The 57,671-nt window shown below is 73.4% G+C and carries 45 protein-coding genes and 1 riboswitch (2 of these 46 running past the window's edge); of the genes, 19 read left to right on the top strand and 26 right to left on the bottom strand.

Annotation, left to right across the window (positions count from 1 at the left end; all coding sequences use genetic code 11):
• On the top strand, nt 1-634 hold the end of the coding sequence (locus FE251_RS00505; protein ID WP_139072624.1) for a hypothetical protein. Its footprint begins 1,700 nt before the window's first position; only the last 634 of its 2,334 coding nucleotides appear in the window; its start codon lies off the left edge, out of view; the stop codon is at nt 632-634.
• Here FE251_RS00505 and FE251_RS00500 read toward each other — a convergent pair.
• From FE251_RS00500 to FE251_RS00490, 3 genes are read right to left on the bottom strand one after another with little or no spacing between them, the layout of a single operon-like run.
• Complete coding sequence (locus FE251_RS00500; protein WP_230976482.1) at nt 610-1,404, bottom strand: glycosyltransferase; 795 nt, start codon at nt 1,402-1,404, stop codon at nt 610-612. The genes FE251_RS00505 and FE251_RS00500 overlap by 25 nt on opposite strands.
• Nucleotides 1,405-1,455: 51 nt before the next feature.
• A complete protein-coding gene (locus FE251_RS00495; protein ID WP_139072623.1) occupies nt 1,456-2,325 on the bottom strand; it encodes a DUF5926 family protein in 870 nt (289 codons plus the stop codon).
• Nucleotides 2,326-2,346: 21 nt separating this feature from the next.
• Nucleotides 2,347-2,697, bottom strand: a complete 351-nt coding sequence (locus tag FE251_RS00490) for a rhodanese-like domain-containing protein (RefSeq protein ID WP_139947366.1) — start codon at nt 2,695-2,697, stop codon at nt 2,347-2,349.
• Nucleotides 2,698-2,783: 86 nt separating this feature from the next.
• On the opposite strand from FE251_RS00490, the gene pgm reads away from it, so the two are divergent.
• From pgm to FE251_RS00475, 3 genes are all read left to right on the top strand, one after another.
• Entirely contained in the window at nt 2,784-4,463 is a 1,680-nt protein-coding gene (gene pgm / locus FE251_RS00485) for a phosphoglucomutase (alpha-D-glucose-1,6-bisphosphate-dependent) (RefSeq protein WP_139072621.1), read from the top strand.
• Nucleotides 4,464-4,553: 90 nt separating this feature from the next.
• Entirely contained in the window at nt 4,554-4,793 is a 240-nt protein-coding gene (locus FE251_RS00480) for a DUF6458 family protein (protein WP_139072620.1), read from the top strand.
• A 63-nt stretch (nt 4,794-4,856) separates the two neighbouring features.
• A complete protein-coding gene (locus FE251_RS00475; protein ID WP_139947364.1) occupies nt 4,857-5,930 on the top strand; it encodes an App1 family protein in 1,074 nt (357 codons plus the stop codon).
• Between the two features lie 61 nt (nt 5,931-5,991).
• Here FE251_RS00475 and FE251_RS00470 read toward each other — a convergent pair whose 3' ends face one another.
• Genes FE251_RS00470 through FE251_RS00450 form a run of 5 tightly spaced genes read right to left on the bottom strand, consistent with a single transcriptional unit; the run spans nt 5,992 to nt 10,672 of the window.
• Complete coding sequence (locus FE251_RS00470) at nt 5,992-6,729, bottom strand: ABC transporter ATP-binding protein (protein WP_139947363.1); 738 nt, start codon at nt 6,727-6,729, stop codon at nt 5,992-5,994.
• On the bottom strand, nt 6,719-7,468 hold the full coding sequence (locus FE251_RS00465; protein ID WP_139072618.1) for an ABC transporter ATP-binding protein: 750 nt from the start codon (nt 7,466-7,468) through the stop codon (nt 6,719-6,721). The genes FE251_RS00470 and FE251_RS00465 overlap by 11 nt, the downstream gene beginning before the upstream one ends.
• Complete coding sequence (locus tag FE251_RS00460; RefSeq protein ID WP_230976481.1) at nt 7,461-8,537, bottom strand: branched-chain amino acid ABC transporter permease; 1,077 nt, start codon at nt 8,535-8,537, stop codon at nt 7,461-7,463. The genes FE251_RS00465 and FE251_RS00460 overlap by 8 nt, the downstream gene beginning before the upstream one ends.
• A gap of 19 nt (nt 8,538-8,556) precedes the next feature.
• Nucleotides 8,557-9,435, bottom strand: a complete 879-nt coding sequence (locus tag FE251_RS00455; RefSeq protein ID WP_139947361.1) for a branched-chain amino acid ABC transporter permease — start codon at nt 9,433-9,435, stop codon at nt 8,557-8,559.
• Between the two features lie 7 nt (nt 9,436-9,442).
• Nucleotides 9,443-10,672: an amino acid ABC transporter substrate-binding protein gene (locus FE251_RS00450; protein ID WP_139947360.1), complete on the bottom strand. Its 1,230-nt coding sequence runs from the start codon at nt 10,670-10,672 to the stop codon at nt 9,443-9,445.
• 277 nt (nt 10,673-10,949) lie between these two features.
• Between FE251_RS00450 and FE251_RS00445 the strand changes: the two genes are divergently transcribed.
• From FE251_RS00445 to FE251_RS00435, 3 genes are all read left to right on the top strand, one after another.
• Nucleotides 10,950-11,723, top strand: coding sequence for a 3-ketoacyl-ACP reductase (locus tag FE251_RS00445; RefSeq protein WP_139947358.1), 774 nt, complete (start codon nt 10,950-10,952; stop codon nt 11,721-11,723).
• 19 nt (nt 11,724-11,742) lie between these two features.
• Nucleotides 11,743-13,809, top strand: coding sequence for an FAD-dependent oxidoreductase (locus FE251_RS00440; RefSeq protein WP_179954768.1), 2,067 nt, complete (start codon nt 11,743-11,745; stop codon nt 13,807-13,809).
• Between the two features lie 142 nt (nt 13,810-13,951).
• Nucleotides 13,952-14,911 carry a type IV toxin-antitoxin system AbiEi family antitoxin domain-containing protein gene (locus FE251_RS00435; RefSeq protein WP_139947356.1) on the top strand — a complete coding sequence of 320 codons (960 nt, stop codon included), beginning with the start codon at nt 13,952-13,954 and terminating at the stop codon, nt 14,909-14,911.
• Between the two features lie 73 nt (nt 14,912-14,984).
• On the opposite strand, the gene FE251_RS00430 is transcribed toward FE251_RS00435, so the two are convergent.
• Together FE251_RS00430 and FE251_RS00425 are read right to left on the bottom strand one after the other, a co-directional pair.
• Nucleotides 14,985-15,863, bottom strand: coding sequence for a sugar phosphate isomerase/epimerase family protein (locus FE251_RS00430; protein WP_139947354.1), 879 nt, complete (start codon nt 15,861-15,863; stop codon nt 14,985-14,987).
• Entirely contained in the window at nt 15,860-17,023 is a 1,164-nt protein-coding gene (locus tag FE251_RS00425) for a Gfo/Idh/MocA family protein (RefSeq protein ID WP_139072612.1), read from the bottom strand. The genes FE251_RS00430 and FE251_RS00425 overlap by 4 nt, the downstream gene beginning before the upstream one ends.
• A 145-nt stretch (nt 17,024-17,168) precedes the next feature.
• Here FE251_RS00425 and FE251_RS00420 point away from each other — a divergent pair, with 145 nt between their 5' ends.
• The 3 genes from FE251_RS00420 (at nt 17,169) to FE251_RS00410 (ending at nt 22,825) form a co-directional block, all read left to right on the top strand.
• On the top strand, nt 17,169-18,449 hold the full coding sequence (locus FE251_RS00420) for an alpha/beta hydrolase (protein ID WP_168202601.1): 1,281 nt from the start codon (nt 17,169-17,171) through the stop codon (nt 18,447-18,449).
• A gap of 111 nt (nt 18,450-18,560) precedes the next feature.
• Nucleotides 18,561-22,013: a bifunctional lysylphosphatidylglycerol synthetase/lysine--tRNA ligase LysX gene (lysX, locus tag FE251_RS00415; protein ID WP_139947351.1), complete on the top strand. Its 3,453-nt coding sequence runs from the start codon at nt 18,561-18,563 to the stop codon at nt 22,011-22,013.
• Nucleotides 22,010-22,825: a hypothetical protein gene (locus FE251_RS00410; protein ID WP_139947349.1), complete on the top strand. Its 816-nt coding sequence runs from the start codon at nt 22,010-22,012 to the stop codon at nt 22,823-22,825. Before lysX ends, FE251_RS00410 begins: the two co-directional genes overlap by 4 nt.
• Here the strand turns inward: FE251_RS00410 and FE251_RS00405 are convergent.
• From FE251_RS00405 to FE251_RS15610, 7 genes are all read right to left on the bottom strand, one after another.
• Nucleotides 22,822-23,877 carry a LacI family DNA-binding transcriptional regulator gene (locus FE251_RS00405; protein ID WP_139072609.1) on the bottom strand — a complete coding sequence of 352 codons (1,056 nt, stop codon included), beginning with the start codon at nt 23,875-23,877 and terminating at the stop codon, nt 22,822-22,824. The two genes, FE251_RS00410 and FE251_RS00405, sit on opposite strands and share 4 nt — an antisense overlap.
• Nucleotides 23,878-23,893: 16 nt before the next feature.
• Entirely contained in the window at nt 23,894-24,994 is a 1,101-nt protein-coding gene (locus tag FE251_RS00400) for a sugar kinase (protein ID WP_139072608.1), read from the bottom strand.
• Nucleotides 24,995-25,024: 30 nt separating this feature from the next.
• The gene (eda, locus tag FE251_RS00395; protein ID WP_139072607.1) at nt 25,025-25,648 is read right to left on the bottom strand and encodes a bifunctional 4-hydroxy-2-oxoglutarate aldolase/2-dehydro-3-deoxy-phosphogluconate aldolase; all 624 of its coding nucleotides are present in this window, start codon (nt 25,646-25,648) and stop codon (nt 25,025-25,027) included.
• Nucleotides 25,649-25,979: 331 nt separating this feature from the next.
• Nucleotides 25,980-30,116: an Ig-like domain repeat protein gene (locus tag FE251_RS15615; protein WP_179954767.1), complete on the bottom strand. Its 4,137-nt coding sequence runs from the start codon at nt 30,114-30,116 to the stop codon at nt 25,980-25,982.
• Between the two features lie 135 nt (nt 30,117-30,251).
• Nucleotides 30,252-31,325: a VIT1/CCC1 transporter family protein gene (locus FE251_RS00375; protein WP_139072606.1), complete on the bottom strand. Its 1,074-nt coding sequence runs from the start codon at nt 31,323-31,325 to the stop codon at nt 30,252-30,254.
• Between the two features lie 40 nt (nt 31,326-31,365).
• Nucleotides 31,366-32,385 (bottom strand): Gfo/Idh/MocA family protein, encoded by a 1,020-nt coding sequence (locus FE251_RS00370; RefSeq protein WP_330998320.1) that lies wholly within the window; start codon nt 32,383-32,385, stop codon nt 31,366-31,368.
• Between the two features lie 5 nt (nt 32,386-32,390).
• Complete coding sequence (locus tag FE251_RS15610) at nt 32,391-32,714, bottom strand: YtxH domain-containing protein (RefSeq protein ID WP_176554716.1); 324 nt, start codon at nt 32,712-32,714, stop codon at nt 32,391-32,393.
• Between the two features lie 107 nt (nt 32,715-32,821).
• Between FE251_RS15610 and trpS the strand changes: the two genes are divergently transcribed.
• On the top strand, nt 32,822-33,946 hold the full coding sequence (gene trpS / locus FE251_RS00360; RefSeq protein ID WP_139947347.1) for a tryptophan--tRNA ligase: 1,125 nt from the start codon (nt 32,822-32,824) through the stop codon (nt 33,944-33,946).
• A gap of 54 nt (nt 33,947-34,000) precedes the next feature.
• The gene (locus FE251_RS00355) at nt 34,001-35,248 is read left to right on the top strand and encodes a saccharopine dehydrogenase family protein (protein ID WP_139947346.1); all 1,248 of its coding nucleotides are present in this window, start codon (nt 34,001-34,003) and stop codon (nt 35,246-35,248) included.
• Here the strand turns inward: FE251_RS00355 and metE are convergent.
• The 3 genes from metE to FE251_RS00340 form a co-directional block, all read right to left on the bottom strand.
• On the bottom strand, nt 35,245-37,632 hold the full coding sequence (gene metE / locus FE251_RS00350) for a 5-methyltetrahydropteroyltriglutamate--homocysteine S-methyltransferase (RefSeq protein WP_139947344.1): 2,388 nt from the start codon (nt 37,630-37,632) through the stop codon (nt 35,245-35,247). The two genes, FE251_RS00355 and metE, sit on opposite strands and share 4 nt — an antisense overlap.
• Nucleotides 37,629-38,543 (bottom strand): methylenetetrahydrofolate reductase, encoded by a 915-nt coding sequence (locus FE251_RS00345; RefSeq protein WP_223147553.1) that lies wholly within the window; start codon nt 38,541-38,543, stop codon nt 37,629-37,631. The genes metE and FE251_RS00345 overlap by 4 nt, the downstream gene beginning before the upstream one ends.
• Nucleotides 38,544-38,550: 7 nt before the next feature.
• A riboswitch (SAM riboswitch) is annotated at nt 38,551-38,644 on the bottom strand.
• A 282-nt stretch (nt 38,645-38,926) separates the two neighbouring features.
• Complete coding sequence (locus FE251_RS00340; RefSeq protein WP_139072602.1) at nt 38,927-39,922, bottom strand: endonuclease/exonuclease/phosphatase family protein; 996 nt, start codon at nt 39,920-39,922, stop codon at nt 38,927-38,929.
• Nucleotides 39,923-40,080: 158 nt separating this feature from the next.
• Here FE251_RS00340 and hrpA point away from each other — a divergent pair, with 158 nt between their 5' ends.
• Nucleotides 40,081-44,529, top strand: a complete 4,449-nt coding sequence (gene hrpA / locus FE251_RS00335; protein ID WP_168202600.1) for an ATP-dependent RNA helicase HrpA — start codon at nt 40,081-40,083, stop codon at nt 44,527-44,529.
• Between the two features lie 171 nt (nt 44,530-44,700).
• On the opposite strand, the gene FE251_RS00330 is transcribed toward hrpA, so the two are convergent.
• Entirely contained in the window at nt 44,701-45,264 is a 564-nt protein-coding gene (locus FE251_RS00330) for a TetR/AcrR family transcriptional regulator (RefSeq protein WP_139072600.1), read from the bottom strand.
• A gap of 61 nt (nt 45,265-45,325) precedes the next feature.
• On the opposite strand from FE251_RS00330, the gene FE251_RS00325 reads away from it, so the two are divergent.
• Nucleotides 45,326-47,002: an FAD-dependent oxidoreductase gene (locus FE251_RS00325; protein WP_139947343.1), complete on the top strand. Its 1,677-nt coding sequence runs from the start codon at nt 45,326-45,328 to the stop codon at nt 47,000-47,002.
• Nucleotides 47,003-47,126: 124 nt separating this feature from the next.
• On the opposite strand, the gene FE251_RS00320 is transcribed toward FE251_RS00325, so the two are convergent.
• From FE251_RS00320 to FE251_RS00310, 3 genes are all read right to left on the bottom strand, one after another.
• Entirely contained in the window at nt 47,127-47,696 is a 570-nt protein-coding gene (locus tag FE251_RS00320) for a YagU family protein (protein WP_139072598.1), read from the bottom strand.
• A 98-nt stretch (nt 47,697-47,794) separates the two neighbouring features.
• A complete protein-coding gene (locus FE251_RS00315) occupies nt 47,795-48,790 on the bottom strand; it encodes a Gfo/Idh/MocA family protein (protein ID WP_139947341.1) in 996 nt (331 codons plus the stop codon).
• 67 nt (nt 48,791-48,857) lie between these two features.
• Nucleotides 48,858-49,736 (bottom strand): MurR/RpiR family transcriptional regulator, encoded by an 879-nt coding sequence (locus FE251_RS00310; protein WP_139072596.1) that lies wholly within the window; start codon nt 49,734-49,736, stop codon nt 48,858-48,860.
• Nucleotides 49,737-49,897: 161 nt separating this feature from the next.
• On the opposite strand from FE251_RS00310, the gene FE251_RS00305 reads away from it, so the two are divergent.
• From FE251_RS00305 to FE251_RS00285, 5 genes are read left to right on the top strand one after another with little or no spacing between them, the layout of a single operon-like run.
• Nucleotides 49,898-50,854, top strand: a complete 957-nt coding sequence (locus FE251_RS00305) for an N-acetylmuramic acid 6-phosphate etherase (RefSeq protein ID WP_139072595.1) — start codon at nt 49,898-49,900, stop codon at nt 50,852-50,854.
• Nucleotides 50,851-52,176, top strand: a complete 1,326-nt coding sequence (locus FE251_RS00300) for an extracellular solute-binding protein (protein ID WP_230976479.1) — start codon at nt 50,851-50,853, stop codon at nt 52,174-52,176. Before FE251_RS00305 ends, FE251_RS00300 begins: the two co-directional genes overlap by 4 nt.
• Nucleotides 52,173-53,144: a carbohydrate ABC transporter permease gene (locus FE251_RS00295; protein WP_230976478.1), complete on the top strand. Its 972-nt coding sequence runs from the start codon at nt 52,173-52,175 to the stop codon at nt 53,142-53,144. Before FE251_RS00300 ends, FE251_RS00295 begins: the two co-directional genes overlap by 4 nt.
• A complete protein-coding gene (locus tag FE251_RS00290) occupies nt 53,141-54,058 on the top strand; it encodes a carbohydrate ABC transporter permease (protein ID WP_139072594.1) in 918 nt (305 codons plus the stop codon). Before FE251_RS00295 ends, FE251_RS00290 begins: the two co-directional genes overlap by 4 nt.
• A 4-nt stretch (nt 54,059-54,062) precedes the next feature.
• Nucleotides 54,063-54,986 (top strand): N-acetylglucosamine kinase, encoded by a 924-nt coding sequence (locus tag FE251_RS00285; RefSeq protein WP_139947340.1) that lies wholly within the window; start codon nt 54,063-54,065, stop codon nt 54,984-54,986.
• A 262-nt stretch (nt 54,987-55,248) separates the two neighbouring features.
• Here FE251_RS00285 and FE251_RS00280 read toward each other — a convergent pair whose 3' ends face one another.
• Together FE251_RS00280 and FE251_RS00275 are read right to left on the bottom strand one after the other, a co-directional pair.
• Entirely contained in the window at nt 55,249-56,082 is an 834-nt protein-coding gene (locus FE251_RS00280) for a siderophore-interacting protein (RefSeq protein ID WP_139072592.1), read from the bottom strand.
• Between the two features lie 64 nt (nt 56,083-56,146).
• Nucleotides 56,147-57,671, bottom strand: partial view of an FAD-binding and (Fe-S)-binding domain-containing protein gene (locus FE251_RS00275; protein ID WP_139949205.1) — the 3' portion only. 1,346 nt of this gene lie beyond the right edge of the window; only the last 1,525 of its 2,871 coding nucleotides appear in the window; its start codon lies beyond the right edge, outside the window — the gene reads right to left on this strand; its stop codon occupies nt 56,147-56,149.

The following is a 57,671-nucleotide window of genomic DNA, read 5'->3' as shown; positions in this document are numbered from 1 at the left end:
CAACGGCGCGCCCGGCATCGGCGCCGACTTCGGTGGACCGCCCGCGCTGCTCCCGGCGTTCATCATCCTCGCGCTGCTCGCCCTGGGGGTCCGTCTCACGTGGCGCCGGGTGGTCCTCGTCCTCGGCGCCGCCGCCGTCATCGCCCTGTCCTTCTCGGTGCTCGACTGGCTGCGGCCGGCGGACGAGCGCAGCCACCTCGGCCGGTTCGTCGAGACCGTGCTCGACGGCGGGCTGCTCGACGTCGTCCTGCGCAAGCTCGGGCAGAACCTGTCCAACCTCTTCGGCTCGACGCTCACCTTCCTCGCGGTCGGTGGCATCGCGCTCGTCGTCCTCGTCCTCACCCAGCCCCTGCGGCGCGCCGCCCGCTCGGGGGACCACGCCGCCTACGGCTGGCTCGCCGAGGGCTCCTCGCTGCGCCGCCTCGACGCCGACGCGTGCATGCTCCGCCCGGCGCTCGTGGCCGTCGCCGTCGCGCTCGGGATCGGCTTCGCGGTCAACGACTCCGGCATCGTCATCCCGGCGATCGGGATCTCGCTGGCCGTCCCGCTGCTCATCGGCGTGGTGGCCGGCTGGCTGCTGCGGCTGCGGGGCGAGGAGCTCCCGGCGGGTCAGGTGGAGCGCACCGCGCGGTAGGGGCGGCCGGGCTCCTGGCGGACCGGCTGGTCACCGAGCTCGCGCAGGTCCACCCGCACACCCTTGGCCCACCGCAGCGCGGCGGCGAGGGCGACATCGCGGTACTGCGCGGCGCGGTGGAGCTGGCCCGCCCAGTCGTTCTTGCTCGCCCGGTGGCGCAGGTCGCACGGCACCTCGACGAGCGTGAAGCCCTTGACGAGCAGGTCGATCGTCATGCCCGTCTCCACGCCCCAGCCCGGCGCCAGCGGCACCGCCGCCTCGAAGGCCTCGCGGGTGAGGCACCGCTGGCCGGAGAGCGGCTGCGTGGGGACCCACCCGGTGGCGCGGGCGATCGCCCGCCGCGCCTTGCCGACGACGATCCCGCGGCCACCCGCGCCGGGCTGCGGCGGGAGGGCCGCGATCGCGCAGTCGGCGACGCCGGACAGGACGGTGTCGACGAGCGGGGTGACGCCGACGGCGGTCTCCCCGAGGTCGCCGTCGATGAACAGCAGCAGCCGCGCCGGTCCGTCGGACACGTCGCGCATGGCGACGACCGACGCACCGGTCTCCATCGCCGAGGCCTTGCCCCGGTTGACCGAGTGCCGCACGACGACCGCACCGGCCGCCCGGGCGACGTGCTGGGTCTCGTCGCTGGAGCCGTCGTCGACGACGACGACGAGGTCGACGTGCGGGATCGCCCGGGCTGCCCTCACCGTGGCCGCGATGCGGCCGGCCTCGTCCTTCGCAGGGATGACGACGGCCACCCGCTGGGAGCTCGGCCGCCGGTTCACGCTCCGAGCGTAGTCAGGGTCGCGGTGTGTGCGCAGGTCCACGGGCAGGGCTCAGCGCAACGTCACCTGGCGGGAGACGATGCCGGCGCGGGCGCGGCGGGCGTCCGCGTCGAGCGGGCCCTCCTCGGCGAGCGCGGCGGTCAGCCGCTTGTCGAACTCGGCGCACGGGCCGGCGAGCTCGTCGGCCTCGGTGCCCGGGGCGAGCTCCCACACCGGCACGAGGATCCCGCTCGTGCGGAACGCGCCGACGAACCGGGCGCCCTCCTCGAGCTCGGACTCGCGGCGCGCGTGGAGACGGGCGACGGCGTCGAGCACGGCCTCCTGCGGCTCGGGACGCGCCCAGCGGAGGAACTCCCGGCCCATCCGGCACCAGTAGGCCGACTCGACGCCCTCGACCTTGACGGTCGGGACGATGCCCTCGCTGGACTGCTCGATGGCGGCGGTGACGTCGGCGTCCTCGGCCTGGTCCTCGGGGAGCCAGAAGCCGAAGTCGTCGTGGAGGACGGGCTCGAACGGCAGCGAGAGGTCGAGGACGTCCTGGAGGCGCGGGCCGGGCTCGAGGATCCCGAGGTTGGTCACCGGGGTGCCGGGCTCGGCGTCGAGGGCGAGGAGCAGCGCCGCGGCGACGTCGCGGCTCGCGTCGCCGGACTTCGCGGCGGTCTGCAGGCCGACGAGGACGGTGCCGTCCTCCCGGTGCAGCGCGGGCCACAGGTCCGGGAGCATCGTCGCGACGACGACCTCACGGGCCCCGTACTCCTCGGTCGTGCGCACCGTCGCGGTGGCTGCCGGGACGACCTCGCGCATGGCGACCCAGTCGGTCTCCCCGGGCAGGCCCTCGAAGGGACGCTCGACGAAGGGCACCTCGACGCGCTTGGGGCGCGACGGCTGCGGGGACTGGCGCTTACGACTCTTCTTACCCATGGTCGACAACCCTATCGGTGCCTAGAGCAGGTACGGCTCGCTGCCGTCGTCCCTCACCATCGGCAGGCCCGCGGCGTGCCACTCGCGCATGCCTCCCACGAGGTTCCGCGCGGTGAAGCCGTGGTGGTTGAGCCACGCGGTCGCCCGCGCCGAGCGGCCCCCGGAGCGGCACACGACGAGGAGGTCCTCCTCGGGCAGCTCCTCGAGGCGGGCGGGCAGCTCGCCGAGGGGGACGTGGACGGCGCCGGGGGCGTGGCCGGCGTCCCACTCGTCCTGCTCGCGCACGTCGAGGACGGCGTGGCCGGGCGGGACGGGGGCGGACGGGTCGAGGTCGCGGACGGTGAGGTCGGCGGGCTGGTCGAGGTCCTCCATGGCGCCCACCGTAGCCCTCCCCCACCGCGGACGGCGCCACGGCGAAGAGGACGGCAGCGCGGCGGGACGGATGGCAGGATCGGGGCATGCACGAGCGAGCCGGTACCCCTGCCCTGCCCGAGGACCTCATCGACGTCGACGTGATCCTCGCGGCCTACTACGACCGCACTCCCGACATGGACGACCCAGCCCAGCACGTGGCCTTCGGCACCTCGGGACACCGCGGCTCGAGCGTCGACTCCGCGTTCAACGAGGCGCACATCATCGCGACGACGGCGGCGATCGTCGAGTACCGCCGCTCGCAGGGCACCGACGGCCCGCTGTTCATCGGCCGCGACACCCACGCCCTGTCCGGGCCGGCCTGGCAGACGGCCGTCGAGGTGCTCGCCGCCGCCGGCGTCGAGCTACGCATCGACGCGCGCGACTCGTGGACCCCCACGCCCGCCGTCTCGCACGCGATCCTCCTCGCCAACGGCGCCGGGACCGCTGCGGGCGTGCGCGTCCAGGGCCCGGGGCGCGCCGACGGCATCGTCGTCACGCCCTCCCACAACCCGCCCGGTGACGGCGGCTTCAAGTACAACCCGCCACACGGCGGCCCGGCCGGCTCGGACGCGACGTCGTGGATCGCCGCGCGGGCCAACGAGATCCTGCGCTCCGGCGTCGCGGCCGTCCCCCGGATGCCGCTCGAGCGGGCGCTGCGGGCCGAGACCACCCGCCGGCACGACTTCCTCGCCGCCTACGTCGACGACCTCGCCGGCGTCATCGACCTCGAGGCGATCGCGCGGGCGGGCGTGCGGATCGGGGCCGACCCCCTCGGCGGCGCCGCGGTGGAGTACTGGGGCGCGATCGGCGAGCGCTACGGGCTGGACCTCGCCGTCGTCAACCCGACCGTCGACCCCACGTGGTCCTTCATGACCCTCGACTGGGACGGCAAGATCCGGATGGACTGCTCCTCGCCGTCGGCGATGGCCTCCCTCCTGGCGATCATGCAGCCGGCCGACGGCGGCCCGGCGCCCTACGACATCGCCACCGGCAACGACGCCGACTCCGACCGGCACGGCATCGTCACGCCGGACCACGGCCTGCTCAACCCCAACCACTTCCTCGCCGTCGCGATCGAGTACCTCCTCACCCACCGGCCCGACTGGCCCGCCCAGGCGGCCGTCGGCAAGACCCTCGTGTCCTCCGCCCTCATCGACCGGGTGACGGCCGGCCTCGGGCGGCAGCTGCTCGAGGTCCCGGTGGGCTTCAAGTACTTCGTCCCCGGCCTGCTCGACTCCTCCGTGGGCTTCGGTGGCGAGGAGTCCGCCGGCGCCTCGTTCCTGCGCCGCAACGGCTCGGTGTGGACGACCGACAAGGACGGCATCCTCCTCAGCCTGCTCGCCTCGGAGGTCCTCGCGGTCACCGGGCGCAGCCCGAGCCAGCTCCACCTCGAGCAGGTCGAGCGGTACGGGGCCTCCGCCTACGCGCGCATCGACGCCCCCGCCACCCGCGAGCAGAAGGCCAGGCTGGCTGCGCTCAGCCCCGACGCCGTGACGGCGACGACGCTCGCCGGGGAGGAGATCACCGCCCGGCTGGTCCGCGCGCCCGGCAACGACGAGCCGATCGGCGGGCTCAAGGTGACGACCGAGAACGCGTGGTTCGCGGCCCGCCCCTCCGGTACCGAGGACGTCTACAAGATCTACGCCGAGTCGTTCAAGGGCGAGGAGCACCTCGCCCAGGTCCAGACCGAGGCCAAGGCCGTCGTCGACGCCGCGCTGCGCTGACCCCGCCGCCGCCCGGGCGCCGCTCTCGGCGTGCGGGCGGCGCGGAGTACCGCCACACTCGGCCCGTCGTCTACGGAAAGGGACGTGACAATGGGAATCGGTGGAGGCATCTTCCTCATCGCGGTCGGAGCCGTCCTCGCATTCGGGCTGAGCCCCGACATGTGGGAGATCCTCAACATCAACACGATCGGCTTCATCCTCATGGGCGCCGGCGTTCTGGCGCTGGTCCTCGCGTTCGCGATGCAGCGCCAGCGCCAGCATCGGGACACGAGCCACACGGAGTACGTCGAGCACCGCGACATCGGCAACCCGCCGCCCCCGGCGCGCTGATCCCACCCGCGGCCCTGCGCTCTCGAGGAGCCAGGGCCGCGGTGCTGCTCTACGGTCGAGGGCATGTCCCGACCCCCTCTCGGCGCCACGCTCGAGGACGGCCTCAACCGACGGCTCGTCCCCTTCCTGCGCAAGCGCGGCTGGCGCCCCACGACGATCACCTACACCGGCTACGGCAGCCCCGAGAAGCTGCGGGTCCTCGCCCGCGCCCTCCTCACCGAGGACACCGGCCGCACCGCGGCCGACGCCGGCGCCACCGAGCACGAGCTCGACGAGGCCCAGGAGGCCGAGCGCGGCTGGCGCTCCTTCGTCACCACACCCGTCGCCCACCTGCCGATCGAGGTGGAGATCGCCGGCCGCACCTACCCCACGCGGGCCGACCGCGACGGCTACCTCGACCTCCTCGTCCCGGACCACGGCCTGACGCCGGGCTGGCACGACGTCGCCGTCCGCGCGCAGGGCGCCGCACCGGCCACCGCGCGCGTCCTCGTCATCGGGCCCGAGACGCGCTTCGCGGTGGTGAGCGACATCGACGACACCGTCATGGTCACCCGCGTGCCCCGCCCGCTCGTCGCCGCGTGGAACACCTTCCTGCGGCACACGAGCAGCCGTCAGGCCGTCCCCGGGATGGCCGAGCTGTTCGGGCACGTCCAGGAGACGCGGCCGGGCACCCCGGTGCTCTACCTGTCGACCGGCGCGTGGAACGTCGTGCCCGCCCTCGAGCGGTTCTTCCGGCGCACCGGGCTGCCCTCCGGGCCGATGCTCATGACCGACTGGGGGCCGACGAACTCCGGCTGGTTCCGCAGCGGGCAGGAGCACAAGCGCATGAGCCTGCGTCGGCTGCTCATCGACTTCCCCGAGATCACATGGCTGCTCGTCGGTGACGACGGCCAGCACGACCCCGACATCTACTCCGAGCTCGCCCGCGAGCACCCCGACCGGGTGCGCGCCATCGCCATCCGTGAGCTGAGCGCCGGCGAGCACGTCCTGTCCCACGGCACGCCGCAGGCGATGGACGGCGGGCGGGCGAGCACCGACGGCGGCCGGATCGTCCAGGACGAGCAGGTCCCCGTCGTCCGCGCCCCCGACGGCTTCGAGCTGTGGCGCCGGCTGGAGCCCTACCTCACCTCCTCCTGACGCACGTCCGCCGCCGGCCGGGTCCGTGGAGGACCCGGCCGGCGGCGGTGGTGTGCGGGGCTCAGGCCGTGGCCGGACGGCCCCCGAGGTAGAGGTCGCTGAGCTTGGGGTCGGCGAGCAGCTCCCGGGCCGGTCCGGAGGTGAAGACGCGGCCGAGGTCGAGGACGCAGCCGATGTCGGCCATCTCCAGCGCCCGGCGCGCGTTCTGCTCGACGAGGAGGACGGCGACGCCGGCCTGGCGCATGCGGTCGACCTGCTCGAAGATCGTCGTCACGCGCTTGGGGTCCAGGCCCATCGACGGCTCGTCCAGCAGGACGACGTCGGGCCGGATGACCAGGGCGCGGGCGAACTCGACCTGCTTCTGCTGGCCGCCGGAGAGCAGGCCGGCCGTCTCGCCCCACCGCTCGGCGACGAGCGGGAACACCTCCTTGACGTACTCGCAGCGCTCCGGGAGGACCGACTGGTCCTGCAGGGAGTACCCGCCGAGCATGATGTTCTCCTCCACGGTCATCTCCCGGAACACGGAGTGACCCTGCAGGACGTGGGAGAGCCCGGCACGCAGCAGCTGCTGCGGGCCCTGCCCGGTGACGTCCGTGCCGTTGAGGTGGACCGTGCCCTCGCGCGGCTTGAGCATGCCGCTGGCGACCTTGAGGACGGTGGACTTGCCGGCGCCGTTCGGGCCGACGAGACAGACCACCTCCCCGCGGCGCACCTGGACGGACAGGCCACGCAGGACCAGCGCCGCCTTGCCGTAGCCGGCCTGGATGTCGGTGAGCTCGAGAACGACGTCAGACGCCAAGGTATGCCTCCAGCACCTTCGGGTCGGCCTGGACGGCGGCGGGCGTGCCCGACGCGATCGGGCGGCCACGGTCGAAGACCACGATGTGGTCGCACAGGCTCATGATGAGCTCCATGTTGTGCTCGACGATGAGGAAGGTCGTCCCCTCATCGTTGAGCTCCTTGACGAGCACGGCGATGCGCTCGATGAGCGCCGGGTTCACCCCGCCCGCCGGCTCGTCGAGCATGACGAACGGCGGGTCGGTCATGAGCGTGGAGCCGAGCTCGAGGAGCTTCTGCTGGCCGTAGGAGATGTCGCGCGCCTCGGAGCTCTCCAGGTGGTCGATGCCCACCCGGGCGAGCATGGCGCGAGCCTTCTCCACCGTCTCGGGGTTCCGGGTGTTCGCGAGGTACTCCCCGAGCGAGCGGGGCTGCACGGCGACGAGCATGTTCTCCAGCACCGTCATCCGCGGGAAGACCCGGCACAGCTGGAAGCTGCGGCCCAGGCCCGCCCGGGCGATCTTGTGCGGCGCCCACCTGGTGACGTCCTTGCCGTGCATCGTCACGGTGCCCGAGTCGGGCCGGATCATGCCGGTGACGCAGTTGAAGAACGTCGTCTTGCCCGAGCCGTTGGGCCCGATGAGCCCGTTGATCCTGCCCGCGTAGAACTCCGTCGTCGCCTCGTCGACGGCGCGCACGCCGCCGAAGGACTTCGTCATGGCCTCGGTCCGCAGGACCGTGCCGCGCGTCGCGTCAGTCATCGCCGGCCTCCTTCCGGGTCTGGGAGCGGCCCGCCTCCTGCTGCGCGCGCAGCTCCTCGGCGGACACCTCGCGGATCGAGGTCGCCTCGGGCCGGAAGCGGCGGACGAACTGCATGACGCCGGTGAGGACGCCGTCGGGCAGGAACAGGACGACCAGGCCGAGGAGCAGGCCGGTGGCGACGAGGTGGAACTGGGTGTCGCCGTGGTTGAGCACGAAGTACTCCAGCGAGGAGCCGACGACGATCGCGCCGAGGAGCGGGCCGAAGAGGAACCGCACTCCGCCGAGGAGCGCCATGAGGACGATCCAGGAGCTGAGCACGATGCGGAACTGGAAGAGCGGGTCGAGGTCGCCGAACCACAGGGCGTAGAAGCCGCCGGCGACCGCGACGACGAACGCCGAGATGACGAAGGCGACGAGCTTGAGCTTGCCCGTGGGGGCACCGAGCGACTCGGCCTTGTCCTCGTCCTCCCGCACGCCCTTGAGCGAGGCACCGAACCGCGAGCGGTCGATGAGCGTCCAGATGAGCAGGGTGACGGCGAGCAGGCCGAGGAAGATGTAGAAGAACGTCTCGTGATGCTCGGGGCGGAGCATGTCCGGGAAGGGCCGCGGGACGACCAGGCCGGAGGAGCCCCCGGTGACGACGCTCCAGCTCTGGAAGACGAGCTGGAGGACGAGCACGAGCGCGATCGTCACGATGACGAAGGACGAGCCGCGCACCCGGAGGGCCGCGAAGCCGATCGGGACCGTGATGAGGGCGACGGCGACGCCGGAGACGAGGGCGGCGAGGAGCCAGTTCATCCCGGTGTGGATGACCAGGAGCGCCGTCCCGTAGGAGCCGAGGCCGAAGAAGGCGACGTGACCCAGGGAGATGTAGCCGGTGAAGCCGCCCATGATGTTCCACCCGGTCGCGAGGACCGCGTAGTTGAGGACGACGACGCCGGCGCTGAGCATGTAGGCGTTGGGGGCGACCGAGGGCCACAGGGCGAGGACCGCGACGACGACGGCGATGGCGATGATCGGCTTGAGTCGGCCCGTGCCGCCGACGCCGCCGGCCGCGGCTCTGCGCACCTGGGGTCGGGTCCGCTGGTCAGAAACGCTTGGCAAGTCGACCTCCGAAGAATCCCTGCGGCCGCACCATGAGAGTGACGAAGAGGGCCAGGTAGAAGATGGTCTGTGCCCACGTCGGGGTCCACCACAGCTCGAGCATGACGCGCATGACCCCGAGCACGAGGGCGGCGATCGCCGCCCCCGGGATGGAGCCCAGGCCGCCGACGACGATGATCGCCATGAGCGGGCCGATCCAGTGCCAGTGCAGCGAGGGGTAGATCGTCGCCTGCAGCGAGAGCGCGGTGCCGCCGACCGCGGCGGTGGCCAGGCCGAGGCCGAAGCCCAGACCCGCCGTCCTGTCCGTGTCGATGCCGACGAGCTGGGCGGCCTCCCGGTGCTGGATGGTCGCGCGCAGCGCCCGTCCGAACCGGGTCTTCTTGAGCACGAGGTACAGCGCCACGAGGCTGAGCGCGGCGAGCGCGAAGGAGATGATCTGCACGACGGGGACCGAGGCACCGAAGAAGCTGATGCTCGACGCCCCGTAGGGCAGGTTGATGCGCCGCTGCGTGCCGGTGAACAGCTGCCCGAGCAGGCCCTCGATGATGAGCGCGATGGCGAAGGTGATGAGCACCGACATCATCGTCATCGTCGCCGGCTTGAGCCGGCTGATGAGCCAGCGCTGGATCGCGAACCCGATGCCGAAGAACAGCGGGATCGTGATGACGAGGGAGAGCATCGGGTCCAGCCCGGTCGCGGAGGAGAACTTCCACGCGATGTAGGCCGCGAGGATGATGAACGACGCGTGCGCGAGCATCACCACCCGCATGATCCCGAAGTAGAGCGTGAGCCCTGCTGCCAGGAGGGCGTAGAGCCCTCCCAGCAGCACGCCCAGGATCAGGCTCTGGAAGATGAGGGACACGGCTGGGTCACCACTCCGGCTTCGGGTAGACGAACTCGGCCGTGGCGGTGCCCTCCGGGAGCACGATGGCGATCTCGCCGTCGACGTACTGGAGGATCATGTGCGCGCCGTTGGGGCGGCCCGCCTCGTCCCACGCGAGCGGTCCGACGACGGTGTCGACGGTCGCGCCGCGCAGGTAGTCGATGAGCTGCTGCTGGCACTCGCCCTGCTCGGCGCAGCCGACCGCCTCGACCGCGGCCGCCACGACCTGACCGGTCGTGTAGGCGTTGGCCTCGTCCTCCTGCGGCGGCTCGCCGTGGAGCGCGATGTGCGCCTCGACGAACTCGGCGTTGGAGGGCCACTCCGCGGCGTTGGAGTAGCCGGTCGGGGACAGGATCCCCTCGACCGCGCCGCCGACGGCCTGCGGGAACTCGGGGTTCGTCGGCGCCGTGGAGAAGGCGGCCATGCGCGGCTGGTAGTTCAGCTGCTGCAGGGCGAGGATGAGGTTGACGGCGTCCTGGTACTGGGTGCCACCGACGACGAGGTCGGGGTCCGCGTCGGCGATCTGCGCGGCGATCGCGTTGAAGTCCGTCTGGTTCGGCGGGTAGACCTCGTCGACGAGGAGCTCGACGCCGGCCTCGACGAGCTTGTCGCGCAGGCCGTAGGCGGTGCCCTGGGCGAACGGGTCGTCCATGGCCGCGACGGCCATCGTCTGGGGCCGCTGGTCCTCGGGCATGGACAGGATGTGGTCCACGAGGTTGTTGTAGTGGTCCGGCGCGATGGCCGGGGCCGCGTAGAAGATGTTGTCGAAGCCGTTCTCGAAGACCTCGGCGGCGGCCGCGGCCGGCTCGACGAAGAGCATCCCGTACTCGTTGGCCACGCGGGAGGCGGGCACGACGAGGCGGGTGGAGAACGGCCCGAAGAGGAGGTCGACCTCGTCGCGAGCGATGAGGGACTCGTAGTCGGACACGACGCGGGCGGCGTCGGACGCGTCGTCGAGGATCTTCAGCTCGACCTGGCGGCCGAGGAGGCCCCCGTTGTCGTTGACGACCTGCGCCCACGTCTCGTAGCCGCGCTCGACGCCCTTGCCGGGCTCGGCGAAGTCACCCGTCAGAGGCAGGGACACGCCGATGACGATGGGCTCGTCGGTGTCGGAGCCGCTGCCGGCCCCGTCCTCGCCGCCGCTGCCACAGGCCGCGAGTGCGATCATGGCCACCGCGCCGGCAGCAATCCCCCGGGTCAACCGCTTCGTTGACATCCGTCCTCCTTCATTGGTTCCGGACGCGCTTCTCGAAAGCGCTTTCCGGACAGTAAGGCCTCCGGGCGCCGCAGCGCAAGGCCGTTGCGTGATCGTGATCACTCCGGGCGGCTGAAGCCGCGCGCTCGCGCGGGGAAGACGCATTCCCGACCGCGCCACCGGCCAGGCCGGCGACCGGGCCGACCAGTGATGGGAAAGCGCTTGCCTTCCATGGTCGTCTGGGCCATGATGGCTCGGCGGCGCCTGCCGCTCGAGCACTCGACGGAGAGGACGAACGTTGCCGAAGGTAGCGATGGTGACCGGTGGGAACCGGGGCATCGGGCTGGGGATCACCACCCGCCTGCTCGACGAGGGCTTCGCGGTCGCGATCCTCGCCACCCGCGAGGAGCCGGCCGAGCTCATGACGCAGCTGCGCGAGCGCGGCGAGGCGATCTACGTCCGTGGCTCCGTCGCGGACCTCGCCGACCACGAGCGCTACGTCGCGGCCACCCTCGCGCAGTGGGGCCGCATCGACGTCCTCGTCAACAACGCCGGCGTCGCACCCTCGGTCCGGGACGACATCCTCGTCGCCACCCCCGAGAGCTACGACCGCGTCATGGACATCAACCTCCGCGGACCCTACTTCCTCACCCAGCTCGTCGCGCGGACCATGGTCGAGCGCCGCGGCGAGCTCACGGGACTGCCCGACGAGCCGGTGGGCACGATCGTCAACGTCTCCTCGACCTCCGCCGTCACCGTCTCGACCAACCGCGGGGAGTACTGCCTCTCCAAGGCCGGCATGGCGATGTCCACCCAGCTGTGGGCAGCACGCCTCGCACCCGAGGGCATCGTCGTCTACGAGATCCGCCCCGGGATCATCGCCACGGACATGACCGCCGGCGTCACGGAGAAGTACGACGCGTTCTTCGCCGCCGGTGGCGCGCCCATCCCCCGCTGGGGCCGCCCCTCGGACGTCGCGGGCGCCGTCGCCCAGCTCGTCGCCGGCCAGATGCCCTACTCCACCGGCGACGTCGTCAACGTCGACGGCGGCATGCACATCCCCACCCTCTGAGACGAACGAGGCCCCTGCCGTGACTTCCCACGAGCCCCAGAACCTGCGCATCGGCGGCCGCGAGGTCCCCGTCGTCACCGCGAACACCGTCGTCGTCGGCACCGGGTCCGCCGGCTACTGCGCCGCCGAGCGGCTGGTCGAGTTCGGCCAGGACGACGTCGTCATGGTCACCGACAAGATCGGCGCCGGCGCGAGCCGCAACGCCGGGTCGGACAAGCAGACGTACTACAAGCTCACCCTGTCCGGGGACAGCGGCGACTCCGTGCGCGAGATGGCGCAGACGCTGTACTCCGGCGGCGCGATGGACGGCGACAACGCCCTGGCCGAGGCGGCCCTCTCGGCGCGCGCGTTCCTCCACCTCGCCGACCTCGGCGTGCCGTTCCCGCAGAACCGCTACGGGGAGTTCATCGGCTACAAGACCGACCACGACCCGCGCCAGCGCGCGACCTCCGTCGGCCCCTACACCTCGCGGTCGATGGTCGAGCGGCTGGAGAAGAAGGTCAACGCCAACGGCACGCGGATCTTCCCCGAGTGCCGCGTCGTCGACGTCCTCACCCACGAGGGCCAGGTCGCCGGGATGCTCCTGCTGCGCACCGACGTCCCCCACGACGGCGAGCGCAGCCCCTACCTGCTCGTGCGGTGCACCAACGTCGTCTACGCGACCGGCGGACCCGCGGGCCTCTACGCCACCCGGGTCTTCCCCAACGGGCAGTGGGGCGCCTCGGGCGCCGCGTACCGGGCGGGGGTCGGCGGCAAGAACGTCACCGAGTGGCAGTTCGGGCTCGCCTCGACCAAGCCGCGGTGGAACGTCTCGGGCACGTACATGCAGGTCATCCCCCGGTTCGTGTCCACCGACCAGGACGGCGGTGACGAGCGCGAGTTCCTCACCGAGGCCATCCCCGACTACGGCCGGCTCATGTCGCTCGTCTTCCTCAAGGGCTACCAGTGGCCCTTCGACGTCCGCAAGGCACGCGACGGGTCCTCGCTCATCGACCTGCTCGTCTACCGCGAGACCGTCCTGCGCGGCCGCCGGGTCTTCCTCGACTTCCGGAGCAACCCGGTGCGCGCGGACTTCGACCCCACGGCGCTGGACCCGGAGGCCCACGAGTACCTGGAGAAGGCGGGCGTGCTGTTCGGGACGCCGATCGAGCGGCTCAAGCACATGAACCTGCCCGCCTACGAGTTCTACCTGAACAAGAACCCGTACGTGGACCTCGAGCAGGAGATGCTCGAGGTGGACGTGTGCGCGCAGCACAACAACGGCGGGCTGCTCGTGGACGCGTGGTGGCAGTCCGACCTCCCGGGGTTCTTCCCCGTCGGCGAGGCGGGCGGCGCCCACGGCGTCTACCGCCCCGGCGGTGCGGCGCTCAACAGCGGCCAGGTCGGGGCGACCCGCGCGGCGCAGTTCATCGCCGCGCGCCGCGGCGACGAGCCACTCCCGGAGGCGCAGTTCGTGGCCGCCGCGGAGCCCGCCCTGCGCGACGCCGTCGAGCTCGTGGAGCGGGCCACCGCGCGCGCGGCGTCCGGCGTGGAGGACAACACCGGTGACCTCCTGCGCGAGGTCGGGGAGCTCATGAGCGCCAAGGCCGGCCCGGTCCGCTCGCGGCAGTCGATCGCCGAGGCGCTGGAGCAGGTCGAGGAGTGGCTGGGCAGCTACCGCGACCTCGTCGTCGCCGACGCCGGGTCGCGCCGGGCCGTCAACCGGGCGTTCCTCGTGCGCGACATCCTCACGACGGCGCAGGTGTACCTCACGGCGATGGCCGACTACGTCGACCACGGCGGCCGCTCGCGCGGCTCGGTGCTCTACACCGACCCCGCCGGCTCCCTGCCGCTCGTGGGCTACGGCCCGGACGCCGAGCGCGAGCTCGACCTGCCCGAGCTGTTCCGCTTCACCCTCGACGGCGGCGCGCTCGACGACGAGGTCCAGGAGGTCGCATGGACGCCGCACCGCGCGGCCGACCCGTCCTCGGCCAGCGAGGCGGGCGACGTCGGCATCACCTGGCGCCCCCGCCGCCCGATCCCGGAGGCCGACGACTTCTTCGAGAACGTCTGGCGCGAGTACCGGGAGCACCAGAACATCCACTGACCGTTGCGCCGTGCCGGGTCCTTCGGTGTGGACCTGTGGACCTGTGAGGTCCGAAAGTCCACACCGAAGCGCCGCGCGAGGGCGGTCCACAGGGTGCGGGATGTCGGTGGCGGCGGGTGGGCCGGCCGGGCCACCGTCGGGCATGGACCGTCAGCGGATCGAGGCGCTCGCCGCGCGGCGGCACCAGGTGCTCACGCGACCCGAGGCGCTGGCCGCCGGGGCGACTGACCGCGAGCTGCGGCACCGCGTGTCCACAGGCGCGTGGCAGCGGGCCTACCCGGGCGTGTACGTCATCCACTCCGGGCAGCTCGGCTGGCTCACCCGGGTGTCCGCCGCCCTCGCCCACGCCGGGCCCGGCGCCGCCCTCTCGCACTCAACCGCAGCCGACTGGTGGTTCGAGTCCCCCGCCACCCGCGAGCAGCGCGTGGGGCAGCCGGTCGAGGTCAGCGTGCCGGCGCGGCGCACCGTGGTGGCGCACGCGGGTCTGCGGGTGCACCGCAGGCGCCCGATGCCGGGCGTCTTCCACGGCCTGGTCGCCGCCGTCCGCCCCGACGACACCGCGATCGACCTCGTCGCCCGCGCGGCGACGGACGACGACGTCGTCGGGATCCTCACGAGGGCGACGCGGCGCGTGGTGCACCCGGCCGCCCTCCTGCTCGCCCTCGAGCGCCGGGACCGGGTCCGTGGCCGGCGCCTCGTGCTCGAGGTGCTCGGTGAGGTGGCCGAGGGTGTGGAGTCACCTCTGGAGCTGCGGTACCGGCGGGACGTCGGGCGCGCCCACGGGCTCCCGGCCGCCGACCTGCAGGTGCGCGAGCGGCTCGACGGCCGTTGGGTCCGGGCCGACTGCCGCTACCGAGGGCTGGGGGTCCGGGTGGAGCTCGACGGCCGCCTGGCGCACCCCGGCGGGCGGACCGACCGGGACACCTGGCGTGACAACGCCGCCCTGCTGCGGAGCAGCGAGCTCACCCTGCGCTACCGCTGGAGCCACGTCGCCGCCGCCCCGTGCGCGGTCGCGGCGCAGGTGGCGCAGGCCCTGCGGCGGGGCGGCTGGGCAGGCACCCCGACGAGGTGCGGCCCTGCGTGCACACTCGCCGGCGCTTAGGTGTGGAGTCCTGGACCTGTGAGGTCCAGAAGTCCACACCTGAGCGCGCGTCGGGCAGCCGGGCGACCGGTCACTACGAGAGGTGGGGCAGGACCAGGCGCCGGTAGCGGTCGGCCATCGTCGCGACGACGTCGTCGCCGGGGGTGTCCCAGACGGCCTGGTTGAAGATCTCCACCTCGACGTCGCCGGTGTAGCCGGCCTCGGCCACCCACCGGGTGATCGCCCGGAAGTCGACGTAGCCGTCGCCCATGTAGCCGCGGGAGAGCAGGGAGTCGTCGGCGAGCGGCAGCACCCAGTCGCACACCTGGTAGCCCGCCAGTCGCCCCTCGGCCCCGGCCCGGGCGATCTGCGCCTCCAGCTTCGGGTCCCACCACACGTGGTAGGTGTCGACGACCACCCCGACGGTCTGCGGCGCGAAGTCCGCCGCGAGGTCGAGGGACTGCTCGAGGGTCGAGAGCACCCCGCGGTCCGCGGCGAAGATCGGGTTCATCGGCTCGAGCACGAGTCGCACGTCGTGCTCCTCGGCGAAGGGCACGAGCTCGGCGATGCGGTCGGCCACCCGCTGCCGCGTCGCGACGAGGTCGCGGTCACCGTCCGGCAGCGCGGCGGTCCCGGGTGAGGGGCACGCAGGCAGCCCGCCGACGACCATGACGAGCTCGCGCGTCCCCAGCGTCGCGGCCTCGACGATCGCGGCGCGGTTGTCCTCCAGCGCCGCCCGCTGCCCCTCGGCGTCGACGGCGGTGAGGAAGCCGCCGCGGCACAGCGAGGAGACCCGCAGGCCGGCCTCACGGACCACGGCGGCGGCGCGCTCCAGCCCGGCCTCGGCGACGCGGTCGCGCCACAGCCCGACGGCGCCGAGCCCGGCGCGCGCGGCGACCTCGACCGCCTCCTCGAGGGTGAGCGCCTTCGTCGTCGCCGTGTTGAGGGACAGCCGCGAGAGGTCGGCACTCACAGGGTGATCTCCGGGATCTCCAGGCGGCGCCCCTCGGCGGAGGAGCGCAGGCCGAGCTCGGCGAGCTGCACGCCGCGCGCGGCGGACAGCAGCCCGTAGCGGTGCGGGCGGCCGGCGACGACGTCGCGGAGGAACTCCTCCCACTGCAGCTTGAAGCCGTTGTCGAGGTCGGCGTTGGCGGGCACGTCGAGCCACTGCTCGCGGAAGGGCTCGGTGACCGGCAGGTCGGGGTTCCACACCGGCTTGGGGGTGTGCGCGCGCTCCTGTGCCACGCAGCTGCGCAGGCCGGCGACAGCGGAGCCGTGCGTGCCGTCGACCTGGAACTCCACGAGCTCGTCGCGGTGGACGCGCACCGCCCACGAGGAGTTGATCTGGGCGATGACGGGGTGACCCTCCGGGGTCGTGACCTCGAAGATGCCGTAGGCGGCGTCGTCGGCGGTGGCGGTGTACTCCCGGCCCTGCTCGTCCCAGCGGGTGGGGATGTGGGTGACGGCCCGGGCGGTGACGGCGTCGACGGTGCCGAGAATGCCCTCGAGGACGTAGTTCCAGTGGCAGAACATGTCGACGACCATGCCGCCGCCGTCCTCCTTGCGGTAGTTCCAGCTCGGGCGCTGCGCGGGCTGGACGTCGCCCTCGAAGACCCAGTAGCCGAACTCGCCGCGCAGGGACAGGATGCGTCCGAAGAAGCCCTGGTCGACGAGGCGGCGGAGCTTGACCAGGCCGGGCAGGTAGAGCTTGTCGTGGACGACGCCGGCGGTCACCCCGGTCTCCTCGCCGAGTCGGGCGAGCTCGACGGCCTCCTCCAGCGTCTCGGCGGTGGGCTTCTCGGTGTAGACGTGCTTGCCGGCCTTCATGGCGGCGGTGAGGGTGGCCTTGCGCAGGGAGGTGAGCTGGGCGTCGAAGTAGATGTCGATGCTCGGGTCGGCCATGACGGACTCGACGTCGGTGGTCCAGTGCTCCACGCCGTGGCGCTCGGCGATCTCCCGGACGGCGTTCTCCCGGCGCCCGACGAGGATCGGCTCGACCTGTACGCGCGTGCCGTCCTCGAGCTCGACGCCGCCGGCGTCGCGGATCGGGAGGATCGATCGGAGGAGGTGCTGGCGGTAGCCCATCCGTCCGGTGATGCCGTTCATCGCGATCCGCAGCGTGCGCGTGGTCATGTGCTCTCCAATGAGACGAGGTGATCCCGTGCAGGTAACCTGGGGGAATGCGCTTTCCAACCTAGTGAGCGCCGACATCGGTGTCAAGGGATCACGGGCACTCGCCTCCCCCGCACCCGGGCGCGCGCGACGCGGTCAGGACATCATGGGAGCAGGAGCCGAGGCGATCCGAGGAGCCGGGGTGGACGCGACGACGACGGCCGCAGAGCAGGGCGCGGACCAGGGGCAGCACCGCGCGCGCGAGCACGGCCGGCACCGGGCAGCGGACGACCACCGCGTCCACCGCGACGCCCTCTCCTCGTGGTGGACCGTCGCCGGGCTCGCGGTGTCCGCCCTCGCCGCGATCCTCGCCGCCTGGCGCCGCCGTCACCACCGCCCGCACGACCACCCCGCCCACCGCCGACGTCGCCGCTGGAGCCTGCGCCGTCGGCTCCTCGTCGGCGGCGCCGGGGCCGCGGCTCTGCTCGGCGCGATCAGCGTCGCGGTCAACGCCCGGGTGGGCTTCGTGCCCGACGTCGAGGGCCTGCGCCTGCGGCTGCGCCTGGGGAGCGCGCGCTCGGTGGTGCCGCAGCCCACCGAGCCGGCGAGCCGCCGCGCGGGCGCCGGCCTCGCGAGCGTCTCGACGACACCCCCGCAGGGCCGCGGCTCGGCCGGGGCCGTCCGCATCCCCGCGCCGCCCGAGCTGCGCATCCCCTCGGACACCGCCTGGGTCTACACCCCGCCGGACTACGACCCCTCGGGCCACACGCTCTACCCCACGCTCTACCTGCTCCACGGGTCCCCCGGCTCGGCCGTGGACTGGATGGCCTCCGGGCTGCCCGGCGTCCTGGACTCCCTCATCACCTCCGGGGTGGTGCGCCCGATGGTCGTCGTCACGCCCGACACCAACGCCGTCGGCACCACCGAGTCCTCCTGCCTCGACTCGACGACGGGCGGCTCCCAGGTGGAGACCTACCTGACCAACGTCGTCGTGCCGTGGGTCGACACCCACTACCCGGTCGCCTCCCACTGGCGCTACCGGGCGATCGGCGGGATGTCCTCGGGCGCGTTCGGGGCGCTGGACCAGGGGCTGCGGCACCCCGAGCTCTACGGGACGATCCTCGCGATCCTCCCCTACGACCACCCCGGCGAGGGCGGCAGCCACCAGCTGGCCACCCAGGAGGAGGTGGACGCGCACTCCCCCGGCGTCTACCTCCCCACCATCGACCTGCCCCACCCGCTCGGGGTGTTCCTCGACTACGGGGAGCTCGTGGCCGAGGCCGAGGAGGGTGCCACGGCCCGCAAGCTCGCGGCCCTCCTGCGGGCGCGGGGGGTCGAGGTCGCGCTGCGGACCGAGCCGGGTCTGGGACACACGTGGACGATGGCGCTGGTCGCCCTGCCCCACGCCGTGGAGTTCTTCGAGCAGCGGATGGCCCGCGACGACTGACCCGGATTGCACGGGTGGGCCCGCGCAGGCATATTGACGGCACCCGCGTGACGGCGCGGCGGTTGCACGCAGCCTCGTCACCGGGCGTGCGGGCGGGAACCTGGGAGACCCATGACGCGTACGTCTGCCGAACACCCACGACGGGCCGCGTCGTCCGGCCCGCCGGGTGAGGACCACCCGTCACCGGCGCCCACCCCGGCGCGGCGAGCGCCCGGACGGACGCAGGCGAACGGCGCCCGGCGCGCCCGGGCGTGGGCGGAGCGGGTCGTGCGCGGACCGGCGTGGGCGGACGGCGTCGCCCGCGTGACCGGGCGGGTGGTCCAGGCGTACGCGGTCTGGCTCGTCGTCGGGCTGGTCCTCCAGCTCGTCGCGCCCGACGCCGTCCACACGCTGAGCGGGTGGCTGTCGGTGCTCAACGTGCCGAGCCAGCCCGGCTTCTTCTCGGTCGTCCTCGTCATCGTGGTGGCCTCCGGCCTCCTGCGGCGACTGCGGGCGGCCCTGTGGTTCGTCGTCCTCGTCTGGCAGGTGCCGAGCCTCGTCATCGGCCTGCTCGCCGCCGTGGGCGCCCTCACCGGGGAGCCGCCGGTGCGCACGCTCGACGTCGGACCCGCCGACGTCGTCGGGGCGGTGGTCGCGGCGGTGCTCATCCCCCTCCTCGTCGTGGCCCGTCCCGCGTTCCCGGCCCGGCTCCGGTCGGGGGCGTGGTGGCAGGCGGCGCTGGTGACCGCCACCGGGGTCGTGCTCGCGACGGTCGTCGGGATGCTCCTCCTGCGGACGGTCCCGAACTCCCTCGACGGGCTGAGCACCGAGCTGCAGTGGAGCGGCTCCCACGCCCTGGGCATCCACCCCGGTGGCGCGGAGAGCGACGCGCCCACGTGGGTCGGCGCCGTCGTGAGCCTCATCTCGGCCGCCGCGCTGCTGCTCGGCATCACCCTGTTCATGCGGGCCTCGGCGGGCGACCCGGCACGCCGCGCGGAGGACGAGCTCGCCGTGCGGCGACTGCTCCTCGAGCACGGCGAGGGCGACTCCCTCGGATACTTCGCGACCCGCGACGACCGGTCGGCGGTCCTCGCGTCCAACGGGCAGGCGGCCGTCTCCTACCGCGTCGTCTCCGGGGTGAGCCTGGCGGCCGGCGACCCGGTCGGAGACCCGCACGCGTGGCCCGACGCGATCGGCCGGTGGCTGGCCGACACGCGCGCCCACGGGCTCATCCCCGCCGTCACCTCCACGAGCCGGAAGGGCGCCGCCGCCTACCGCGACGCCGGCCTCCACCCGCTGCTCATGGGGGACGAGGCCGTCATCGACACCCACCGGTTCGACCTCACCGACCCTGCCATGCACCCCGTGCGACGCAGCGTCGAGCGGGTCCGCGCGGCCGGCTACGAGATCCGGGTGCGCCGGCAGAGCACCGTCCCGCCGGCCGAGCTGGCCGAGCTCGTCGACGCCGCCGACCAGTGGCGCCACGGGGAGGAGCGCGGCTACTCGATGGCGCTCGAACGCCTCGGCGACCCGGTCGACCCGCGCCTGGTCATCGTCTCGGCCCACGACGCCGACGGCGCGCCCCGGGGGATCCTCTCCTTCGTCCCGTGGGGTCGCCGGGGACTCTCGCTCGACGTCATGCGCCGCTCCCCGGACGCCGTCGGCGGGGTCACCGAGGCGATGGTGTCCGGGCTGGCGGCGGCGTCCCGGGACCTGGGCATCGACCGGATCTCGATGAACTTCGCGATGTTCCGCGAGACGTTCGAGCTGGGCGAGCGGATCGGTGCCACCCCGGCGCAGCGGTTCAACCGCCGCGTGCTCCTGCTCGCCTCGCGCTTCTGGCAGCTGGAGCAGCTCTACCGGTCCAACGAGAAGTACCTGCCCGACTGGTACCCCCGCCTCCTGTGCTTCGAGGCCGGCGGTCAGCTCACCCGCGTCGTCCTCGCGCTCGGGCAGGCCGAGGGCTTCCTCCCGCGCACGCCGGCCTGGCTCACCGGGGCGCAGGACCGCGACGAGCCCGACCCGGAACGGCACACCCCCGACTTCGTCGCCCGGGTGCTCGCGCAGGAGGAGGAGCTGCTCGCCGTCACCGCCCCGCCCCGGCGCCTCACCGAGCAGCAACGCGTCCGGCACGCCAAGCTCGACGTCCTGCGCGGGGCGGGCATGGACCCCTACCCCGTCGCGGTCCCCCGCACCCACAGCATCGGTGAGGTGCGGGCGCTGCTCGCCGCCGAGGTGCCCGACGGCGCTGCGGACGAGATCTCGGCCGTGGGTCGTCTCGTGCGCCTGCGCGACCTCGGCGGGGTCGTGTTCGCCGTGCTGCGCGAGGGCACCGACGAGGTCCAGGCCGTGCTCACCGCCGACGGCGGCGCCGACCTCGCGCTGTGGCGCCGCGCCGTGGACCTCGGTGACCAGGTGGGCGTGACGGGCCGCCTCGGGCGCAGCCGCAGCGGTGAGCCGAGCGTCCTCGTCTCCTCGTGGCGGATGGCCGCCAAGGCGCTCACCCCGCCGCCGGACAAGCGCCGCGGGCTCGTCGACCCGGAGACCCGTCTGCGGCTGCGCCACATGGACCTCGCGCTCCACGACCGCGCCGAGCACGTCCTGCGCGCTCGCTCGGCTGCCGTCTGGTCGATCCGCCGCACGCTCACCGACCAGGGGTTCCTCGAGGTCGAGACGCCGATCCTCCAGCGCATCCACGGAGGCGCCAACGCCCGCCCGTTCCGCACGCACATCAACGCCTACGACATGGACCTCTACCTGCGGATCGCCCCCGAGCTCTACCTCAAGCGGCTCATGGTCGGCGGCGTCGGGCGGGTGTTCGAGCTCGGCCGCAACTTCCGCAACGAGGGCGTCGACGCCACCCACAACCCCGAGTTCACCTCGGTCGAGGCCTACGCGGCGTTCGGCGACTACCTCACGATGCGTGACCTCACGCGTGAGCTCATCGTCGCCGCGGCCGTCGCCGTGCACGGCGAGCCGGTCGCCCGCCGCCCCGACGGGACGGTGGTCCGCCTCGACGGCGAGTGGCCGAGCATCGGGGTGCACGAGGCGGTCTCCCGCGCCGTCGGCACCGAGGTCACGCCCGACCTGCCGCTGGCGGACCTGCGGCGGGTCTGCGAGCAGCACGGCGTCGCGTGGGACGTCGAGGAGTCGCACGGGGCCCTCGTCGGCGAGCTGTACGACCGGTTCGTCGAGGGGCGGACCGTCGAGCCGACGTTCTACCTCGACTTCCCGGTGGAGACCTCCCCGCTCACCCGGCAGCACCGGCGCGACCCGCGGCTGGCAGAACGGTGGGACCTCGTCGCGTTCGGTGCCGAGCTCGGCACCGCCTACTCCGAGCTCGTCGACCCCGTCGAGCAGCGGGCGCGCCTCACCGAGCAGTCGATCCTCGCCGCCGCGGGCGACCCGGAGGCGATGGAGATCGACGAGGACTTCCTCGCGGCGCTGGAGTTCGCGATGCCGCCGACCGGCGGCCTGGGCATCGGCGTCGACCGGGTCGTCATGACCCTCGTCGGGGCCTCCATCCGGGAGACGCTCGCCTTCCCGTTCCTGCGCCCCCGGGGCGCCCCCGGGCACCGGGGATGACGCTCGCCCTCCTCGCGGTCACGGCGACCGCGGTCATCTACGGCACGACGACGATCATGGAGGCGGTCGCCACCCGGCGCAGCCACGGCCTGTCCACGGTGACCCAGCCGCTCGTCGTCGCCGCCCTCCTGCTCGACGGCGTCGGCTGGCTGCTCTCGCTCGTCGCCCTGGACCGGCTGCCGCTGTTCGTCGTCCAGGCCGTCCAGGCGTCCTCGGTGGTCGTCGTCGTCGTCCTCGCGCGGTTCGTCCTGCGCACCCGGTTCCGGGTCGTCGACGGCGTGGCGATCGCCGTCGTCGTCGGCGCGCTCGTCGTCCTCGCGCGCGCCTCGGGCGAGCAGCCCGCGGTGACCCCGCCGGACGGCTTCACCCCGGCGCTGCTCGTGGGCTCCGTCGTGCTCGCCGCGCTCACGGCCGGGCTCTACCGGCGTGGCGGCGCGCTCGTGCTCGCGCTGCTCGGCGGACTGGGGTACTCCGGGGCGGCGATCGCCGCGCGCGGTCTGCACGCCGCGGACGGCCTGGCCGACACCGTCCTGCAGCCGCTGTCGATCGCCGTCGTCGTGTGCGGGGCGTGCGGCGCACTGGCCTCGCTGCGGGCCCTGGAGCGAGGCGGGGCGGGCACCGTCTCGGCGGTGCTCTCGGTGACCGAGGTGGTCGTGCCCGGGGTCGTCGGCGTGGTCGTGCTCGGTGACTCGGTGCGCGCGGGCTGGGCGCCCTGGGCGGTGCTCGCAGTCCTCGCCGCCCTCACCGCGTGCTGGGTGCTCGCGACGAGCCCGGCGAACCGACAGGCCGAGGACGCCGGCGCGGCGGCCTAGCGCGGGCCGGGGGTGGACTCGCGCAGGACGACGTCGCCCGAGGCGATGACGACCTGCGGTTCGCCCCCGCCCTCGCCCAGGGCGAGCGCCGTGGCCTGCCGACCGATGTCGACCATGTCGATCGCGACCGTCGTGAGCGTCGGGGTGACGTCGCGCAGCGCGGTGATGTCGTCGAACCCGGCGAAGGCGAGGTCGCGGGGCAGGTCGAGCCCGGCGTCCCGGGCCGCGGTCATCGCGCCGAGGGCCATGACGTCGTTGACGGCGAAGACCACCTCGACGTCGAGCCCGCGCGCGAGCAGCTCTTTCATCCCGTCGTACCCGCCGTCGCGGACGAAGGCGCACGGCACCACAGCCTCGTCCGGCACGGGGGAGCCGAGCTCGGCGAGCGCCTCGCAGAAGCCCTCGCGCCGCTCACGGGCCGTGAGGTGGTTCGCCGGACCGCCGAGGACGGCGAAGCGCCGGTAGCCCAGCCCGTGCAGCGCCCGGGCCAGCTCCGCGGCGGCGCCGCGGTTGTCGACGTGGACCGCGCTCACCCCGAGGATCGGCTGGCCGACCATCGCCGCGCTGCCACCCCGCTCCTGGTAGGCGGCCAGCGCGTCCCGCAGCCGCCGGTTGCCCTCGTCGTCGTCCTGACGACCACCGACGAGGATGATCGAGCGGGCCCGCAGGTTCTGCAGCGTCTGGATGAAGCCCAGCTCGCGCTCCGGGTCGTGCTCGGTGTTGGCGAGCGTGACCGCCAGCCCGGCGGCGTCGGCCGCCTCGGTGACACCGGCCGCGATGGTGGAGAAGAACGGGTCGGCGATGTCGTGGACGATGAGACCGAGCGTCGCGGTGCGCCCGCGCGCCATCGCCTGGGCGTTGGCGTTCGGGGAGTAGTCCAGCCGCGCCGCGGCGGCGAGGACCCGCTCACGCAGGTCCTCGCGCACGGAGCGGTTGGTGCTGCCGTTGATGGCGCGTGACGCCGTCGCCAGCGAGACGCCGGCCTCGCGCGCGACGTCGCTGAGCGTCGCTACCCGGCCGTGCCCGGCCGCGCCCCCCCGGCTCGGTGTCATCTCGGGCTCCTTCGTGCTATCGCTGGACTCGTGCGCTGCCGCCGGTGGCGAGCTTGACGACGTCGTCCTTGGTGACCATCGAGGTGTCTCCCGGGGTCGTCATCGCGAGGGCGCCGTGGGCCGCGCCGTACTCTACTGCGGTGGCCAGCGGCTCGCCGGTGATGAGGCCGTAGACCAGGCCGGAGGCGAAGGAGTCCCCTCCGCCCACCCGGTCGAGGATCTCCAGCCGCTCGCGGTGGGTGGCCTGGGCGAAGCCCTCGTCCTTGGACCAGGCGATCGCGCCCCAGTCGTTGACCGTCGCGGTGTGCACGCTGCGCATCGTCGTGCCGATGACCTCGAAGTTCGGGTAGGCCGCCTGCACGTTCTCGATCATCGCCCGGAAGCTCGCGACGTCGAGGTCGGTGAGGTTCTCGTCCACACCCTCGACCTCGAAGCCGAGGGAGGCGGTGAAGTCCTCCTCGTTGCCGATCATCACGTCGATGTGGTGGGCGATCTCCCGGTTGACCTCCTGCGCCCTGGCCTGCCCGCCGATGTCCTTCCACAGCGAGGGCCGGTAGTTGAGGTCGTAGGACACGACCGTGCCGTGCCTCTTGGCTGCCTGGACCGCAGCGAGCACGACCTGTGCCGAGGTGTCGGACAGCGCCGCGAAGATCCCGCCGGTGTGCAGCCAGCGGACGCCCAGCTCACCGAACACGTGGTCCCAGTCGACGTCCTCCGCGCGCAGCTGCGAGGCAGCCGTGTGACCGCGGTCCGAGACCCCCACCGCGCCGCGCACGCCGAAGCCGCGCTCGGTGAAGTTCAGCCCGTTGCGCACCGAGCGGCCGATCCCGTCGGAGGGCACCCACCGGATGAGGGAGGTGTCCACGCCGCCGGTGAGGATGAAGTCCTCGACCAGGCGGCCCACCTCGTTGTCCGCGAGCGCCGTGACCACCCCGGCGCGCAGCCCGAACGCCCGGCGCAGGCCGCGGGCGACGTTGTACTCCCCGCCGCCCTCCCACACCCGGAAGCTGCGGGCGGTGCGGATGCGGCCCTCCCCCGGGTCGAGCCGCAGCATCACCTCACCGAGGGACAGCACGTCGTACCGGCACTCGGCGGCGTCACGGATCTGCAGGGTCACGAAGGTCTCCTCGCGGTGGGGTACGGGCGGTCAGCGGGTGAGGGCGACGGCGTCCGCGACCATCGCCGCGACGTCGTCGAAACGGCCGGCGGCGATGAGGTCCCGGGGGACCATCCAGCTGCCGCCGACGGCGGTGACGGCCGGCAGGGCGAGGTACTCGGCGAGGTTGGCCGGTCCGATGCCGCCGGTGGGCACGAAGCGCACGCCGCCGAACGGGGCGGACAGCGCCTTGATCGCCGCGGCGCCGCCCGAGGTCTCCGCGGGGAAGAACTTCACCGTGCTGATGCCGGCCTCGAGGGCGGCCTGGACCTCCGTGGCGGTGACCGCGCCGGGCAGGGCGAGCACGCCGCGCGCGGCACAGCGCTCGACGACGGCGCGGGAGAACCCGGGCGAGACGACGTAGCGCGCGCCGGCGTCGACGGCCTCGTCGACCTGGGCCGGGGTGAGGACGGTCCCGGCACCGACGAGCACCCGGCCGTCCTTCGCCATCTCCGCGATCGCCGCGGCGGCGGCCGCCGTGCGGAAGGTGACCTCGGCGACCGGCAGACCGCCCTCGGCGAGGGCGCCCGCGAGCGGGCGGGCGTGTGCGGCGTCGTCGAGGACGACAACCGGAACCAGCCGCGCGGCTGCGAGTGCCTCGAGCGTCTCGGACATCCCCGAACCCCTGTCCCCGCGCCGTGCGCGGTGTCTCGTCACTGAGTCGCGGCGGGTGGGCGCCGCGTTCGTGTTTCCGTTCCGGACACTAACAGAAAGCGCTTCCCGCAGGAAGGTCTCGACCGCTCGGCCGTCCCCTCCCCGCCCACACTCCTGCGCCGAGCGCTGGATTCTGCACGCCCCCCACCGCAACCCCCACCCCCTTCCCGCCGAGGGCTGGATCACGCACTGCCGAGGCGTGCGCGATCCGGCGCTCGGCGGGAGGTGGGGCGGGGGAAGGAAGGAGGGAGGGCGGGCCGCTCGAGCTGCGGCCCGCCCTCCCTGTGACGGGTCAGCGGGTGCGGATCGTCGTGACGTCCAGACCCGGGAGGTAGCCGTGGTCGCCGCTGTAGACGGCGGTGACCAGCGTCGTGCCGCGGACCGGCGGGAGCTGGATCTCGGCGGTCCCGCCCTCGTCGAGCGGCACGGTGCCGACGACCCGGAAGCCGGCCGTCACCGTGACGCTCCCGGTGGGCACCGGGTCCTCGCCGCGGCCCGTGACGTCGACCGTGATCTCCGGGGAGCTGCCCCCGGGCACCCGCGACTCGGCGTCGATGTCCACCCGGGCGAGCGCGGGCAGGACCACGTAGGTCGCCGCCCGGCTCTCGGAGGGCTCGAACGCGTCGCCGCCCACGAAGACCGCGGTGAGCCGGTGCGAGCCGGCGGGCAGGTCACGCGGCAGCGGCACGGAGGCCGTGCCGTCGGCCCCGAGCTCACCGGAGGCGATCGTCTCGCCCCCGGCCCGGATCTCCACGGTGCCCGACGGCGTGGCACCCTCGCTCGCGACGGTCACCTCGGCCGTGGCCTCGCGCCCGTAGACGGACAGCTGACGCGGGAGGTCGAGCCGCGTCGTCGTCGGGGCGGCCTCGACGGCGGCCGGGACGGAGACGACGAGGTCGCGCATGCGCCCGGTGTTGTCGAAGGAGCCGAACCCGATCCTGCCGCCGTCGAACGTCGTGTCGGTCGCGGTCATGAGCGGGGTGTCGTCCCCGTCGACCCACACGGCGATCTCCCCGGTGCCGGCGCAGTGGGTCACGCGCACGTCGTGCCACTCCTCGTCGGTGATGGCCGGAGGTGCACCGATCGACCCGTCCCACTGGTGGTCGATGCGCTCCCGGTCCTTGTTGTCCACCTTGAAGATGCCGTTGTGCGCGTAGATCGCGTTGTCCTGCGAGATGTGCGCGTAGTAGTACTCGGTGTCGGACTGCCACCCGAAGACGATGATGATGTCGCGGTTGTTCACCGACGACGGCGCGTCGAGCCGGACGTTCGCGTCGATCTGCACCGACTCGAACTCGTGACCGTCGAGGACGGCGTACTCGAACGGGCGGCGGATGCCGTCGTTCGGGTTGTCGCCGACCTCCTTGAGGATGATCTGGTCGCCGGGCAGGTCCCACTTGGCGGGGGTGCGCGGTGCCCAGTTCTCCGCCGCCATGAGGTCGGTCATCGACTCGTCGAACTCGCACGACGGCGAGGGCGGCGGCTCGACCGGCTCGACGCCGTACGTCGCGTACAGGCTCCGCATCTGCTCGGCCGTGGGCGCCATGTCGAGGAACATGAGGTCGTCCATGCGACCGTGGAACGGGTTCCGCTCCGCGGTGTTCTGCGGGAAGCTGCCGCCGATCTTGATGCCCGTGGGCACGGTGTCGGAGGTCGGGCCCGAGCCCCACGGGTTCGCCGCGGTGTACTCGCCCTCGAGCTCCTCACCGTTCATGTAGAGCTTCATCTCACCGCCCACGTAGTCGAAGCTCGCGGCAAGGTGGACCCAGGTGTTCTGGGCGAGGATCTCGTCCCACGGCTTGTCGGCCGCGAAGGTCCACGAGCTGCCGTCGTCGAGCCGGCGGCCGAGGGCGACGAGCTTGAGCTCGTCGCCCACCTGGATGACCTCGAGCAGGGCGCGCACGCCGTGGCCGTCGGAGTTGCCCGACAGGACACCGGCGAGGCCGATGGCGTTGAAGCGGTCGTCCGGGTTGGTCGTCTCGCTGTTGAGGGCGGGCAGCTCACCGGTGCGCTTGAACCAGCCCATGACGGTGATCGCCTCGGCGCCGGCGAGGGCCTCGAGGGAGTCGACGCCCGCCGGGTCGTAGACCCCGGCCTTCCAGTCGTTGTTGCCGCGGACGGCGGGGCTCAGCTGCTGGGTCTGCAGCGCCCGTCCGGCGCCGGGGTAGGCGGCGTCGGCCACACGCTGGAGCGCGCCGCCGTTGACGAGCTCGATGTCGGTACCGGAGAAGCCCTGGTCGTCCTCCCAGGCGGGGTTGCCCGCGACGGGGTTGTCGAAGGTGTAGCGGGCGACGAGGTTGTTCGGCGGCAGCTCGACGGCGCCGGTGATCCGCCAGACCTTCCCGTCGGCCTTGGAGACGAGGTACAGCTCGCCGTCGGCGTCGGCCCCGAAGCGCAGGTCGACGCGGCGGTCACCGACGAGCTCCTGGAAGGTCGTCTCCTCGCCCTCGTGGAACACGCGCAGCTCGGAGATGGTGGCGAGGTCCTCGAGGTCGCCGTCGTTGCGGACCATCTCGTCCGCCTCGGTCGACAGGACGAAGCCGCGGACGATGTCGGTGAAGAGGTACTTGCCGCGCAGCTCCTCGATCTCGCCGCGGTAGACGTAGCCGCCGTTGACGGCGACGCCGGCGTCACCGGTCTGGCCGGGGTCGCGGTTGTGGTCGTACGCGGCGACCGGGTAGGTGAAGCCGTACTCGGCGTCGTCCTCGGGCAGCGGGAAGATCTGGCGACCCTCGGCGAGGAACGGGCCCTCGCGGACCGACCAGCCGAAGTTGTCACCGGGCTCGACCTCGTAGATCGACTCGACCTGCCACTCACCGATGTGCCCGAGGTACATCTTCCCGGTCTCGGTGTCCCAGCTGATGCGGTGCGGGTCGCGCATGCCCACGGCGTAGATCTCCGGCAGCGCGCCGTCCTCGTCGAGGAAGGGGTTGTCGGCGGGGATGCCGTACTCCCCGTTCGCGCTGTTGTCGCCCATCGGGTCGATGCGGAAGATCTTGCCCTGCGGCGTCGCGAGGTCCTGCGGGTTGTCGTTGCCCACGCCGTTGCCACCGTCGCCGACGAGGATGTAGAGGTTGCCGTAGTCGGCGTCGCCCGGCTCGGCGGTCCAGTTGAAGGCGATCTGCTGGACGGTGTGGACGCGGCCACCGAAGGGGACGCGCATCATCTCGCGGCTCGTGCCCTCGAAGGTCTCCGCGGCGGGGTCGGTGGCGGTCCACTCCGTGATGACGCTGTGGAAGCCGGTGGTGCCGAACGCCGGGAAGTCGGGGGTGTCCTCGGTGAGCGCGGTGCCCGACTCCGTGTGGACGGTGTAGAAGATGCCGTTCTCGGCGAACTCCGGGTGGAACTCGACGAAACCGAACCCGGTGCCGAGGCCGGCGTGGTTGTGGAAGTTGTCGATGAACGCGTCACGGACGTTGAGGTAGGCGGTGTGCTCGCCGGAGTCCTTGTCGACCATGTAGAGGATGTCGTTCATGTCCGGGACGGCGAGCCGACCGGAGCCGTCGGGCACCTCGTCGAGGTGGGTGATGCGGTTGTGCCGGATCAGGCGCTGGTCCTGCGTCTCGGGGGTCGTCTGCGACGCGGGCAGCTGGACCAGCTCCTCGACCTCGATGCCGAGGGTCGACAGCTCCGGGTCGGGCAGCGGGTTGAGCAGCGGCTCGGGGGCGACGTCGGCCGTCTCGCAGTCCGCGACGTTGCCGGTGGGGATGTCGAGGTTGGCGCCGCTGGTGTCCACGGCGACGTCGTCGAGCATGATCCGGCCCGTGTTCGGGGAGCCGTTGATCCAGAAGAAGCGGTCGAGCGGGCCGTCGACGGCGGCACGGAAGCCGAAGGTCTCCTCGGCGCCCGCGGGCAGGCGGGTCTGCTCCTCGTACGGGCCGCCCTGGCTGTAGACCGCGACCTCGTCGGTCTCGTTGTCGGCGACGAGCCAGACGCACTGCCACACGTCCTCGGCCCACGTGCCGGCGGTGGCGAAGGCGCCGCCGTCACGCACGAGCAGGGTGTCGTTGTTCTGGTTGTTGACGTAGGCCCGACTGTGGGCGAAGTCCGAGGGGTTGTCGTTGTCCGTGACTCCGAAGGACGTGTCGACGCTGCCGTCGCGCCGGATGCGGAAGAACACCGTGCCGGTCTCGCCGTCCTCGATGGCGGCCACGGCCCGGTGGGCGCGCTGGTTCGGGCCGCTGAGCTCGAGGGCGCGGTTGTTCTGGTTGACCGGGTCGAGGATGACGGCGGCGGCGCCGGTCGCCGTCCAGCCGTCCTGGCCGTCGAGGGCCCCGGTCGTGTAGCTCTCGAAGCCGAGGAGTTCGGTGAACCCGGGCTCCTCGGTCTGTGCACCGGCCGGGGCCGTCAGCAGCGTCGCGCACATCGCGATGCCTGTGGCCGCCGCCGTCACCGCCCTACGCCTGATGGGTTGCCGCTGCGACGTCATCGTCACGCTCCTTCGTTGGTAAGCGCTTTCTCTGGCAACCAACCACGCTAGTCCCGCGCCAGCGCGCGGAGCATCCTGCGAAAGCGGGGCGCGCGCTCTCCTGCGAAAGAAGGACGAAACGGGCGTGATGGCGGCTCAGGCCACCGTCGTCCCGAAGGCGAGCCCGAGGACGTAGGTGACCGCGGCGGCCCCGTAGCCGATGGCCAGCTGGCGCAGTGCCCGCCTGAGCGGGGGCGCGCCGGACAGCACGCCCACCACCGCGCCGGTGAGCAGCAGCGCGAGCCCGACCACGGCGGCGGCGACGAGCACCGCCGTCGTCCCGGAGAGCCCGAACACCCACGGCAGAACGGGCAGCAGGGCACCGGAGGCGAAGAAGAAGAAGCTGGAGACGGCAGCCGACAGGCCGGTGCCGATCTCCTCGAACTCCGACTCCGGATGCTCCGCGTGCCGCAGGGCCGGTGCGGAGAGCACCTCCCGCGCGTGGGCCTGCGCCTCCTCGGCGTTCATCCCGCGGGCGCGGTAGACGAGGGCGAGCTCGTTGGCGTCGACGTCGAGGTGCGGGATCGCCTCCGCGGTGGACGGGTCGGGCCGGGAGGCCTCGAGCAGCTCGCGCTGCGAGCGCACGGACACGTACTCACCGGCGCCCATCGACAACGCCCCGGCGAGCAGGCCGGCGATGCCGGTGAAGAGCACGGTCTGGCCGGAGACGCCGGTCGCCCCGATGCCGAGGACGAGCGCGAGGTTGGACACGAGGCCGTCGTTCGCGCCGAACACCCCGGCGCGGAACATGCCGGACATGCGGCTGCGGCCGCGGGTGGCGAGGGAGCGGACGACCTCGCCGTGGATCTGCTCGTCGGCCGCCATCGCCGAGGTGGCGTCCTCGTCGGCGGCGTAGGAGGAGCGCGCCTCGGCGCGCTGGGCGAGCGCGAGGACGAACACGCCACCGAAGCGGCGGGCGAGCCAGCCGAGCACCCGGGTGCGCAGCGCGCCGCGCCGGGGGTAGCCGACGTGCTCCCCGAGCAGCGTCCGCCAGTGCTCCTCGTGGCGCCCCTCGGCCTCGGCGAGCTCGAGCAGGATCGCCCGCTCCTCCCCGGTCCGGCGGCTGGCGAGGTCGCGGTAGACGGCTGCCTCGGCGCGCTCGTCGGCGAGGTAGCGGCGCCACCGGCGGATCTGGGCGCGCGTGGGCGCGGGGCGGTCGTTCACCCCCATAGCCAAACAGGCTTCCCCGACATGGGGAAACGAGGAACGCCTACCCGGCGACGGACGTTTCGGGCACCCTCACTCGGTGGATGCGGGCGACGAGCTCGACGACGGCGAGCGCCTCGCGCGGGTCGACGGGCAGCGGCCCTCCCTCGAGGAGCGCCGTCGCGAGCAGGTCGTAGAACCGCGGGTAGCGGCCCGGCTCGCACGCCACCGGCTCGGCGCCGTCGCCCGTGCCGAGCAGCGCCGGCGGCTCCTGCCCGTAGTCGGCCGCCGACGGCGCGAGCCCGGCCGCCAGCTGGGCCTCCTGGACGTCCGGCGCCGTCTTGACGAACGCGGCGCGCGAGCCGAGGACGCGCATCCGGTCCCCGGTCAGTGCCGCCGTCGTGCTCATCGTCAGGTGCGAGCGCACCCCGGAGCGGTGACGCAGCGAGACGAAGGCGTCGTCGTCCGCGCCGCCGCGGTGGGCCGAGAGCTCGGCGTGCACCTCGTCGACCGGCCCGAAGAGGACGAGCGCCTGGTCGATGAGGTGGGAGCCGAGGTCGAAGAGCACCCCGCCTCCCTCACGCCACGTCGCCGCGGCCTTCCACGGCTTGGTCTCGGCCGTCTTCCAGCGCTCGAGCCGGGACTCGAAGCGCCACACCTCCCCCAGCGCCCCCTCCGCGAGCAGCCGCTGCAGGGTGAGCAGCTCGCTGTCCCACCGGCGGTTGTGGAAGACCGTGAGCGGACGCCCGAGCGCCTCGGCCCGCTCGACGAGCGCGCGCCCCTCGGCGGGGTCGGGGCACATCGGCTTGTCGAGGACGACGGCGCAGCCCGCCGCGAGCGCCGCCGTCGCCGCCGGCACGTGGGTGGCCGGCGGCGAGGCGACGACGACGAGGTCCGGCCCGGTCGCGAGCGCCGCCGCGAGGTCGGGGACCACCCGCGCCTGCGGGTGCAGGCGGGCCGCCGCGGCCGCGCGACCGGCGTCCGAGGTGACGATCACCTCGAGCCGGTACCGCGCGTCGTCGGCGAGGAGCGGGCCGTGGAAGACCTGCCCTGCGTGGCCGAAGCCGACGAGGGCGGTGCGGATCGCGCTCAGATCTCGGGCTGAGGAGGCGTGGGGGGCATCTGGGAGCCGCCACCGGAGCCTGCGGACGGGGCGGACGAGGAGCTCGTCGAGCCGTTCGTGCCGTTGATCCGGCTCTTCACCGTGCCGGTCACCTTGTCGGTGACGGCGGAGGCCTGGTCGCGGGCGACCTGGCCCACCTTCTCCTCGACCTTGTGCACGCCCGACTGCACGCGGGGGTTCTCCCACACCTGCTGGCTCGCGGACTTGATCTTCTCGAACTGCTGCCGACCTGCGCGAGCACCGAGCAGGTAACCGACCCCGGCTCCGACGAAGAACGAGAGCTTGCCCATGAAACGTCCACCTCCGTATGTGATGAGGGGCATCACCCTACGGTGACCTGGGCCACCGCGCACGGGCACGACCGCCCGGGAACGGGGGGAATGACTAGGATCGCGGGGTGAGTACCGAGCAGACCGCCGACGCCGCCGCCGCAGACGCGCTGGCCGAGTCCACCTCCGACGCCTCCCTCGAGCGCACGACCCGCCGCTCCCAGCAGATCGAGGCGGAGATCGACGCGGACCCCTCGCGGTTCCGCGTCCTCACCGGGGACCGGCCCACCGGCCACCTCCACCTCGGCCACTACTTCGGGACCCTGGCCAACCGGGTGGCGCTGCAGAACCGTGGCGTGGAGACCTGGGTGCTCATCGCCGACTACCAGGTCATCACCGACCGCGACGCCGTCGGGGAGATCGAGGAGCGGGTGCTCTCGCTCGTCGCGGACTACCTCGCGATCGGGATCGACCCGGAGCGCTCGACGGTCTTCTCCCACTCCGCGGTGCCGGCGCTCAACCAGCTCATGCTGCCGTTCCTCTCCCTCGTCACCGACGCCGAGCTGCGCCGCAACCCGACCGTCAAGGCGGAGTACGAGGCGAGCGGCGGGCGTCCGATGTCCGGGCTGCTGCTCACCTACCCGGTCCACCAGGCCGCCGACATCCTCTTCTGCAAGGCCAACCTCGTGCCGGTCGGCAAGGACCAGCTCCCGCACCTCGAGCAGGCCCGCGTCATCGCCCGCCGCTTCGACGAGCGCTACGGGCGCGTGCAGCCCGACCGCCCCGTCTTCCCCGCCCCCGAGGCCCTCCTGTCCGCTGCGACGCTCCTGCTCGGCACGGACGGGCAGAAGATGAGCAAGTCGAAGGGCAACACCATCGAGATCGGGATGGACGCCGACACCACCGCCAAGCGGCTGAAGAAGGCGGTCACCGACTCCGACCGGCACATCACCTACGACCCCGCCGGGCGTCCCGAGGTCTCCAACCTCGTCCTGCTCGCCGCGCTCGCCAGCGGGCGCGACCCGCACGAGGTCGCTGCCGAGATCGGCGACGGCGGTGGCGGCGCGCTGAAGAAGGCGGTGACCGAGGCGGTCAACGAGCACTTCGCCCCGATCCGTGCCCGCCGTGCCGAGCTCCTCGCCGAGCCGGGCTACCTGCGCCAGGTGCTCGCCGAGGGCAACGCCCGCGCGAACGAGGTCGCCGCGGCCACGCTCGCCGAGGTCCAGAGGGCGCTGGGGATGGTCTACTCCTGAACCCGGCGGCGCACGACCGTGCGCGCTCGGCGCTGTCCACCTAGCCTCGGGTGCATGAGCGAGCACCGGAAGGACCGCCCGCTGGACGTCGTCGTCTACGGCGCGAGCGGCTTCGTCGGCCGTCTCGTCGCCGAGTACCTCGCGCGGCACGCCCCCGGCCGGCGAGTCGCCCTCGCCGGGCGCTCCCGCGAGCGGCTCGAGGCGGTGCGTGCCGGGCTGGGTGAGCACGCGGCCGACTGGCAGGTCCTCACCGCCGACGCCGAGGACGACGCCGCGCTGGCGGACCTCGCCGCCTCCACGCGCGTCGTCGCGACGACCGTCGGGCCCTACACGCGCCACGGCCTGCCGCTCGTGCGGGCGTGCGCGGAGGCGGGCACGCACTACGCCGACCTCGCCGGGGAGGTGCTCTTCCTGCGCGAGAGCGCCCACCGCTTCCACGAGACCGCGCGCGGCACCGGGGCGCGCATCGTCCACTCGTGCGGGTTCGACTCGGTGCCCTCGGACCTGTCCGTCCTCCTCACCGCGCTCCACGCCCGGGCCGACGCCGCGGGCGGGCTGCGCGAGGTCACGCTCGCCGTGCGCGAGATCGCGGGCGGTGTGAGCGGGGGGACGATCGACTCGATGCGGGTGCAGGCGGACGCCGCCCGGGACCCGGAGGCCGGGCGCGTCCTCGCCGACCCCTACGCGCTGCTGCCCGACGGCGTCGCCCCGCCCGCCGTCGACCAGCACGTGCCCGCGCGGGCCTTCCGCGACCTGCTCACCGGGACCTGGGTGGCGCCCTTCCCGATGGCGGCGTTCAACACCCGGGTGGTCCACCGCAGCAACGCGCTGGCCGGCTGGGCCTACGGGCGCGACCTGCGCTACCGCGAGGTCATCGACCTCGGGCCCGGCCCGCGCGGGGAGCGGCGGGCGCGCGCCCTCGCCCTGGGCACGGGGGCGGCGGCCGCCGCGATGACCCTGCCGCCCACCCGCTGGCTGGCCGACCGGCTGCTGCCCGCTCCCGGTGAGGGACCCGACGAGGAGACGCGCCTGTCGGGCCACTTCCGCGTCGAGACCCTTGCCCGCACGACCACCGGCGCCCGCTACCGCACTGTCTTCGCCGCCCAGGGCGACCCGGGGTACGCGGCGACCGCCGTCATGCTCGGGGAGTCGGCCCTCGCTCTGGCCACCGACGAGAGCCGGCTGCCCGACGGCGGCGGCGTGCTCACCCCCGCCACGGCCCTCGGCCCGGTGCTTGCCGACCGGCTCGTGCGCGCCGGGTTCCAGATCACCACCGAGCGCCTGGAAGGGGCGCCGGCCTAGAGCCGCGCCCGCACGCGCCCCGCCGCCGCGACGAGGCGGCGCAGCGCGGGCTCGACCTCCTCGTAACGCCGCGTCTTGAGGCCGCAGTCGGGGTTGACCCACAGCAGCCGCGGGTGGACCGACTCGGCCGCGAGCCCGACGAGCTCGGCGACCTCGTCCTCGCTCGGCACCCGCGGGGAGTGGATGTCGTAGACACCCGGCCCGACGCCGCGGGCGAACCCCGCGGCGTGCAGCTCGGGCAGCACCTCCATCCGGGAGCGGGCGGCCTCGATGCTCGTGACGTCGGCGTCGAGCGCGTCGATCGCGTCGATGACGTCCCCGAACTCCGAGTAGCACAGGTGGGTGTGGACCTGGGTGCGGAGGCCGGCGACGGCGGTGGCGATGCGGAACGCGCGCACCGACCAGTCGAGGTAGGCGGGCCGGTGCTCCGCGCGCAGGGGCAGCAGCTCGCGCAGGGCGGGCTCGTCGACCTGGATGATGCCGATGCCGGCGGCCTCGAGGTCGGCCACCTCCTCCCGCAGCGCGAGCGCCACCTGGGCGGCGGTGTCCGCCGGCGGCTGGTCGTCGCGGACGAAGGACCAGGCGAGGATCGTCACCGGTCCGGTGAGCATGCCCTTGACCGGCTTGTCGGTGAGCGAGGCGGCGTACCGGGTCCACTCGACGGTGATGGGCGCGGGACGCGCGACGTCGCCCCAGAGGATGGAGGGCCGGGTGCACCGCGTCCCGTAGGACTGCACCCACCCGTGCTCGGTGGCCGCGAACCCCTCGAGCTGCTCGGCGAAGTACTGGACCATGTCGTTGCGCTCGGGCTCGCCGTGGACGAGCACGTCCAGGCCGAGCTCCTCCTGCAGCCGCACCACCCGCTCGATCTCCGCGCGCATCGCCGCGGTGTACTCCTCCTCCGAGAGGTCGCCGGCGCGGTGACGGGCGCGGGCGCTGCGGATCTCGGAGGTCTGGGGGAAGGAGCCGATCGTCGTCGTCGGCAGCGGCGGGAGGTCGAGCACCTCGGCCTGCGCGGCGGCCCGCTCGGCGAAGTCCGCCCGGGTCACGTCCTCCTCACCGATCGCGGCCACGCGCCGGCGGACGTCCTCCCGACGCACACCGGGGTGCTCGAAGCGGGAGCGGCGGCGGTCGGCGGCCGTGCGGAACGCCTCGCTCGCGGCGCCGGGGCCGCCGGTGAGGGCGGTCGCCAGGGCGAGCACCTCCTCGACCTTCTGGTCGGCGAAGGCGAGCCAGCTGCGCAGCTGGGGGTCCAGCGCGCGCTCCGCCCCGACGTCGTAGGGGACGTGCTGCAGGGAGGTCGACGTCGTGACGCACAGCCGTCCGTCGCGCGCCGCGCCGTCGGGCAGCCCCGCCTCGAGCTCCTGGAGACGGGCGAGCGCGGCGTCGAGGTCGGTGCGCCAGACGTTGCGCCCGTCGACCGCCCCGGCGACGACGACAGCGTCCCCGAGCTGCGCGAGCACCTCGGGCGAGGGCGCGGCGCCCCGGACGAGGTCGAGGCCGACGGCCTCGACGCCGGCCCGGGCGAGCACCGGCAGGGCGTCCTCCGCGGAGCCGTAGGGGACCGGGACGAACAGCGCGGGCCGCTCGGGGCGGGTCGTCTCGGTGGCGAGCACGGCGTAGGCGCGCTCGGCGGCGGCGAGCACCCGCTCGCGCGGGACGTCCCAGTCCACGGCGAGCGCGGGCTCGTCGAGCTGCACCCACGGCGCCCCGGCCCTGCCGAGCGAGCGCAGCAGCTCGACGTAGACGGGCAGGAGGTCCTCGAGCCGGTCGAGGGGGGTGAAGCCCGCGGGCGGCGCGGTCGCGGGAGCGGCGCCCTCACCGTGCTGCTCCCCCACCGCCTTGCTCAGCAGGAGGAACGTCACCGGCCCGACGACGACGGGGCGCGTGGTCACGCCCTCCGTGGCGCCCTCGAGGAAGAGCCGCAGGACGCGGTCGTCGGCGAGGCGGAACTCGGTGCGCGGGCCGATCTCCGGCACGAGGTAGTGGTAGTTCGTGTCGAACCACTTCGTCATCTCCAGCGGCGCGACGTCGCCCTCGCCCCGGGCCAGGGTGAAGTAGCCGGGCAGGTCGAGGGCGCCGTCCTCGTCGAGGAGGTGGGCGAAGCGCGGCGGGACCGCACCGAGCGTGACGGCGGCGTCGAGCACCTGGTCGTAGTAGGAGAAGTCGCTCGGGATGGACGCGTCGTCCGGCGCCAGGCCGAGGTCGACGAGCCGGGTCCGCTGGGAGCGGCGCTGCTCGGCGGCCTGCGCCTCGAGGTCGTCGAGCTCGCTGTGCCCCGCCCAGAAGGCCTCGACGACGCGCTTGAGCTCGCGGAGCGGCCCGATCCTCGGGTACCCGAGGATCGTGGCGGCGGGCAGCTGGGGCGCGGTGCGGTCGGTCATCGGGTCGTCCTCGTGATCGGTCGGGTGTGGGCGAGTGGTCGGCGAAGTCGCTCGACGACGTCGAGCGCGGGCCGGTACTGATTGAAGGTGAACACGTGCAGACCAGGTGCGCCAGCGGCGATGACGCCCTCGGCGAGCCGCACGGTCGCGGCGACGCCGACGCGGTGGCGCTCCTCGTCGTCGGGGGCCGCGGCGAGGAGGTCCAGGACGTCGTCCGGCACGGGCACCCCGGTGAGGGCCGCGAGCCGGGTGAGCCGGCGCGGCTCGGTCAGCGGGATGATCCCGGCGACGACGGGCAGGTGGACCCCGGCGGCCCGCGCCTCGGCGACGAGGTCGGCGTAGGCGGCCGGGTCGTAGAACACCTGGGTGATCGCGTAGTCCGCGCCGGCCTCCTGCTTCTCCAGGAGCGCGGCGACGTCCTGGGCGCGGGTGTGGGACGTGCCCGCCGGGTAGGCGGCGACGGCGATGCTCAGCCCGCGGCCGCCCAGGCGCTCCCGCTCGACGTCGCGGATGAGCGCGACGAGCTGGCTCGACCGGCTCAGGCCGCCCGGGCGGGTGGCGGGGCGCCCGTCGGGCGGGTCGCCACGCAGCGCGAGGAAGTCGCGCACGCCGTCGTCGACGAGCTCGCGCACGAGCTGCCGGAGCTCCTCCCGGGTGCTGTCGACGCAGGTGAGGTGGGCGATCGGGGTCACCGAGGTCTCGGCGAGGATCCGCTGCACGAGCTGCCGGGAGGCGTCCCGTGCAGAGCCGGACGCACCGTAGGTGACGGAGAAGAAGTCCGGCGCGGCTGCGGCCAGGCGCTCGACGGTCTCCCACGCGGCGGCCGCAGCGGCCGGCGTGCGCGGCGGGTAGAGCTCGAAGGACACGGTCGGTCGGCCACGCGGCACGGTCAGCAGGCTAGCGGTGCTCAAGGAGACTCTCCCATCGGACCTGGCGGAAGCACCCGCACCCGTGGACCGGGGGGTTGCTGCGGCGTCGACGAGCCAGGACTCTCGACCGCTCTGGATGGTGGTGCGATCGTGCTGGTGCCGTCGCGACCTGGGCAAAGACCATCCGGGATGCGAGACCACCGGCCCGCTCGGGCGGGCGCGGTGAGACGGGGCCGCCCGTCGTACAGAACTCCGCTCTCGCGCAAAAACCCGCTCTCGCGCAGAAGTCGGCTCTCGCGCAGAAGTCGGCTCTCGTGAGGAGGTCCTCAACCCTTCCCCCGCCGACAGCCGAGTTGCTCACGACAGCCGAGTTGCTCGCGACAGCCGAGTTGCTCGCGAGAGCGGAGTTGTGCGCGAGGGTGCGGCTACCTCGGGGAGAGCTGCGCGACGACGGCGCGGTGGTCGCTGTCACCGACGTCGAGCACGGCGGCGGCGTCGACGACGTACCGGTCGCCGTCGAGCAGGATGTGGTCGATGGGGGCGCCGACGAGCCGGGGCAGGTGCGCCGGCCACGTCGCGAGCCCGCCGACACCACCCTCGGTCGACGCGTCGACGCAGGTGCCGATGTCCCGCATGGGCTCGTGGTCGAGCGTCGCGTTGAAGTCCCCGGCGACGATGACGTCGGACTCGCTGCGGCACGCCTCGGTCACGGCGTGCAGGTCGGCCCGCCACCGCTCCATCGCCCGGCCGGGCGCGTGCGGGCTGATGGGGTGGACGGCGAGGAACGTGGGGCCTTCGCCGTCGACCGGCTCGGCACGCACCGCGCCGTGCGACGTCGCCGGCGGGTCGGCCTCCGCGTACTCCCCGAGGTCAGCGCTCACGAGGAGCGCGGTCGAGCTCGACTCCCACTTCCCGGTCTGCCGGGCGAACACCTGGAACGGCGTCCCCGTGCTCGCCGTCAGCTCCTCGGCGACGAGTCGCGCGCTGGCCGCGGAGGTCTCCGGCAGGGCGAGCACGTCCGCGCCCGTCCCCAGCGCGGCCGCGGCCACCTGCTGGGGCGTCGCGCCGCCCCCGAGGGTGTTGAGGGTGAACACGGTGACGGCACCGGCGGGCGCCTCGGGGAGCGGGTCGTCCGTCAGGCCCCGGTCCCACAGGACGAGCCCGTGCCCGAGCCCGACCGCGAGGAACGCGAGCGCGAGGACGGCACCCCGCGGCCGCCGTCGTCCGCGGAGCGCGGCGAGCAGGACACCGAGCAGCAGGACACCGCCGAGCACCACGAAACCGGCCACGAGGTAGGGACGCATGGCGATCGCCTGGGTGACCGGGAGCCGGGTGGACAGCCCGAGGCGCGCCGGGTCGAGCGTGAGCGCGGCGGCGGCGACGAGGGCGAGGGTCACCACCCAGCCGAGGAGCTTGAACACCGCGCCATTGTCACCCGGCAGGCACTCCCGGGGCGCCGTCCTCCCACCCCCCTCACCCGGCGCGCGCAACTCCCGCACTCCTCCTCGCCCGGACGGGACCGTTCATCGGGAGGAAACCCGGATGACCGGGCCCGCCCGATCGGCGAGAATGGTCGACCGTGAGCACGGAGCCGGGCGCGGAGCACGCAGACAACGCGCCCCAGCGACCGGAGACCGGCGCCCCGGCCCAGCCGGACGGTGCCCCACGCGGCGAGACCCACCGGGGTGAGACCCACAGCGGCGACGGCCGCCGCGGACGGCGCCGGCGCGGCGGACGCTCCGGTGCCGAGGCCGGGCGCTCCGGTGCCGACGCCGCACGCTCCGACACCCCGGCCGGACGCTCCGGCGCCGACGCCGGAACCCCGGCTGCCGGCTCGGGCACCACGGGTGAGAACCCCGGACGCTCCGGCGCGGGCCGCCGCTCGGGCCGCTCGGGCAAGGGACGTCCGGCCGGGCACCGCGGCTACTCGCCCGAGCAGCTGGCCGCCCGACGCGCCGCCGTCCCGCACATCACCTACCCGGAGCAGCTGCCGGTCTCGGCACGCCGCGAGGAGATCGCCGCGGCCATCCGCGACCACCAGGTCGTCATCGTCGCCGGTGAGACCGGCTCGGGGAAGACGACCCAGCTGCCCAAGATCTGCCTCGAGCTCGGCCGCGGGGTCGAGGGCACCATCGGGCACACCCAGCCGCGCCGGATCGCCGCCCGCACCGTGGCCGAGCGCATCGCCGAGGAGCTCGGCGTCCCGCTCGGCGGCGCCGTCGGCTACCAGGTGCGCTTCACCGACGAGGTCGGCCCGACGACGCTCGTCAAGCTCATGACCGACGGCATCCTCCTCGCCGAGATCCAGCGCGACCCGCTGCTGCGTCGCTACGACACGATCATCGTCGACGAGGCCCACGAGCGGTCCCTCAACATCGACTTCATCCTCGGCTACCTCGCCCGGCTGCTCCCGCAGCGTCCCGACCTCAAGGTCGTCATCACCTCCGCGACCATCGACTCCGCCCGCTTCGCCGCCCACTTCGGCCGCGACGGCGAGGACGGCGAGCGCGTCCCGGCGCCCGTCGTCGAGGTCTCCGGGCGGACCTACCCGGTCGAGGTCCGCTACCGGCCACTCGTCCCCGACACCGAGGACGACTCCCCCGCCCCCGAGGAGGAGCTCGACCAGCCGACGGCGATCTGCCGCGCGGTCGACGAGCTCATGACCGAGGGCCCGGGCGACATCCTCGTCTTCCTCTCCGGCGAGCGGGAGATCCGTGACACCGAGGTCGCCCTCGCCGAGCACCTCGGCCCGCGGTACGCCGGCCGGGCCGCGCCCGGACGGCCCGGCGTCGTCGAGGTCGTCCCGCTGTACGCGCGGCTCTCCGCCGCCGAGCAGCACCGGGTGTTCGAGCCGCACCAGCTCCGCCGCGTGGTCCTCGCGACGAACGTGGCCGAGACCTCGCTGACCGTGCCCGGCATCCGCTACGTCGTCGACCCGGGCACCGCCCGGATCTCGCGCTACTCCAACCGCACGAAGGTCCAGCGGCTGCCGATCGAGCCGGTCTCCCAGGCGAGCGCGAACCAGCGCGCCGGACGCTGCGGCCGCGTGGCCGACGGCATCGCGATCCGGCTGTACTCCCGCGCCGACTACGACTCGCGACCGGAGTACACCGAGCCCGAGATCCTGCGCACCTCCCTCGCCGCGGTCATCCTCCAGATGGCGGCGCTCGGGCTCGGCGACGTCGAGGGCTTCCCGTTCGTCGACCAGCCCGACACGCGGTCCGTGCGCGACGGCGTCCAGCTCCTCGTCGAGATCGGTGCGCTCGACCCGGACGACGCCGGCGGTCCCCGGCTCACCCCGGTCGGCCGTCAGCTCGCCCGGCTGCCGATCGACCCGCGGCTGGGCCGGATGCTCCTCGAGGCGCAGACGAACGGCTGCGCCGCGGAGGTCATGGTCATCGTCGCCGCCCTGTCGGTGCAGGACGTGCGCGAGCGGCCCGCCGAGCACCAGCAGGCCGCCGACGCCAAGCACCGCCGGTTCACCGACCCCACGTCCGACTTCCTCGCCTACCTCAACCTCTGGCGCTACCTGCGGATCCAGCAGCGCGACCTGTCCGGCTCGGCGTTCCGCCGGATGTGCCGGGCGGAGTTCCTCAACTACCTGCGGGTGCGGGAGTGGCAGGACGTCGTCGCCCAGCTGCGTCAGCTCGCCAAGCCGCTCGGGCTGTCCATGCACCCGATCGCCCTGCCGCACGCGGACGAGGTGGGCGAGGACCCGGCCGCCGCCGCCGTCACCGCGGGCCGCTCCGCGGACGCCGCGAGCGCCGACGCGATCCACCAGTCCCTGCTCGTCGGGCTGCTGTCCAACCTCGGCAGCTACGACGAGCGACGCCGCGAGTACGCCGGCGCCCGGGGCACCCGGTTCGTCGTGTGGCCCGGGTCCGGCCTGGCGAAGAAGACCTACGACTGGGTGATGGCCGCCGAGCTCGTCGAGACCTCCCGCCTCTTCGCCCGGACGGTCGCGCACATCAAGCCGTCGTGGGTGGAGCCGGCCGCGGCGCACCTCGTGAAGAAGGTCTACTCCGAGCCCTACTGGTCCGCCCGGCAGGGCGCGGCGATGGTCCACGAGAAGGTGCTCCTCTACGGGATGACGCTCGTCGCGGACCGCACGGTGCCCCTCTCCCGCGTGGGGACCGACGCGGCGCGCGCCCTGGCCCGCGAGCTGTTCATCCGCCACGCGCTCGTCGAGGGCGAGTGGCGCACCCACCACAAGTTCTGGGCGCGCAACAAGGAGCTCCTCGCCGAGGCCGAGGAGCTGGAGAACCGCACCCGACGCCGGGACCTCGTCATCGACGAGAACGGCATCTACGACTTCTACGACGAGCGCCTGCCCGAGTCCGTCGTCAGTGCCCGGCACTTCGACTCGTGGTGGAAGAAGCGCCGCCACGAGGAGCCGGAGCTGCTCGACTTCACCCGCGAGCTCCTCTTCGGCGGGGAGCCGGACGTCTCCTCCGGCGACTTCCCGGACACGTGGAGGCAGGGCGACCTCACCCTGCCGCTCACCTACCAGTTCGAGCCCGGCACGGCCGCCGACGGCGTCACCGTCCACGTCCCGGTCGCCGTCCTCGGGAGGCTGCGCGCCGACGGGTTCGACTGGCTGGTCCCCGGCCTGCTGCCCGACCTCGCCGTCGCGACGATCCGCTCGCTGCCGAAGAAGGTGCGCGTCCAGCTCGTCCCGGCTCCCGACGTCGCCCGGGAGGTGCTCAAGCTGCTGCCGCAGTGGTCGGACGTCGCGCCGGCGCCGTTCGGGGCGCCGTCCTTCCGCGAGGCCTTCTCCGCCGCCGTCGCCATGGCGCGCGGCGTCGAGATCCCCGACGACGCGTGGGACGAGGAGAAGCTGCCCTCCCACCTGCGGATGACGTTCCGCGTCCTGGACGACAAGGGCACCGTGCTCGGGGAGAGCACGTCGCTGCCGATGCTCCAGCGGCGGCTCGCGGCACAGACCCAGGCCGCGGTGCGCAGCGCCGTCAAGGGCGCGGTCGCCCTCGCGCTGGAGGAGGCCCGCGAGCAGTCCGGCGGCGGGCGGCTGTCTGCGGGCGGTCCGGCGCCGACCGGCGGCGAGACGGCGGTCGAGGGCGCCGCCGCCGGGGCCGCGCGGCCGGTGGCGGCGGGGATCACCGAGGAGCACGGGCTCAGCACGTGGCCGGCCGTCGGGACCATCCCCGCGCAGGTCGAGTCGACCGGGCCGCACGGCCTGCTCGTGCGCGGGTACCCGGCGCTCGTCGAGGTGCGCGCCGAGCGCGGGAAGCCGCCGCGGGTGGACCTCCTCGTCCTCGCCGACTCCGGCGAGCAGGCGCGCGACCACCGTCGCGGCGTCCGGCGGCTGCTGCTCACCGAGACGGCGCTGTCCACCTCGCGGGTGACGACGCGGTGGACGGGCCGCGAGGCGCTCACCCTCGCCGCAAGCCCGTACCGGGACACCGGGTCGCTCGTCGCCGACGTCCAGCTCGCCGCCGTCACGGCGCTGGCCGACGAGTGGGTCGCGGCCCACGGCGGTCGCGAGCCGATGGACGCCGCCCGCTACGCCGAGCTGCGCCACGCCGTCCGCGCCGGGCTGGAGGACCGGGTGTACCGGATCGTCGGGCAGGTGGTGGCGGTGCTCGACGCGCACCGTGAGCTCGAGGCGACGGTCAAGGACGCGACGTCGATGTTCCTCCTCAACACGCTCACCGACGTCAAGGACCAGGCCTCGCGGCTGGTCTACGACGGCTTCGTCTCGCGCACCCCGGCCGACCGGCTGGCCCACCTGCCGCGCTACCTGCGCGCGGCGCAGCGGCGCGTGCAGCGCGCCCAGGACAACGTCCACCAGGACGCCAACCTGGCCTGGCGCGTGGGCGAGCTGGAGGAGGAGTACGAGGCCGCGGCGTCGGCCGCGCGCCACGCCACCGCCGACGCGGCCCGGCAGGCGACCCTGGAGGAGGTGCGCTGGCTGATCGAGGAGCTGCGCGTGAGCTTCTTCGCCCAGCAGCTCGGCACCCCGGTCAAGGTGAGCGAGAAGCGCATCCGCAAGCTCCTCGCCACCGCCTGACGCAGCCACGTTCCCCGGCCCCACCCTCACCCACCCGCCGAGGTCGCACATTCCCGTCAGCGGTCGCCGGTTCTTTCAGCGGGACTCGGAGGAGAACGTGCGAACTCGGCGGCGGGCGAAGGCCGGGCGAGCGGCGGGAGCGACCTCGAGGGCGAGGGCGGCGGGCGTGCGCTAGGGGCGCCAGCGGGTGGTGACGAGGGACAGGGCGGCGGCGACGTCGGCGCGGCGCTGGTCGTCATCGCGGGCGGTGGTCGCCACGCCGTAGATCATCCGCAGGGCGAGGGCGACGGCCTCGACCCCGATGTCGGGGGCTGTCAGGCCGGCGGCCCGGGCGCGCTCGAGGGGCCCGGTGAGGATCTCGGCCAGCTGGCGGTCGCCCTGGTAGTCCGTGACGACGCCGCGCGCGCCGACGACGAGCTCGACGAACCCCACCGACTCGACCATGAGCTCGACCATCCGCGCGACGACCCGTTCGAAGGCGTCGGGCGCCTCGTCCTCGGCGAGCGCCGTGAGCTCGGCGAAGTTCTCCTCGAAGACGGCGAACGCGAGGTCCAGGCGGCTCGGGAAGTGGCGGTAGAGCACGCCCTGCCCCACGCCGGCCTCACGGGCGATGGCGCTCAGGGGGACGTTGTACCCCTTGTCGGCGAAGAGCTCGCGTGCCGCCCTGAGCAGCGCGCGCCGGTTGTCGGCGGCCGCCGCAGGACCTCTGTTGCCTCCGCGGGCGGCGAGCGTCATGCTCATGATCATAGGAACCGGACAACTCTGTCCGGTATCTGTCCCACTGGAGGGAGCAGAGATGACCGAATTTGACCAGACCTACGACGTCGTCGTCGTCGGCAGCGGTGCCGCGGGCATGGTGACGGCGCTGGGAGCGGCCGACAAGGGCCTGCGCGTCCTCATCCTCGAGAGCACGGGCGCGTGGGGCGGCAACACCGCGATGTCCGGCGGAGGCATGTGGCTGCCCAACAACCCGCTCATGCGCCGCGACCGTGCAGGGGACTCACGCGAGGAGGCGCTGGAGTACCTCGAGGCGACGATCGGCGACGAGGGCCGCGCGACGAGCCGCGAGCGCAAGGAGGCCTTCGTCGACGGCGTCGCGGACTTCGTCGACACGGCGACGAAGTACGGCATCGAGCTCGTCCGCGCGCCCGACTACGCCGACTACTACCCCGAGCTGCCCGGCGGCAAGATCGGCCGCGGCCTCGAGGTCAAGCCCTTCGACGTCAAGCGCATCGGGGACTGGTGGAAGACCAACCAGTCGCCGATCCCGCTGCCCGCCAAGACCGACGACGTGTGGCTGCTCGGCCGTGCCTGGTCCACCCCGAGCGGTTTCGTCCGCGGCGCCCAGTTCGTCTTCCGCGCCCTCGGCGGCATCGTCACGGGCAAGAAGCTCGCCGGGATCGGCTCCGGCTGGACGGCCGCGTTCCTCGACGTCGTCGTCCAGAAGCTCGGCGCGGACCTGTGGCTGAGCGCCCCGCTCGAGGACCTCGTCATCGAGGACGACCGCGTCGTCGGTGTCCGGACGACGCGCGAGGGCAAGGCGCTGACGATCCGCGCGACGCACGGCGTCATGCTCGCCGCCGGCGGCTTCGACCACAACGTCGAGTGGCGCCGCAAGTACCACGGCATCGACGGCGCCCCCTCCGGCGCCCGCGGCAACCTCGGCGGCGCGATCGACATCGCCGCACGCCACGGAGCGGCGCTCGAGCTCATGGACGACGCCTGGTGGGGAGCCTCGATCGAGGCACTGCCCGGCGGGTCGCCGTCCTTCATCGTGGGCGAGCGGTCCATGCCCTACTCGATCATCGTCGACTCCACCGGCGAACGGATCGCCAACGAGTCCGAGTCCTACGTCGACCTCGGGCACCACATGCTCGAGCACGACAAGGACGGCCCGTACTGGATGGTCACCGACGTCCGGCACGCCCGCCGCTACCTGCGCACCTACGCCTTGGACCCGCGGGCGAACAAGAAGATGCAGGAGGCCGGGATCATGGTCAAGGCCGACACCCTCGAGGAGCTCGCCGAGAAGCTCGGCGTCGACAAGGCCCGCTTCGCCGAGACGATCGTGCGTTTCAACGGCTTCGCGCGCTCCGGCGTCGACGGCGACTTCGGCCGCGGCAACTCGGCCTACGACCGCTACTACAGCGACCCGACCGTGCGCCCCAACCCCAACCTCGGCCCCATCGAGAAGGGCCCCTTCACGGCCTTCAAGCTCGTCGTCGGGGACCTCGGCACCAAGGGTGGTGTGGTGACCGACGCCGACGCGCGGGCGCTGCGCGAGGACGGCTCGGTCATCGAGGGCCTCTACTCAGCGGGCAACAACTCCGCCTCGGTCATGGGGCGCACGTACCCCGGGCCCGGCTCGACCATCGGCCCGGCCGCCGTCTTCGGGATGCGCGCCGCCCGCCACATGGCGAAGGTCGGCGTGCCGACGACGACGGCGACGGCGACGGCGACCACCGTGCGCTAGTCACCCCCACCCTCCGAGGTCGCACGTTTCCGTCAGCGGTCGCCGGTTCTTCCGGCGGGACTCAGGCGAGAACGTGCGACCTCGGCGGCGGGGGAGCGCGCGGCCGGGGTGGTGGTGGGTCGACTCAGCGGAACGGGGACGTGAGGGGAACCTCGGCGTCCGGCTCGTGCGTGATCCGGTTGCGCAGATCCCGGCGGGTGAGCTCGATGACCCACATCCACGCGGCGTGCCCGGCCAGCTCGGAGAGGTGCTCCTCGATCGGCTGGTCCCACAGCGCCGGGATGATGCCGACCGCGGGCATGACCACCCAGTGCCAGGCGATCCAGACGACCAGGCCGTACGCGACGCCCTGCCAGAGCTTGATCCGCGGCCACTTCTCGGCGACGACGCAGTAGATCACCGCGAAGAGGATCGAGAACGCGAAGTGGAGCAGGAAGCTGAACCACGGCAAGGCGTTCTCGTTGAAGTAGTAGACCGCGTGCGTGAGGTCCGACGGGGTGCCGAACAGCTCGGCGAACGCCTGCGGCGGGTTGGTCTCGTTCCGCTCGGGCGTGCGAGGCGGGAACGGCACCTCCCAGCCGAACTTGACGATCGCACCGATGCAGCCGGTGATGATGCCGACCCACACGGCCGTGCCGTACCGGCGTCGGGCCTGATCGGTGACCACGAGACGGGACCTGTGCTCGGTGCTCATCACGCATCCCCCAAGGAGCAGATGTGTCGAGGAGGCAAGGCTAGGTCCGCACGCGCCGGCCCGCACCGGCTGGCGGACCGCCCCGAGCAGTCCGGGGGTCAGGCGAAGGTGATGGCGTGGCGGGCGCGGTGCTCGTCGAGGAGGGCGTCGACGACGCGGGCGGTGCGCAGGGCGCTGACGCCGGTGCTCGGGCAGGTGCCGCGGCCGGTGAGCTCGTCGACGACGCTCTGGATGAGCGGCAGCTGGACGGTCACCGGGTAGGGCGCCTCGATGTGCTGCTCGCCGGCGGCGGTGGTGAGCACGAGCGGCTCCTGGCCGAACGTCGAGAACCGCAGCGTGCCGGTGGACCCGAGGATGCGGACCTCGTCGCGCTCCTCGGCGGTGCCGTAGCTCCACAGCCCGCTGCCGAGCGCGCCGGACTCCAGCTCGAAGGAGGCGCTGACGACGTCCTCGGCGGTCGTCACCCGCCCGAACCTCGCGGCGTACCCGGTGACGCGGGCGACCGGCCCGAGGAGGTGGTCGAGCAGGTCGAGGGTGTGGGAGGCGAGGTCGACGAACAGGCCGCCCCCGGCGACCTCCGGGCGGACCCGCCACGGGACGTCCGCGCCGTCCGCGAGCGCCGACGGCTTGGACGCGTGGACGGCGACGGCGTGGACCTCGCCGATCGCGCCGTCGTCGAGCAGCCGCTTGACGGTGACGAACCGTGGCATCGCGCGGCGGTAGTAGGCGACGAAGACGGGCTGCCCGGCGCGCTCGGCCGCGGCGAGGACGTCCTCGCACTCCGCGGCGGTGCGCGCCATCGGCTTCTCCACGTAGACCGGCTTCCCGGCCTCGAGGACGCGCACGGCGTAGTCGCGGTGGGAGTCCGGCGGGGTCGCGACGTAGACGGCGTCGACCTCCGGGTCCTCGATGAGCGCCTGGGCGTCGTCGTACCAGCGCGGGACGCCGTGGCGCCGGGCGTAGTCGGCCGCCTTCTCACCGTCGCGGCGCATGACGGCGACGAGCGAGGAGCCCTCCGCCTGCTGGAAGCCCGGGCCGCTCTTGGCCTCGGTGACGTCGCCGACCCCGATGATGCCCCATCGCACTGTGTCCACGGGCCGAGGCTATCGTCCGCGCACCCGTGCCGGATCCAGCGCTCGGCGGGCGAGGGGCTGGGTGGGGTCAGAGGTCGGCGACGGCCTTGAAGCTGGCGTCGAGGGCGGCGTGGGTGGCGTCCATGTCCCGCATCGCCACGGCGACGAACAGGCAGTCGACGACGACGAGCTGGGCGATGCGGCTGGCCATCGCCCCGGAGCGGAACGTCGTCTCGCGCGTCGTCGTGATGAGCGCGATGTCGGCCGTCTGCGCCAGCTTGGAGCCCGGGTGGTTGGTGAGCGCGATGGCCGTGACGCCCTGCTCGACCGCGAGCCGCGTCGGGGCGATGACGTCGGGCGTGCTGCCCGAGTGGGAGATGGCGATGACGACGTCGCCCGGCCCGCGCAGCGACAGCGCGGTGAGCGCGGCGTGCCGGTCGTGGTGGCACGTGGCCTGCAGGCCGAGGCGGGAGAGCTTCTGGCACAGGTCGGTCGCGGTGACGCCGCTGGCCGCCACGCCGACGAGGTCGATCCGGCGGGCCCCGACGAGCGCGTCGACGGCGGCCTCGAGCGCCGCGATGTCGAGCATCGCGGTCGTGTCCTCCACGGCGCGCGCGTCGGCGTAGCCGATCTTGGCGACGACCTGCTCGAGGGTGTCGCCCGGGTCGAGCGTGCCGGAGATGGGGCCGCGGGCGGTGCGCCCCTCCTCGATGCCGGCCGCCTTGGCCAGCGCGAGGCGCAGCTGCGGGTAGCCGGAGAAGCCCATGCGCTTGGCGAACCGCACGACGGTGGGCGCGGACGTGCGGCACCGTTCGGCGAGAGCGGTGATCGACTCGCGGGCCACGGAGGTGGGGTCGGCGACGACCGCCTCACCCACCCGTCGCTCGGCGGGGCGAAGCTCGGGCAGCACGGCGCTGATGCGACTCACCAGCGCGGCGCCGTCGGGGGGAGGGCCGGACTCGACCATGACAACCATCCTTCGGGATGAAATTTAGTTCTCATCGATCTTACTACGACGAAACTCCTTGACTTCCCCCCGCCGACGGGGCATCGTCTGCGCCACCAGACTGTCACGACGGGGGCGTTCCAGCCGCACCCGTCCAGCCGGAAGATGCGAGGAGCGGAGCGATGACGCGAGCGGGAGACACCCGGTGGGGGGTCCTCGTCGACTCCCCCACCGAGGAGCGCAACCCGCGCACGGTCGAGATGGACGTCGTCGACACGCTGCAGCTGCTGCGGCTCATCAACGCCGAGGACCAGCTCGTGCCCTACGCCGTCGGGGCGACCCTGCCCGCCCTCGCAGGGCTCGTCGACGCCGCAGCCGAGCGGGTGCGGGCCGGCGGGACGGTCCACTACGTCGGCGCCGGGACGAGCGGCCGGATCGGCGTCGTCGACGCCGCCGAGCTGCTCCCCACCTTCCGCCTGGAGGAGGGCGTGGTCACCGCCCACCTCGCCGGCGGCGCGCCGGCGATCGTGCGCGCCGCGGAGAACGTCGAGGACGACGCCGCCGCCGGGCGCCGCGAGCTCGGGGACGTCGGTGAGGGCGACGTCGTCATCGGCCTCGCCGCCTCCGGGCGCACCCCCTACGTCGCCGGCGCGCTCGAGCACGCCGCCGCGAACGGCGCGTTCACCGCGCTCGTCACGTCCAACCCGCGCTCGGCGCTGCGCGAGCTCGTCGAGGTCGCGATCGTCGTCGACACCGGCCCCGAGGCGCTCACCGGGTCCACCCGGATGAAGTCGGCCACCGCCCAGAAGCTCGTCCTGCACAGCTTCTCGACCGCGCTCATGGTGCGGCTCGGGCGCACGTGGTCCAACCTCATGGTCTCGATGGTCGCCACGAACCAGAAGCTGCGCGCCCGGACCGTGACGATCCTCCACCAGGCCACCGGGCTCGACCGGTCGGTGTGCGAGGAGCTCCTCGAGGAGGCCGACGGCGACCTCAAGGTCGCGCTCGTCATGACCCTCGCGGACGCCGATCCCCCCGGCGCCCGAGCCGCCCTGGAGGACGCCGGTGGCGTCGTCCGGGGTGCAGTGCAGTCCCTGTCCAGCCCCAGCCACAGCACCCCGTCACGAAGGGAACCATGATGCAACGCCGCACCGTCATCGCGACAGCGCTGTCCGCCAGCCTCCTCCTCGCCGCCTGCGCACCGTCCACCGACGCCCCCGACCCGGGCGACGAGGACACCTCCTCCGAGCAGACCGCCGACGGTGGCGAGTGCGCCGAGGAGGTCACCCTGCGGGTGTGGTCCTGGCGCACCGAGGACGCCGACACCTACAACGACGTGATCTTCCCGGCCTTCGAGGAGGCCAACCCCTGCATCTCGGTCGACTTCCAGGCCTTCGTCAACACCGAGTACAACCAGATCCTGCAGACCGGCCTCACCGGCAGCGACGGCCCCGACATCGCGCAGGTCCGCAGCTACGGCCTGCTCCAGCCGCTCGTCGAGGGCGGCAACCTCGTGGCGCTGGACGACATCGTCCCCGAGGTCGCGGAGTTCGACGAGACCATCCTCGCCGGCGCGAAGGGCCGCGAGGACGGCGCCACCTACGGCGTCCCCTTCGCCTCCCAGACCCTGCAGATGTACTACAACACGGCGATCTTCGAGGAGAACGGCCTCGAGGAGCCGACGACGTGGGAGGAGTTCGTCGCCCTCAACGAGTCCCTCGCCGAGGCCGGCGTCACCCCGATGGCCGTCGGCGGGCTCGACGCGTGGATGATGCCGATCGTCCACGACATCCTCGGCTCCGCCCAGTACGGCGGCAGCGAGTTCGAGCAGGCGATCCTCGCCGGTGACACCGAGTTCACCGACCAGGCCTACGTCGACTCCCTCCAGACCGTCGTCGACCTCCAGCAGTACATGCCGGAGAACGTCGTCGGCGTGAGCTACACCGAGTCCCAGGTCCTGTTCACCACCGAGCAGGCAGCGATGTTCCCCGGCGGCTCCTTCGAGCTCGGGTTCTTCCAGGCGGAGAACCCGGAGATGGAGCTCGGCGTCTTCCAGGTCCCGCCGCCCCCGGGCTCCGCGCTCGACCAGGCCGTCACCCCGGCCTACGCGGACGGCAACTGGGGCCTGAGCGCCAACAGCACCCACCAGGAGGAGGCCGAGACCCTCATCCAGTGGCTCGCCACGCAGGAGTTCGGCCAGATGGTCGCCAACGACCTCAAGCAGTTCTCCCCCGTCCCCGGCGTCTCCTTCGACGAGCCGCTCATGCAGGAGATGTGGGACCTGTACCAGGAGAGCCCCGCGCCCTACCTGCAGCTGGTGAACTTCCGCTACGGCGACCCGACGGGCACCGACCTCATCGGCGCCGGTGTCCAGGAGCTCTTCCTCGGCGACAAGGAGCCCGCGCAGGTCGCGCAGGACGTCCAGGCCGGTCTGAGCGAGTGGTTCACCCCGGGCCAGTGACCGCCACAGCCGCGCAGACGGCCCCGGTGGAGCCGGGGCAGCGCCGCCGCCGCACCATGACGGCGGCGCTGCCCACCCGGGTCGCCCTGCTCTTCATCGCCCCCGCGGCGGTCCTCTTCGGGATCTTCGTGCTCTACCCGATGGCCACCGCGGTGACCTACTCGATGTACTCCTGGCGCGGCACCAGCCAGGAGGAGTTCGTCGGGCTGGCGAACTTCGTCCACCTCTTCACGGCCGAGCCGTACCGCAGCTCGGTCCCGCGCGCGTTCGGGCACAACCTGCTGATGTTCGGCGGGGCGATGATCGTGCAGAACTCGGTGGGCCTGTTCTTCGCGGTCATCCTCCACCGCCGCGCGCGCTTCCGGCGCTTCTTCCAGGTGCTGTACACGATGCCGTACCTGGTGAGCCCGCTCGTCGTCGGCTACCTGTGGTCGCTGCTGCTCTCCCCGCTGTTCGGGCCGGTCAACGCCGCGCTCAAGGCGGTGGGCCTGGACTCCCTCGCCCTGCCGTGGCTGGGCACGCCGTCGACGGCGCTGTGGGTGGTCGTCCTCGTCACCGCGTGGCAGTGGGTCGGCTTCCCGCTCCTGCTCTACGGGGCGGCCCTCGGTGGCCTGCCGCAGGAGCTGGACGAGGCCGCGGAGCTCGACGGCGCGTCCGGGCCGCAGCGGTTCTTCGCGATCACGCTGCCGCTGCTCACGCCCATCATCGGCACGGTGAGCGTCCTGACGTTCATCTTCACGATGGAGGCCTTCCCGATCCCCTACGCCCTCGGCGGGTCGACGGGCAGCCCGGCCGGCGCGACCGACGTGCTCTCGCTCGTCTTCTACCGCACGGCCTTCGAGTCCGGGTCCTCGAACGCCATCGGGACGTCGTCGGCGATCGCAATCCTCCTGTTCCTGTTCATCTTCGGCCTGTCCACCGTCTTCACCCGGTGGTTCCGTCGCACGGAGAGGAAGATCCTCGGATGAGCGCCGCCCTCCCGACGACGCAGCAGCCCGGTTCGCCCGACCTCCCGCCCGTCATCTCCGACCCGACGCTCCGGCCGAACCGGCCGGGGCGCCGGGACCGGGGCTGGGCCGCGGCGGCGACGAGCGCGGCGCTGTGGATCTACGCGGCGGTCGCGACCGTCCCGCTGCTCATCATGCTGCTCAACTCCCTGCGCACGAACCGGGAGCTGGCCACCGAGCCGCTCGGGGTGCCGCTGCGGCCGGACTTCACCAGCTACCAGCGGGCGTGGATCGAGGCGTCGTTCTCGACGTACTTCATGAACTCGATCATCGTCACCGTCACCTCGGTGGTGATCGCGACGGCGGTCTCCCTGCTCGCGGCCTACGCGCTGGCCCGGGCGAAGGGCCGGATCATGTCGGTCGTCGAGGCGATCTTCATCTCCGGGCTGATGATGCCGGTCTTCCTCATGATCGTGCCGATCTTCTACCTGCTGGACTCCTTCGGGCTCATCAGCACCAGGCTCGGTCTCGTCATGGTCTACGCGGCGGTGAGCATCCCGTTCTCGGTGTTCGTCCTCACGACGTTCTTCCGGCAGCTGCCGGGTGAGCTGGAGGAGGCGGCGCGGCTCGACGGCGCCGGCCCGTTCCGGATGTTCTGGTCGGTCATGGCCCCGCTCGTGCGCCCGGCCATCGCCACCGTCATCGTCTTCCGGTTCGTGCCGATCTGGAACGACTTCTTCTACCCGCTCATCCTCATCCGCAACCGGGAGAACTACACCCTCCCGGTCGGGCTGACGACGTTCTTCGGGGAGTACCAGACCGACTGGTCCACGCTCTTCGCCGGGCTCGTCATCGCCACGCTGCCGCTCATCCTCCTGTTCCTCGTCGCGACGAGGCAGATCATCGCCGGCCTCACGTCGGGGATGGGAAAGTAGCGGCGTGAGCGCCGTCCTCGCCGTCGACCTCGGCGGCTCCGGCTCCCGCGCTCGCCTCACCGGCCCGGGCGGGGCGCGGGAGACCGCCGGGGACCGGCTGCGGGTGGACGCGCGCGGGCTCGTCGCCGCCCCGCTCGTCGCCGCGCTCGTCGCCGACCTGGCCCTGCGCCCGGGGGACGTCGCGGCGGTGGCCGTGGGCTCCAGCGGTCTCCTCACCCTCGCCGACGGCCCGCAGGTGGTGCTCGACGCCGTCCGCGCCGCCCTCGGCGACGTCCCGACCGTCGTCGCCTCCGACGCCGTCACCTCCGCGGTGGGCGCGCTCGGGGGCCGGGCGGGGGCCGTCGTCCTCACCGGCACCGGCTCGACCGCGCTGGGCACCGACCTCGCCGGGTGCTGGCGCAAGGTCGACGGCTGGGGTCACGTCCTGGGGGACGCCGGCTCCGGCTCGTGGATCGGGATGCGGGCGCTGGAGGCGGCGCTCGAGCAGCACGATGGGCGCCGCTCGGACGCCGGCGGCCTGCTCGCCGCCGCGGTGGCCCGGCTCGGTGAGCCGGAGTCCTGGCCGCGGCAGATCTACACGCGCGAGGACCGGGCTGGGGTGCTCGCCTCCGTCGTGCCCGACGTCGTCGCCCTCGCGGGGCAGGACGAGGACGTGGCCGTCGCGATCCTGCGCCGCGCCGGGCACGAGCTCGCCCGCAGCCTCACCGCGGCGCTGCGCCCCCCGGTGCCGCCGCTCGCCTCGTGGACCGGCGGGATCTTCGGGTCGCGGGTGGTGCTCGAGACGATGCGCGAGGCGCTGGCCGAGGCACGGCCCGACGTCGTCCTCGAGCCCCCGCGCGGCACGTCGCTCGACGGTGCCGAGCTCCTCGCCCGCCGCTGGCTGGCCGGGGACCTCACCCCGGCCGAGCCGCTGCTCACCGTCCACTGAGCGCGCGCGGGGTGGTAGGTAGCCCGACTGTGCGCCCTCAAGGCCCACCGTGCGCCCGCTCCACCGGGCGCACGGACGCAGCAACGGGGCCGCGGTCCAGCAGTGGGCGCACAGTGAGGGGCGTGCGGCGCGCCCGCCCGGGGAGGTAGGTGTCCGGACACGTCAGACTGCCCCGCGACATGGGGCAGCCTGACGTGTCGCGGAGCCTCTTCCTGCCGTCGGTGGGGAGGCTCGGCCGACGAGGTCGCAGAACCAGCGGGCCTCAGTCGGCGAAGATCTTGCCGACCGGCTCGCGCTTCTCGGCCTGGAAGCGGTCCTCGGTGCGGCCGTAGGCCCAGTAGCCCGACAGCGAGACCTGCGAGCGCTCGAGCCCGCGCTGGGTGAAGAACACCTCGCGCAGCGCCTTCATCGCCTCGCGCTCCCCGTGGGCGAACACCTGGACCCGCCCCTGCGGCCAGTCGTACCCGGCGACCGCCTCGGGCAGCACCCGGGACGTCCCCGGGGCCGCGGGCGCCCGGTGCAGCCACCGCACCTCGACGCAGGCGGGCGCGCGCAGCGGCAGCTCGTCCTGCGGCCCGCCGACCTCGATGAACGCCACTCCCCGCGCGTCGTCGGGCAGCGCCTCCAGGGCGGCCGCGATCGCCGGGAGCGCCGACTCGTCCCCCGCGAGGAGGTGCCAGTCCGCCGTCGGGTCGGGGCGGTAGGCGCCGCCCGGCCCGGAGAGCACGACCCGCTCCCCCGGCTGCGCGCGTGCCGCCCAGGGCCCCGCGAGGCCCTCGTCGCCGTGGACGACGACGTCGATCGCCAGCCAGCCCGCGGCCGTGTCGAGCGCGCGGACCGTGTAGGTGCGGGTGACCGGCAGGTCCTCGGGCGCGAGCCGCTCGCGCAGCTCGGCGACGTCGTAGGGCGGCTCGAGACCGAGCTCCGGGCGCACGAAGTAGAGCTTGACGTACCGGTCGGTGCACTCGTTGTCGGTGAAGGACGCGAGGCCGGGCCCGCCGAGGTAGAGCCGCACCATCGAGGGCGTGAGGGTCTCCCTGCGGAGCACCTCGAGGACGGTCTGCGGACGCCGACGACGGACGGGGCGCTCGGTCACAGGGCTCCTTCTCGGGTCGCGGGATGCGCCGTCCACTGTACGTCCAGTGGGCGTGCCGCCCGCCTCACGCCCGGCCGGCGGCCGGTCGGGTGCCCTCCTCGAGCAGCTCGAGGACGTGCCGGTAGGGACGGCCGGTGGCCGCCGTCATCCCCATCTCGCAGGTGCGGTTGGACGAGGCGTAGGCGTCGAACGGCCCCGCGGCGCGCTCGGCGGCGGCGATCTCGGCAGCCTCCCGCTCGGTGGCCCCTGCTGGCAGCTCGGGGTGGAGCATCCCGCGGTCCCCCGCCGTCCCGCAGCACCCCCACTCCGCGGGGACGGTGACCTCCCGGGCCACGGCGCCGGCGACGGCGGTGAGGTCCTCGACCGCGCCGAGGTGGACGGTGGAGCACGTCGGGTGGACCACGAGCCGGTCGAGCAGCGCGCCCGCGGGCACGTCGAACCGGTCGAGGAGGACCTCGCGGGTGTAGGTGACGGCGTCGACGACGCGCACCCGCGCCCACCGCTGGGCCGCCGGTCCGGTGAGCCGCTTGCCGATCGAGGCGAGGCCGTGGGTGCAGCTCGCGGCGTCGCACACGAGCGGCAGGCGTCCGCCGTCGGTGAGCTCCCACACCGAGTCCGCGACCCGCCCGGCCATGAGGACCGCGCCGTCGACCAGGCCCTTGGACTCCCAGACCGTCCCGCAGCACAGCCCGTCGATCCCCTCGGGCACCGCGAGCCGCACCCCCGCCCGCTCGCACAGCGCGGCGAACGCCGCCCCGGCGCCGAGCGTGCCGTCCCCCTCGGGAGCGAAGAGCGAGCCGATGCACGCGGGGAAGAACACGGCGTCGTGGGTCCCGGGCGCGACCGGGCCGACCATCCGGCTGCGCGGGCTGCCCGGGCCGGGCAGGGAGCCGTCGACGTGCGGGAGGAGGTCGCGCCCACGCTCCCCGACGACGGCGCGCACCGCCGTCGTCGCCGCCGACAGGACCGGCCCGGGGACGTGGTCGGCGACGGCGAGACCGGCGCGCAGCGTCGTCGTCGCGGTGCCCCACGCCCCGGCCAGGCGCCGCCCGACCGCCTGGGCGAGCGGCCCGTTGGCCGCGGCGCGGCGCTGCTTCATCACCGCGCCGGTGTCGATGTCGACCGGGCAGGAGACGCGGCACAGCGAGTCAGCGGCACACGTCTGGACGGCGGCGTAGTCGTAGGCGTCCTCGAGCTCGGCCCGCCGCTCGGGACCGGAGTCGGCGGCCTCGCGCAGGAGGGCGATGCGCTGGCGGGGCGTCGTCGTCGTGTGGCGGGAGGGGCAGGCGGGCTCGCAGAAGCCGCACTCGACGCACCGGTCGAGCTCGGGGTGGACCTGCGCGGGGCGCTTGAGGTCGCGCAGGTGGATGGTCGGGTCGTCGCTGATGACGACGCCGGGGGCGAGCACGCCGCGCGGGTCGCACAGCCGCTTGATCTCGCGCATGACCTCGTAGAGCTCCGCGCCGTACTGGCGGCGCACGAACGGGGCCATCATCCGGCCGGTGCCGTGCTCGGCCTTGAGCGAGCCGCCGGCGTCGAGCACGAGCCCGGCGAGCTCCTCGCTGAACGCGGCGTAGGCGTCGCGGGCC

This window comes from Georgenia wutianyii, assembly GCF_006349365.1.
Classification (GTDB): Bacteria; Actinomycetota; Actinomycetes; order Actinomycetales; family Actinomycetaceae; genus Oceanitalea; species Oceanitalea wutianyii.
This window is presented reverse-complemented; position numbering and strand designations above follow the sequence as displayed.

Excerpts from the sequence above, each read along its gene's own strand:
- FE251_RS00310 (WP_139072596.1), bottom strand. The coding sequence starts at position 49,736 with ATGGTCGAGTCCGGCCCTCCCCCCGACGGCGCCGCGCTGGTGAGTCGC.
- metE (WP_139947344.1), bottom strand. The coding sequence starts at position 37,632 with ATGACCGACCGCACCGCGCCCCAGCTGCCCGCCGCCACGATCCTCGGG.
- eda (WP_139072607.1), bottom strand. The coding sequence starts at position 25,648 with ATGTCCGAGACGCTCGAGGCACTCGCAGCCGCGCGGCTGGTTCCGGTT.
- FE251_RS00300 (WP_230976479.1), top strand. The coding sequence starts at position 50,851 with ATGATGCAACGCCGCACCGTCATCGCGACAGCGCTGTCCGCCAGCCTC.
- FE251_RS00465 (WP_139072618.1), bottom strand. The coding sequence starts at position 7,468 with ATGACTGACGCGACGCGCGGCACGGTCCTGCGGACCGAGGCCATGACG.
- FE251_RS00480 (WP_139072620.1), top strand. The coding sequence starts at position 4,554 with ATGGGAATCGGTGGAGGCATCTTCCTCATCGCGGTCGGAGCCGTCCTC.
- FE251_RS15615 (WP_179954767.1), bottom strand. The coding sequence starts at position 30,116 with ATGACGTCGCAGCGGCAACCCATCAGGCGTAGGGCGGTGACGGCGGCG.
- FE251_RS00305 (WP_139072595.1), top strand. The coding sequence starts at position 49,898 with ATGACGCGAGCGGGAGACACCCGGTGGGGGGTCCTCGTCGACTCCCCC.
- FE251_RS00475 (WP_139947364.1), top strand. The coding sequence starts at position 4,857 with ATGTCCCGACCCCCTCTCGGCGCCACGCTCGAGGACGGCCTCAACCGA.
- FE251_RS00325 (WP_139947343.1), top strand. The coding sequence starts at position 45,326 with ATGACCGAATTTGACCAGACCTACGACGTCGTCGTCGTCGGCAGCGGT.
- FE251_RS00435 (WP_139947356.1), top strand. The coding sequence starts at position 13,952 with ATGGACCGTCAGCGGATCGAGGCGCTCGCCGCGCGGCGGCACCAGGTG.
- FE251_RS00375 (WP_139072606.1), bottom strand. The coding sequence starts at position 31,325 with ATGGGGGTGAACGACCGCCCCGCGCCCACGCGCGCCCAGATCCGCCGG.
- FE251_RS00410 (WP_139947349.1), top strand. The coding sequence starts at position 22,010 with ATGACGCTCGCCCTCCTCGCGGTCACGGCGACCGCGGTCATCTACGGC.
- FE251_RS00425 (WP_139072612.1), bottom strand. The coding sequence starts at position 17,023 with ATGACCACGCGCACGCTGCGGATCGCGATGAACGGCATCACCGGACGG.
- FE251_RS00320 (WP_139072598.1), bottom strand. The coding sequence starts at position 47,696 with ATGAGCACCGAGCACAGGTCCCGTCTCGTGGTCACCGATCAGGCCCGA.
- FE251_RS00495 (WP_139072623.1), bottom strand. The coding sequence starts at position 2,325 with ATGGGTAAGAAGAGTCGTAAGCGCCAGTCCCCGCAGCCGTCGCGCCCC.
- pgm (WP_139072621.1), top strand. The coding sequence starts at position 2,784 with ATGCACGAGCGAGCCGGTACCCCTGCCCTGCCCGAGGACCTCATCGAC.
- FE251_RS00405 (WP_139072609.1), bottom strand. The coding sequence starts at position 23,877 with ATGACACCGAGCCGGGGGGGCGCGGCCGGGCACGGCCGGGTAGCGACG.
- FE251_RS00450 (WP_139947360.1), bottom strand. The coding sequence starts at position 10,672 with ATGTCAACGAAGCGGTTGACCCGGGGGATTGCTGCCGGCGCGGTGGCC.
- FE251_RS00490 (WP_139947366.1), bottom strand. The coding sequence starts at position 2,697 with ATGGAGGACCTCGACCAGCCCGCCGACCTCACCGTCCGCGACCTCGAC.
- lysX (WP_139947351.1), top strand. The coding sequence starts at position 18,561 with ATGACGCGTACGTCTGCCGAACACCCACGACGGGCCGCGTCGTCCGGC.
- FE251_RS00420 (WP_168202601.1), top strand. The coding sequence starts at position 17,169 with ATGGGAGCAGGAGCCGAGGCGATCCGAGGAGCCGGGGTGGACGCGACG.
- FE251_RS00290 (WP_139072594.1), top strand. The coding sequence starts at position 53,141 with ATGAGCGCCGCCCTCCCGACGACGCAGCAGCCCGGTTCGCCCGACCTC.
- FE251_RS00355 (WP_139947346.1), top strand. The coding sequence starts at position 34,001 with ATGAGCGAGCACCGGAAGGACCGCCCGCTGGACGTCGTCGTCTACGGC.
- FE251_RS00330 (WP_139072600.1), bottom strand. The coding sequence starts at position 45,264 with ATGACGCTCGCCGCCCGCGGAGGCAACAGAGGTCCTGCGGCGGCCGCC.
- FE251_RS15610 (WP_176554716.1), bottom strand. The coding sequence starts at position 32,714 with ATGGGCAAGCTCTCGTTCTTCGTCGGAGCCGGGGTCGGTTACCTGCTC.